Raw genomic sequence first — 57,671 nt, 5'->3', positions numbered from 1 at the left:
TAATATAGTAGATATACTCTACATTTTTTAGTTCTTACTTTCTACCGCAAACTGAGACTGAAAACCGCCACTGTTTTTACTGCGACCGCCACTAAATACTAATCCAATACATCAGTAAGTTTCTTGAAAACAGTTTTAGCATCTTTACCTTCATATAAAATAGCATAAACGGCATCGATAATTGGTGTTTTTGCACCATAACCTTGGTTTAGTTTATAAGCACTTTTGGTAGCATAATACCCTTCGGCAATCATGCTCATTTCCATCATCGCGCTTTTTACAGTGTATCCTTTTCCAATCATGTTTCCGAACATTCTGTTTCTAGAAAAAACAGAATATCCTGTCACTAATAAATCGCCTAGATAAGCAGAGTCATTAATGTTACGTTTCATTTTATGCACTTTCTTAATGAATTTCTTCATTTCACGAATAGCATTACTCATTATAACCGATTGAAAATTATCGCCATAACCTAAACCATGGGCAATTCCTGCAGCAATTGCATAAATATTTTTAAGCATTGCAGCATATTCGGTACCTATAATATCATCAGATATCTTGGCTTTTATATAATTTCCAGATAAGTTCTTGGCAACAACACTAGCTTTAGTAGAATCTCCGCATGCAATTGTTAAATAAGATAGTCTCTCAAGAGCAACTTCTTCGGCATGACAAGGTCCTGTAATAACACCAATGTTGTAATACGGAATGTCATATTTTATATGAAAATGTTCTCCAACAATTAAACTTGTTTCAGGAACAATTCCTTTAATAGCCGAGAAAATAACTTTATTTTCTAGTGAAACTGTTAATTTTTCTAATTCGGCATTTAGGAAAGCCGATGGAATAGCAAAAATAATATAATCAGCATATTCTACGGCTTCATTTATATTATTAGTAAGCTTTAATTTAGTAGTATCAAACTCTACCGAACTTAAGTAATTCGGATTGTGTTTGTATTTGTTAATGTGTTCGATAGCAGCGTCATTACGCATGTACCACGAAATTTCGGAAAGATTTACACATAACATTTTTGCAATGGCGGTTGCCCAGCTTCCACCACCAATTACTGCAAATTTTAAATTTTCGCTCATTATAATTATTAATTTTTATCAAAAGTACTAATATTATACGAATAGTACGAAAAATTCATGCTAACAAACGCTTTTGGTATGAAAAATACATATCAAAATATACAGAAACTATCTCGTTTTTTATTAGTTTAAAATCTAATAAGAAAAAAATAATTATTTTTTGCAAAATATACAATAAGTAGCTGATTCTTACGTTGTAGTAGTTTATGAATTAGAATTTTAGTTAAATGAATTTACAAAGAATTGAGTTAGTTAGTTTTGTTTTAGTATTGTAAAAAGGCGTCCTTAATAAGTTTTAAGAACGCCTTTTTTTAGTTTTCAGTTTTTAACTGCGACTAGTAGCTCATTTCTACAATCGATTTTACTTTATCTAAAGTAACCAATTGGTTTTCTCCTAAACCTTTCCAACCTCTTTCTTCAAAACGATTTACTATGAAATCGGCTGTTTTATCATAGTCGTTTGTATATTGAGATAGTTTAGTATCCATTCCCATAGTATGGAAAAAAGCAACTGTTTGGTTAATTGCTTCTTTTGCTACTTCATCATCAGAACCCGTTAGGTTAAAAATACGTTTTCCGTATTGTGCTAGTTTTCCTTTTTTAGTTTCAAACATTACACGATATAAGCTAGGTCCAACAATTGCCAATGTTCTTGCGTGGTCGATACCATATAAAGCAGTTAATTCATGACCAATCATGTGAGTTGCCCAATCGCTAGGTACACCTTTTTGTATTAATCCGTTAAGCGCCATTGTACAGCTCCACATAAAGTTTGAAGCCAGTGCATAATCAGTAGGGTTTTCAACTACTTTTGGACCAATTTCTATTAAAGTTTGTAAAATACCTTCGGCAATTCGATCTTGTAAATATCCTTCATGAGGATAAGTTAAGTATTGCTCCATTACGTGTGTATAAGCATCTACAACACCGTTTTGTAATTGTCTTTTTGGTAAAGAAGCAATAACAGTTGGGTCACAAATAGAGAATTTAGGAAACAAAGCACTACCACCAAAAGCCAATTTTTCCTGAGTAGATTCGATGGTTACTACAGCACCAGAATTCATTTCGCTTCCCGTTGCAGGCAATGTTAAAACTGTCCCGAATGGCACAGCATTTTCTTTAATCAATAAACGTTTTTGAAGGATATCAATCGGGTTTCCGTCAAAATTTACAGCTGCCGAAATAAATTTAACTCCATCAATTACTGATCCACCACCAACAGCTAGAATAAAGTCTATTTTCTCAGCTTTAATAACTGCAACAGCTTTCATCAAAGTTTCAAAATGCGGATTTGGTTCAATTCCACCAAATTCTACAATATCAAATCCTTTTAGGTTATTGATTACTTGCTCGTGAATTCCGTTTTTAAAGATGCTTCCACCTCCGTAAGCTAATAATATTTTTGCTCCTTGAGGAACAAGGTCTTTTAGTTTTTCAATTTGTCCTTTTCCGAAAACTAGATTTGTCGGATTGTATAATTCAAAGTTTAACATAGTTTGTTTTTTAAGTTTCTGAGATGCTAAGAATCTGAGGTTCTAAGTTAAAAAAAAAAGACTTTTAAGTCTTAACAACTTAGTCCCGAAGCCTCGGGATAGTGCCTTAGAATCTTATTTAGTTAATTTTTGTAATAATTTTTCAGCTACCAATTTTGATGATGCTGGATTTTGTCCTGTAATTAATAATCCATCTTCAACTGCGTATGGTTCCCAGTTTGGTCCTTTAGAATAAATTGCACCATCTTTTTGTAATGCATCTTCAAGCAAGAACGGAACTATTTTGGTTAATCCTACTGCTTCTTCTTCGGCATTAGAAAATCCAGTTACTTTCTTTCCTTTTACTAAAAATTCCCCATTTACCTTAACATCCTTAAGAACACCAGGAGCATGGCAAACAAAACTTACAGGTTTGTTTTGCGTGTAAAATGCCGTGATTAAAGCTGCAGAGTTTTTGTCTTCGGCCAAATCCCACAAAGGACCGTGACCACCAGGATAAAATACAGCGTCATAATCAGCAGGATTTACATCTGATAATTTAATGGTGTGTTTTAATTTTTCTAATAAAACTTTATCAGCATCAAATCGTTTAGTGTCTTCAGTTGCCGATGCTGGATCTGCACTTTTAGGATCTATAGGTGGTTGCCCTCCAAGTGGTGTTGCTATTGTTATCTCAACTCCTTTATCTGCAAGAGCATAATAAGGCGCTGCAAGTTCTTCTGTCCAAAATCCGGTTTTTTCGCCTGTGTTACCCAGCTTATCATGACTAGTAACAACAAATAATACTTTTTTCATATTTTTTTTATTTACTTTTTGCGCAGTAGTTTTAGCACAATTTATAGTTAATGCGATAATAACAAATAGAGCGATTTTCTTCATAATGTATTTTATTTGATACAAAATTAGAGCAATTAAGGTATTAGTAAAAATAAAATAAATTATGTTTGTGATAAATATATTTATATCATGGTTAATCTAGAATGGTACAGAACGTTTAAATCGGTATATAAAAACGGCAATTTTTCTTTGGCTGCCAAAGAGCTTTTTATTAGTCAACCCGCAGTTAGCCAGCAGATATCAATGTTAGAAGCACACGTTGGTTATAAGCTCTTTAACAGAAAGTCAAAAGGAGTCGAACCAACGGATTACGCTAAGTTACTTAATAATTTGATTATAGATGCGCTTGACCGTCTCGAAAACGTAGAGAATGGGTTTCGAGCCAAAGCATCCGATGCAAATCGATTAATTTCTGTTGGTATTTCTAAAAATTTGTTTGCTAGCTTAGGTAGTGTCTTAATATCTAAATTTGATTTTATCGATTTTAGTTTTAATGATAATGATACTCTTTTTGAATTAGTAGATGCCAAAAAACTTGATTTTGCAATTATTACCAAGCAATTTGATACGTTTGATACTATTCAGGAAGTTGTTGGAAAAATTAAATTAGTTATGGTTTCGTCCCCACAACTTGAGGTAAATGAGTTTAAGCAGAAGTTAAAAACTAAAGAATCCTCTGAAATAGAACAATGGCTTAATGAGCAAAAATGGTATAGTCATGATGCACGAATTCCTCATGTTAAATTATTCTGGCTGCATGTTTTTAATAAAAAAAGACCTTCGATGGTTCCTAATTATATTATTCCTAATGAAAGTGAAATGCTTAGAGTACTCTCTAAAAATAGCGGAATTGGGATAACCTGGAATTGCAATGCAAAAGAATTGATTGAGGAAGGTAAACTACAGTTATTATGGGATAGTAAGGAAATGCCAAGTATTGATGTTTTCTTGTTATCAGGAAAAAACAGTAACCTGAGTCCGATTTTTGAAATTATTGCTACAGAATTAAAGTTGTTTTTTAGTAAGATATTTTAGCCGTAATCCTTTATTTTTTATTTTTAAAAGAATAATTTTGATGGCTAAACAACTTAATTTTTGAAAAATGAATAATTTAAAAATAATTTTAATAATGATTGCTGTAGTCTTTATGAGTAATTCATGCAGTAAGAGCGAAGATGAGGCAATAGTAGATTGCTTAGGAGATTCAATTTTAATGAAATTAAAACATTCCGAAGATGAAACTGATTCAAAGAAAATTAATTATTCTATAGAATATTATGGAAGTAAAACGATAAGTTCTGTAAAATGGACTTTTGGAGATGGATCTCCTTCTGAAGTTATAAGCACTACTACGGGATCAGTAGCACATACTTACAGTGCTGCCGGAACATTTGAAGTTACAGCGGAGTAACTATTTCCAAAGACGGAGGCAGTTGTACTACAAGCCCAAAGAAAAGTATAACGGTAAATTAAAAAAGTAGGAAGAAAACATATTTAGGAGAGTCAATTTTATAATTTATGCTATTACAATAAATTATAAAATTGACTCTCCTTTGTTATATTTGTGTAAATATTACGCATTAGAGTTATGATAGAAAATCAAAATATTAGAGTTGCTGTCGATGCGATTGTTTTTGGATACCAGAACAATCAATTATATGTGCTTTTAATTCAGCAAAAATTTGGAACTAAAGAATCGTATTGGGCTTTACCTGGTGGTTTAGTAAAAAATGATGAATCACTAGAACAAGCTGTAAAGCGTGAGTTAAAAGAGGAAACTAATATTACGGTAAATCACTTTGAACAATTATTTACTTTCGGTGATGATGTTTTCAGGGATCCGAGAAACAGGGTAATTTCTGTTGCTTATTTTGCATTGGTAGATCCTTCGAAGTTAAAAGTTAAAGCCGATTCTGATGCAGATAATGCACAATGGTTTCAAGTGGATGCTATTCCTGCTTTGGCATTCGACCATAATTTAATTCTAAAAAAAGCGATTGAGCGTTTAAAAGCAAAACTTACTTACGAACCAATCGGATTTGATTTGTTGCCAAAAGAATTTCTATTTTCAGAACTGGAGAATTTGTATTGTACAATCCTGGAGAAAGAAATAGACCGAAGAAATTTCAGAAAAAAGATTTTAAGCTACGGGATTATTCAGGAAACAGATAATTTTTCGCCTAATAAAACAGGAAGACCTGCAAAATTATTTAAGTTCAATCAGCAGAAATACAATGCTTTATTGAAAGAAGGATTTCACTTTGAAATTAAGTTTGCGTAAATTTTACACAAAATAATTGTTCGTATAAATATTAAATGTATATTTGCGTATAATTAACGCAAAATAAAAAAACTATGATACTTAATTTAGACCCAAATTTTACCCCTTTTACAGGACAAAAAGAAATAGATTTTAAAAGTTTTACTTTTTCTGGAGGAGAACCACATATCAAAATTAATCCTGATTTTGATGTCAATCAAAAAATTACAATCACACATAGATTAAATTCATTCAACGATTTAGGATTGTTATGCCTAACAGTTGATGCTTTAAGAAGAATGGACGTAAAAGTTATTGATTTGTTTATTCCTTATTTTCCAGCAGCAAGACAAGATCGTGTAATGATAAAAGGAGAACCATTATCTGTAAAAGTATATGCTGATATTATTAACGCAATGCAATTAAACAAAGTATTTGTTTTTGATGCACACTCAGAAGTTACACCAGCTTTGGTAAACAATTGCGAAGTAATTCCGAATCATACTTTTATAGAAACTGTTATTAAAACAATAGGAAACGATGTAAAATTGATTTCTCCTGATGGAGGAGCTTTGAAAAAAATCTACAAAGTTTCAGAATTTTTAGGAGGAGTAGATGTTGTTGAATGTAGCAAAAGTCGTGATGTAAAAACAGGAAGATTATCTGGTTTCAAAGTTTATGAAGAAGACTTAAAAGGAATGGATTGTCTTATTGTAGATGATATTTGCGATGGAGGGGGAACCTTTGTAGGATTAGCAGAAGAATTAAAAAAGAAAAACGCAGGGAAATTATATCTAGCTGTAAGCCATGGAATTTTCAACAAAGGCTTTGAAGTTTTAGATTGTTTCGATAAAATATTCACAACAAACTCTTTCAAAGATTTTGAAGATGAAAAGGTGGAGGTTGTAAAATTGAAATTATGAATAAAAATTATAGAGTAGAAATAGCAAATAAAACATTAGAAATCGTCAAGAATGGTTTTTACGAGTATAATGGTAAAAAGATTGTTATAGAAAAAGAACTTAAAGAATCGATAGAAAATACGTTTACAATTGAGCCAAACGATTGGGATGCAATCTTGAAAACTCCAATTGAAAATAAGTTTGAAACAGAGATTATAACGAAAAATTGTTCTACAATTGAAGCAATAGTCCAAGAGAAAAATGGCAAAATTTGCGTCTTGAATTTTGCTTCTGCAAAAAATCCAGGCGGTGGATTTTTAGGAGGTGCTTCTGCTCAGGAAGAAAGTTTAGCTAGATCTTCAAACCTTTATGAAACACAAATCAAAGACAAAGTGATGTATGATTTTAATAGAAATCAGTCTTCATTTCTATATTCAGATTACATGATTTATAGTCCGAATGTCTTGTTTTGGAATGATGATAGCGGAAATTATTTTGAAAAACCATTAGTTGCAGACATTATCACATCTCCAGCGCCAAACAAAGGCGCGATGCTGCAACATAATAGGAAAGAAGAAATTGCTGCAACAGAAGAGGTTTTTAAAAACAGAATGGATAAAGTCTTGGCAATTGCTTTAAAGCAAAAAAGTGATACAATAATTTTGGGAGCTTGGGGTTGTGGCGTTTTTAGAAATGAAACCAAAGATGTAGCACATTTGTTCAAGGAAATTATTACTGAAAAATACGCAGGTGCTTTTAAAAAAATAGTCTTTGCAATATTTAGTAATTCCGAAAAAAAATCAAGTTTTAAGTGTTTTGAGGATACTTTTAAAAAATAAATCATGAAATACATTATAGAAAACCTAACATCAGAAAGTAAGTTTTTATTTTTCTGGGGACATCAGCCCAATAAAGACGGAAGTATCTCTAAAACTTGTTTCAGTCAGTGGTGGTTAAGTTCTTTTGAAGTTGATAAAGTAGTTTATAAAACGGCAGAACATTGGATGATGGCTAAAAAAGCCGAATTGTTTAAAGACAATGAAGTTTTACCAAAAATTATTAAAGCAAATTCTCCAGCGGAAGCTAAAAAGTTGGGAAGAGAAGTAAAGAATTATAATGAAACTCTTTGGTTAGCAGCTAGATTTGAAATTGTAAAAGAAGGTAATTATCATAAATTCAGTCAAAATGAGGAATTAAAGACTTTTCTGTTAAATACAAAAGAGAGGGTTCTAGTAGAAGCAAGTCCTGTCGATGCAATTTGGGGAATCGGGATGGCGAGCGATCATAAAGATGTTATGAATCCTGGAAAATGGAAAGGGTTGAATCTTTTGGGTTTTGCCTTGATGGAAGTTAGAGATGAATTGAAATAGAAGACCATGAAAGATATTCAATATATAAAAGGCGATGCAACATCTCCACAATCTGAACATAATAAGATAATTGTTCACATATGTAATGATATAGGTGGATGGGGAAAAGGGTTTGTAATGGCTATTTCAAAACGATGGAAAAAACCAGAAAATCAATATAGAGAATGGTTTAAATCGAAAGTTGATTTTGAATTGGGTAAAGTTCAATTTGTCCAAGTTGAAGAGGATCTTTGGGTTGCTAATTTAATTGGTCAGCACAAAATTAATAAGGACGAGAATGGAAATGCTCCAATAAGATACGATGCTATCGAACAAGGCTTAAAAGAAGTTGCTCTTTTTGCAAACAAGAATAAAGCTAGTATTCATATGCCAAGAATTGGCTGTGGTTTAGCAGGAGGAAAGTGGGAGATGATAGAACCTATTATCTTGGAAACACTTTCTGATAATAACATAGAAACAACAGTATATGATTTTTAGATAAAATTAAAAATCAATCTGTTTTAATTAAAACAGCACAATGAACATATTGTGTGCAAAATAAAATGAAAATAGAATTAAAAAAATATGATGAGCAAATTACAGAATGGCCAAAATCAGGTTATCACATTATGGCTCAATATGACGAGGAGGAAATAATAGTTTATCAATCATACCGAAAAGAAATAGGGGATTTTGCAGTTGAAAATCAATTTTTTGGTGGAGAGTTTAGTCTTGCTAGAATGACTTGGATTAAGCCTAATTTTCTGTGGATGATGTACAGAAACGGATGGGGAACAAAAGAAGGACAAGAAGTGGTGTTGGCAATTCATCTTAAAATTTCAGCATTCAATAGGTATTTACAAAATGCAGTTTACTCGTCTTATGATTCATCACTTGGAATAAGTCGTGAAGAATGGCAAACGCAGGTAAAAACATCATCAATAAGATTACAATGGGATCCAGATCATGATCCTTACGGAAATAAGTTAGAGAGAAGAGCCATTCAGATTGGTTTAAGAGATGACTTTATAAAATCTTTTGCAAAAGAGGATATAGTACTAATCGAGGATGTTTCAGGTTTTGTAAAAGAACAATATGAATTTGTTCAGAATAAACAATTAGAATATTTGATGGTTCCCGCTGAGAGACCTTTCCTTTTCAAGGATGAAGAACTGAATAAGAAATTAAAAATCTCATAGAAATCATGAATGAAAAAATAGCAAAAAGCATTAGCAAATTCCTGAGTTTAGTACTCAGACATTCGCCAGAAACCATAAATTTAAAACTAGATGAAAATGGTTGGGCAGATGTAGAAGAATTGATTGCAAAATGTTCGAAAAACGGAAATACATTAGATTCAGAACTTCTGGATTATGTGGTGGAAAATAACGATAAGAAAAGATTTGCTTTTAATGACGATAAAACTAAAATAAGAGCAAGTCAGGGGCATTCAATTTCGGTTGAGTTAAACCTGAATGAAGCTGAGCCTTCGGAGTTCTTGTATCACGGAACTGTTGGGAAGTTTATGGATAGTATCAAAAAAGAAGGACTTCAGAAAATGAGCCGTCAACATGTACATCTTAGCCAGGATAGAGAAACAGCTATTAAAGTGGGTGGAAGAAGAGGAGCTCCACAGATTTTATCTGTTAGAAGTGGTGCCATGCACAGAGACGGATTTAAATTTTATTTGTCTGAAAATAATGTTTGGTTAACAGATGCTGTTCCTGCAAAATACATTGAATTTTAATCTTAAACTGAATTAAAGCAACTCAAATTAATAAGTAAAAATAGCAGTTATGATATTAGAAGCAGCAATAGGCGACGCATATGGTGCAGGTTTTGAATTTCGAGATTTAGATTTTATTACTCAAAACAACAATTTGACGGAGTATCATAAACACGGACTTTATACTGAAATTTATAAAAGATATACAGACGATACTCAAATGGCAATTGCAATTTCGGAATTGTTATTAGAAGAGGAAAACTGGAATGAGATTAAAGTTGCAGATAAGTTTGTAGAAGTATTTCACAGAGATAAAAGAAGAGGATATTCAGACAGAGTTTATAATGCTTTAGACGCTAGTAAAAATGGATCTGATTTTATTAAAATAATCAATAACGGAAGTAATGGAAATGGTTCTGCAATGCGAGCGTATTCTATTGGATATTTAAGAGATATTAATCAATTAATGGAGTTTTGCGAAATTCAGGCAAAAACTTCTCATCATACGATTGAAGGTATCAGTTGTGCGAAACGTATTGCTTTGGCTGTTCATTATTTTAAATATAATTTAGGCGATGGGTCGACTTTGATATCGTTTTTAAATGAAACGCTGAAAGAAAATGAAACCTACAAGATTACTTCGCCAATCGATATGCATGGATATCCGACAACACAATCTGTTATTAAAATTGTTTCAGAAGCCACTTCTATGAGTGATTGTTTAAAAACAAGTATAGGTTATGGCGGAGATACAGATACTGTTGCTGCTTTATGTATGGCAATTTTAAGTCATAAAGAAAATTGTGATAAAGTGTTGCCAGGATTTTTGTATGAAGGTTTGGAGAATGATAAATTCGGGAAAGATTTTCTAATCAAATTGGATTTAGAGTTAAATAATAAATTTAAATAATAATTAATAGATTACGATTTAGTTGAGAAACTTATCTTAAAAGATATTTTAATTATGAAAAGGACTTTGGTAATTGGTGATATTCATGGCGGATTAAGAGCTTTAATTCAACTTTTGGAGCGAACCAATATCCATGCAAATGATAGGTTGATTTTTTTGGGAGATTATGTTGATGGCTGGAGCGAATCTGCAGCAGTAATTGATTTTCTTATCGAATTGAATAAAACACATAGTTGTGTATTTATTAAAGGAAATCATGATATTTGGTGTCAAGAATGGTTACAATCAGGAAAGCCAAATAGTATTTGGTTGCAACACGGAGGAACGGCGACTATAAAAAGCTATGAAAATTATGCTACTGAGAAAATAATGGAGCATTTGTCCTTTTTCGAAAGTATGAAAGACTATCATGTCGATGAGCAAAATCGCTTATTTATTCACTCAGGATTTTCATCTATGCACGGCCCAGAGAAAGAACATTATTCGAGTAATTATTCTTGGGACAGAACATTATGGGAAATGGCCTTGATAATGGATAAACGAATAAAAAAAGATTCGCTTTTATACCCCAAAAGATTATTACTTTACGAAGAAATATACATAGGTCATACACCAACATTAAATTACAATATTCAAGTTCCTATGCAAGGTTGTAATGTTTGGAATATTGATACAGGAGCTGCTTTTTACGGGAAATTATCCTGTATGGATATTGAGACAAAAGCAGTTTGGCAAAGTGATATAGTTCAGGAATTATATCCGAACGAAAAAGGAAGAAATAAATAATAATAACAATAAAACCATGAACCCACTATTATTAACAGATGGTTACAAAGTTGACCACAGAAGACAATATCCAACAGGAACATCATTAGTATATTCTAACTGGACACCAAGAAAATCTAGAATTGAAGGAGTTGATGAAGTTGTATTTTTTGGATTACAATATTTTATCAAAAAATATATTATTCAGGATTTCGATTTATACTTTTTTAAACAACCAAAAGAGGAAGTTATAAAAAAATACTCTCGTAGAATCAATAATTATTTAGGCGAAAACCAAGTTGGAACCAAACATATTGAGGATTTACATGATTTAGGATATATACCGATGGTTTTTAAAGCATTGCCAGAAGGAGCAAGCGTTCCGATTCGTGTGCCTATGTTTACGATGTATAATACAATCCCAGAGTTTTTTTGGTTAACAAATTATTTCGAGACATTACTTTCAGCAGTAGTTTGGTTGCCTTGTAACTCTGCAACAATTGCTAAGCAGTATAGAATTGTACTTGATAAATACGCACAAGAAACTTCATCTGTTCCAGAGTTTGTAGATTGGCAAGGACACGATTTTTCTATGAGAGGAATGGGAGGGATAGAAGCTGCGGTAACTTCATCTGCGGGACATTTATTAAGCTTTACAGGTTCTGACACAATTCCTGCAATTGATTTTCTAGAGGAATATTATAACGCTAATTCCGATGTTGAACTAGTTGCTGGATCTGTAGCTGCAACAGAACATTCTGTAATGTGTATGGGAACTACTGAGGGAGAATGCGAAACTTTTAAAAGATTAATTTGCGAAGTGTATCCTAAAGGAATTGTTTCTATCGTTTCTGACACTTGGGATTTATGGAAAGTGTTAACTGATTATTTGCCTCGATTAAAAGAAGAGATTCTTTCTAGAGAAGGTAAAGTAGTAATTAGACCTGATAGTGGAGATCCTGTTGACATTATTTGTGGTAACCCAAACGGTAAGACAGAACAAGAAAAGAAAGGTGTTATTGAGTTAATCTGGGATGTTTTTGGAGGAACTACAAATAGCAAAGGATATAAAGAATTAGTACCACAAATTGGGGCAATATATGGTGATAGTATTACTGTAGCGAGAGCCACTCAAATTTGCGAAAGATTAAAAGCCAAAGGTTTTGCTTCTACAAATGTGGTTTTAGGAATTGGTTCATTTACGTACCAATACAATACCAGAGATACTTTTGGTTTTGCGATGAAAGCGACTTATGGTGAAGTAAACGGAGAAGGAAGAGCAATCTTTAAAGATCCAATTACAGATGATGGAACTAAAAAATCTGCAAAAGGATTAATGAAAATTGACCTAGTAGATGGTGTATATCAATTAACTGATGATGTTTCTTGGGAAGAAGAGGGTAAAGGAGAGTTAAAAGAAGTCTTTAGAGATGGAAAATTATTAATCGACCACTCATTAACAGAGATTAGAGCGAGAGTTAAAACTCAATTAAGTGTAATGGTGTAATGTTTTCAACGGATTAATTCCGAAGCTTCGGGATTAATCCGTTATTAGCAATGTTTGTTTTGCCGTTGTATTTGTCTTTTCGACGAAGGAGAAATCTCCACTAGAAACTCGACAAGGACTCACAACATTAGGAAGGAGCTACTTGTGTAGATTTCTCCTTCGTCGAAAAGACAAGATTGTGTGTTAAGAATCTTTAAAATGATAAAAAAAGCTGTCTGAAAAATATTTTTCAGACAGCTTTTTTACTTCTTATAAAAATTATTGTGGTCAATATATTCCCAGACTTTCTCGGGTAATAGTGGCTGAATATTTTTTCCTTCTTTAATATTATTACGAATAAAAGTAGAAGATATTTCTACAATTGGCGCATCTATTAAATGAATTTTAGGATGATTTTTTAGTTCTAAATTTTCTACTTCAGATGAAATTCTTGGATAAACATAAATGTCATAATCTTGTAGAATCACTTCGTAGTTTTTCCATTTATGAAGTGTTTTCAAGTTGTCTTCGCCCATAATCAATGAAAATTCATGATTAGGATATCTTTCTTGTAAATGAACTAATGTATTTACAGTATAATTAGGCTGAGAGAGTTTAAACTCAATATCCGAAGGTTTTAATTTATCAAAACTATCTGTAGCCAAATGAACCATTTGTAAACGATGGTAATCGTCTAGCAAAGTATCTTTCTTTTTAAGAGGGTTATGAGGTGTAACTACCATCCAAACCTGGTCTAAATCGGCATGTTCTGCCATGTGATTGGCAATGATAAGATGCCCAACATGTATGGGATTGAAAGTTCCGAAATAAAGACCAATTTTCATAAAAAAGGTAATTTTTGTTTGATAGATTAAATAGCTTTAACTACATCAGTATTTTAACTGGATGAGGTTTTGTCTTTTTTACTTTCAAATTGTTCTAAAATAATAGCTGTTAAGCTTAAAAACGACTCTTTTTACTAATGAAATTGTCTATCGAGAATTTACCACTTCCTGTTACAAAAAGAAGTAAATAAAATAATAGATATAAAATCGCCATTTCTTTAACATCGATTGGGTCAGCTCCGTGAACAACAAATACAGCAACTAACATTGTTATTATTAAAGGAATCGAAGCTAATCTTGTTGCTAAACCTATTGCAATAAGAAATGAACAAACAACTTCGGCAAAAACAGCAAGACCTAAAGAAAACGTACTTCCTACTCCCAGAGGATCCGGAAATTGAATTTCACCTCCGGCTAAAAGTGTATTTAACTTTGGTAAACCATGAAAAATCATCAATGTTGCAATTGATAATCGGATTATAAGAATAATAAAATCGACTTTGTTTTCGCTTCTTTTTACCTGAAATAATCTGTTCATAATAGTACTGTTTTTTATTTTTAAAATAATTGGCGTTTATATTGCTTTTTAGAGCGTGATCTTATTTATTAATAAACTCTTTTACCAGTTGGTAAGCTTCTTCTTTGGCAGTATCCAAATCGTAGTTCTTGATGATTTTATCAAATTGCGGAGCAGTTGCCAGTTCTACAGATGCTTTTGCAATACGCATATTGATTTTGTCTTCACTTTCGGTCGAGCGTTTTTTCAAACGAATTTTCAGCTCATCGATACTTGGTGGTTTTACAAAAACGGCAAGAGTTTCTTCAGGAAATTTATGTTTAATACGTAATCCTCCAGAAACATCAATGTCAAAAATCACATTTTTTCCTAAAGCCCAAATGCGTTCGATTTCGCTTTTTAAAGTCCCGTAAAAGTTATCACGATACACTTCTTCCCACTCCAGGAAATCTTCGGCTTTAATATGCTTTTTAAATTCTTCTAATGAAATAAAGTAATAATCAGTTCCATGAACTTCCTCTCCGCGAGGTTCACGTGAGGCTGCTGAAATAGAAAATTCTAAGTTTAAATCTTCTTTACTTAATAAATGTCTAACGATGGTTGTTTTTCCTGAACCGGAAGGTGCTGAGAATACGATTAATTTCCCTTTTTTCATTACTTATGCTTTTGGCCTTAAGCATTATGCTTTAAGCTTTTATTTAGTATATCTTTTTTGGTTTCTAGTTTTTACAAAACATTCAAAACCTGCTCTTTAATTTTCTCAAGTTCATCTTTCATCATCACGACCAATTTTTGCATTTGAGCATGATTAGACTTAGAACCCATAGTATTGATTTCACGTCCCATTTCTTGAGTTATAAAACCTAATTTTCTACCATTGGCTTCAGTACCATCGATAGTTTGAAGGAAATAATCAAGATGATTGGTCAAGCGTACTTTTTCTTCAGTTATATCTAGTTTTTCTAGATAGTAGATAAGTTCTTGCTCAAAACGATTTTCATCAACATTTACTTTAAGTTCAGAAATTGCAGTTTGCAAACGGTCTTTAATAGCCTGAACACGTTCTGGGTCTAATGCTAAAGCATCTGTCATGTACTGACGGATATTACCTATTCGTAATTGAAATTCTTTTTCAAGAGATTCACCTTCATCTTTTCTAAAATTCAAGATGTTTTGTAAAGCTTCTTCGATTACAGTTTGAATCTGCTCCCAATCATTTTCATCAATTTCTTCACGTTCCGTTTTTAATGTGTCTGGCATACGAATAGCCATTTTCATTAATTCAGTTTCATCTGCTTCAGGATAAACTTCCTTCAGTTGGTTGATGTAAATTCTCACGATAGGAACATTTACTTTCGTAGATGTTTGTTCGGAAGTACTTTCGATAAAAATAGAAAAATCGACTTTACCTCTTTCTAGTTTCAGTGCAATCTGATTGCGTAAACCCAACTCCATTTCTCTGTAAAGTGAAGGCATTCTCACATTAAGGTCTAAACCTTTACTGTTTAACGATTTTACTTCTACAGTAATTTTTTTTGTTGGTAATTGCAAAGAAGCTTTGCCGAACCCTGTCATGGATTGTATCATATAAATTGGATATAGAGGGGCAAAGATAATGAAATATTTGGTGTATTGTTGATGATGGTTATTTGGTTAAAACCTTCATTACCTGTAAGATATTTTGTTGCGAGTTGCCAATGTATATTTTTTCGTCAATAATAAAGACAGGTCGGCTCAAGAAAGTATAATGTTCTAATATGTATTTCTTAAAATCGGCTTCGGTCAGGGATTTGTTTTTTAAATCCATAGATTTATATAATTGAGCCTTTTTGCTAAATAGAGCCTCATAACTACCAGATAGTTGGTGCATTTCCTCAAGCTCAGTTTCAGTAATTGGATTTTGCTTGATGTCATGAAAAACCAAGTCATTATCTTTAGGTAATCCTTTTATAATTTTACGACAAGTATCGCAAGAAGCGAGGTAGTATATTTTGTTCATAGTATCAAAGTTTTGAGTGCAAAGAAAATTCATTTAATATTTAAATTGTTTATTTTTATAAAAAAAAACATAATCATGAATCAAGCATTTGAAGCAACTAGAGTAAGCAGAAATTTAATTTTACAATTTTTAGATAATTATTCATTAGAGCAATTAAACAAAGTTCCTCAGGGATTTAATAATAATATAATTTGGAATGTTGCACATATTGTTGTTACACAGCAGCTTCTGGTTTATAAGCTATCAGGACTGCCAATGATGGTTTCGGACGAGTTGGTTGCAAAATATAGAAAAGACACCAAGCCTGAAGGTGATGTATCACAAGCAGAACTTCAAGAAATTAAATCTTTGCTTTTTGAAACTATAAAGAAAACAGAAGCAGATTATAATGCTAATGCGTTTAAAACATATAATGAGTTAACAACAAGTCTTGGTTTTATCTTTAAAAATATTGAAGATGCATTGTCTTTTAACAACTACCATGAAGCACTCCATGTTGGAATCATGATGAGTATCCGAAAATTTATTTAATTTTTTCTATTGTTTCGATAGTTACAGTCATTGCTCCGGCACCTTTGTGTTTAGTGATGTCCATAAAAGCACGTTTTGATAAGTCTATTTCACGTGTTCTTACAAATGGGCCTCTATCTGTGATTTCTACAATTACAAATTTTCCATTGGCTTCGTTTGTAACTTTTACTTTAGTACCAAACGGAAGTTTTTTGTGGGCAGCAGTATATTTATTGTTGTTGAAACGGCTTCCGTTTGCAGTTTTTCGACCATTAAAACGATCTGAATAATAGGAAGCGTGAGCAGATTTTTTGTAAATTTTTAATTTGGAATTTTTATCTATAGTTATAGAGTCTTTTTCTGTATTAGTAGGGGAGGCAACAGTTTTATTTTTTTGGTTTTTTAAAGTATCCTGTATTACTTTAGGATCTACTGGTTTGGTTTGACTGTTTAGATATGAAAAACCACAGCTTAAAAAAGTAATGATTAGGATAGATAGTATGATGGTTGTTTTATTACTCATAAATTTTATTTTTAAGATGGATATACTTACACAAATAATATGCCGAAATTAAAAAAAGCCCTGTAATTAGGGCTTTATTTGTGTTTTTAGAACCATAACTTCCATGGTAATCTACTTAGAATCAGTACTAATCCTAATCCGTAAAAAATTGCAAATGTTTTGAATTTTGACTCGCTTGTAGTCAGGTTTTTATGTTTTGACCATCCGATAGTTATCAAAATGATAGCTATAATATTGATTAATGGGTGTTCTAATGATGTAAGTCTAAGGTCCGCGTTTGACATTTGTCCGAAAGCAGCTTTTCCAAGAGGAGAAACGAAATAAAGGATTAATCCGATTAGTAATTGCGTATGAGTAGCGATTAATGTAAAAAGACCAATTTTACGATCTGTTGGTGTAAAATCTTTTTTTGAGGTAAAACCAATAATTGCATTTATAACTGCAACTAATAGAAGGATTAAGACAATATAAGCCCATCCTGAGTGAAATTTTTGTATGAATTCGTACATAGAACTAAAGTTTTTTAAACAAATATAAGCAAAAATATGGCATAAAAAAACGGCATTAAGCTAAAAAGCCAATGCCGTTTTTGTGAATTTTATGTTGTGATTTTTTTAGAAATCGTAACGTAAAGTAAAGTTCCAAGTTCTTCCGAAACCAAAGTATACTTGGTTTCCTGTAGCTATACCATCATATGTTTTTCCAGCTGAAGCATAAGTAGGTCCATTTTTTCCATTAACAAAATCGTCAGCAAAAAAATTGGTTCTAGACTCTGCAATATAAATTTTGTCTAAAACGTTGTTTACGTTTAATCTAAAATTCATTGATTTATCTTTGTCTTTACCTACAAGCATTTTGTATGAGAAACCTGCATCCATTATTCCGTAATTAGGTAACTCTAATGCACCTTTATTATCTGGAGATGCAAAGTTAATAGGGCTTAATCCTGCATATAAATTATCATTATAATTGTAATTAGCATCAACAGTTACTCTTGGTAAAACTTCATAAGAAGCTCCTAAAGAAGCTGTCATTTGTGCAGCATCACCTACTTTTACTTTGTCCATGTAAACTGGAACTCCTGTGAATCCTGGAACTGGAGTGTTGTCTGCTTGGAAATATGCATTAACAGTTGCGTTACCTTTGTATTCCCAAATTCCGTAAGAGAACATTGCGTTTACTTTTAATTTATCTGTAATGTTAGAATTTGCTTCAAACTCAATTCCAGAGTGAACTTCGTTTAGTCCTAAATATTCTGTGTAAGTTGTGTTACCAACAACTCCAGGAGAATCTGGAAGTGCGTTACCTTTTAAGTATCTGTCATTCCAAGTTGTGTTGTAAACGTTTACAGTAGCATTGAAGAAACGAGAACGGAATCCGTATCCAGCTTCAAAACCAGTAATTTTTTCGTTAGTAACGTTAGGGTTTACTGTAGATTTGTTATTAGGGTAAACTGAATTAAAGAATGGTTGTTTTGAGTAGTAACCTGCATTTACATACACATTATTTTTCTCGTTAATATTGTAGTTTGCACCACCTTTTACGTTACCACCTAAGATGTTTTTATAATCTGTAGAAGATAATGGATCAGAGGTTTTGTATAAGAAATCATCTTCTCTTTGGTATCCTTGTTGAGAGATTGCTCCTTGAACAAATGCAGTTAAGTTGTCTTTAGAATACTCAAGTTGAGTAAAAGCACCATACCATCTTACATTTCCAGTACTGTTGAAAGCAATTTTCTCATAATCCTTATTTTCGAAAGGATTCCATTGAACTCTTGAGTCATAAGTTGTAGTAAGGTGTCTTCCGTCTGGTTTTAAATCGGCAACACTGTTGTCGAAGAATTCTCCACCACCTAATAAGTCATTAACTACAGTAAAGTGGTATCCTTTGTAAGTTCTAGCATCAACTCCAAAATCTAAAGTTAATGTATTGCTTAATTTTTTATTCAAGTTGATTACTGCACCATACCAGTCATGAGAGTTGATAGATGAAGTTTGAGAAATTCCAGATGTTGTGTTGTAAGTATAATTAGGTGCACTTCCTGATCTACCCGTAGCTGAGCTGTTTTGGAAAACACCACCAACTTGTGTTCTTGTTTGGTCAGCTCCGTTAAAATTAACTTTACCTTGACCAGAGTTCCAAGCTTGGATTCTGTTATAATCTACCATACCATTTGGTAGTAAAAAAGCTTGGTTGTTGTAACTTAAACCTCCAATTCCACCTGTAGCACTTGCTCCAGCTCCACGTCCCCATGAAGCATAAAGTACACTTGATAATTTAGTAGTTTCGTTTATTTTGTAATCCCAGTTAATAGATGCAACTGGCTTGTGGTAGTAGTTTTTTCTGATGTTATATTTCTCACCATTCAAGTATCCTGCATCAGCATTGTATCTTGTATTTGGGTTGTCAATAGAACCGTATTTTTGATAAGTTTCGATTGTAGAAACTGTACTTCTTTGGTTGTGCCATTGTGGTGCACCAGTTACAGTAAATTGAAAATCGTGTTTGTTATCTTTTGTAGCATATCCTAAAGCTACGAAGTAGTTAGTTCCTTCAAATTCAGTTCCGTTAATATATCCGTCTCCCATTGTTTGAGATAATAATACAGAAGCAGAAAGTCCGTTATCTAATTTTCCAGTATTGTAAGATCCTTGTAATTTTAAATAATTTGCATTACCAAATCCAGAAGAAAATGAACCTCCTTGTTTGATGTCAGAAGATTTAGTTACAATGTTTATTGTTCCCCCTACAGATGAAACAGCAAGTTTAGAAGAACCTAAACCTCTTTGTACCTGCATTGCAGAAGTTACATCAGAAAGTCCAGCCCAGTTACTCCAGTAAACAGTTCCACCTTCCATGTCATTAATTGGCATACCATTAACCATTACGGCAATGTTTTTTTGGTCAAATCCACGAATGTTGATTCTTGAGTCTCCGTATCCACCACCACCTTTTGTAGCGTAAACTGAAGGAGTATTTCTTAAAACCTCAGGAAATTCTTGAGTTCCTAATTTTGCTTGGATTTCTGAAGCTTTAATAGTAGAAACAGCAACAGGAGTTTTTCTGTCCTTAGCGATATCAACTACAGTACTTTTTACAACAATCTCGTCTAGTTGGTTAGAGTTTGATGTTAAAACGATAGCTCCTAAATTAACAGTTCCTCCATTAGAAACAGAAAATTTAATTGTTTTAGAGTCGTAACCTAAGTAAGAAACAACTACTTCTCCAGAGGCTACTGAAGTTGTAATAGAAAATTTACCATCAAAATCGCTTGAGCCAGCGTCTGATGACCCTTTAACTACAGCATTAGCTCCAGGTAAAGAATTAGAACCATCGGTAATTGTACCTGTGATTTTTCCTTGCGAAAATACGGTTGAAACCATCATGAACAATAGTCCCGTGAGTAACCAATTTTTCATTGTCTTCATTTGTTATTTAGTTAATTGTTTTTGGCAAAATTATAACATTTTAATCGGATAATGTTATCAAAACGTTAAGAAAATATCGTTTTGCGTAATCTCTTGAGTATTAAAGTGATTTTGTTGATTTATACTAAGGAAAATGGCATTTTTTTAAATTTTATGGATGGTTTTTTGTTAAAATATCAAAAAATAAAATCAATAAAAAGCGAGCGTATGTTAATTTTAGATAAAGCGAATAACTTGAGGATTAGTATTATAAGAAAAAGCTTATTGATTGCCAGAATCAATAAGCTTTTTGTGGATTATGTACTATAAGTTTCTAGTTCTTACTTATTCTTCAAAAAATGATTTAACAAGAAAGAGGTTGAACTATCGTGATTTTTTACTGTTTTTGTATTGATCTCATCTAATATAGAATTTGCCAATTGTTTACCTAATTCTACTCCCCATTGGTCATAGCTAAATATATTCCAGATAAGTCCCTGAACAAATATTTTGTGCTCATATAAGGCAATTAATGAACCCAGAGATTTTGGAGTTAGTTTTTGTATTAAAATAGTATTTGTTGGTTTGTTACCAGTAAATACTTTAAAAGGCAATAAGAATGCGGCTTTGTCTGCAGCAAGTCCTTGTTTGTTAAATTCAGCCTGAACTTGTGCTGCCGTTTTTCCGTGTAATAAAGCTTCGGTTTGTGCAAAGAAGTTTGACATCAATTTATTATGATGATCTTCGTTACCATATAAAGGTTCTACATATCCAATAAAATCTGTTGGGATTAATTTTGTCCCTTGGTGTATTAATTGGAAGAATGCGTGTTGCGAGTTTGTTCCAGGTTCTCCCCAAATAATAGTTCCTGTTTGGTAGTTAACAGGTTTTCCGTCACGACCTACACTTTTTCCATTGCTTTCCATTGTTGCTTGTTGCAAGTATGGAGCAAGTTTTTGTAAATATTGAGTGTAAGGAATTAGTGCTTCACTTTCGGCACCGAAAAAATTATTATACCAAACACTTAATAAAGCTAGAATTACAGGTAAGTTTTGGTCAAATTCAGCTGATTTAAAATGCTCGTCAGTTTCATTAGCGCCTTCTAATAATTGGTTGTAATTATCAAAACCAACTGCTAAGCTAATGCTTAGACCAACTGCACTCCATAAGGAGAAGCGTCCACCAACCCAATCCCACATCGGGAAAACGTTGTCTGGATTAATTCCGAATTCAGTTACTTTTTGGATGTTAGTCGACACAGCAACAAAATGTTTTGCAATATCTTCTTGTGAAGCCGATTTTAAAAACCATTCTTTAATAGTTTCAGAATTGGTTAATGTTTCCTGAGTAGTAAAAGTTTTTGAAACAATTACAAATAATGTAGTTTCAGGGTTTAGTTTCTTGATAACTTCATTTACGTGATCACCATCTACATTAGAAACGAAATGCGTAGTTAAATGATTTTTGTAAAACTGTAATGCTTCAACTGCCATAACTGGACCAAGGTCAGAACCTCCGATACCAATATTAACAATATCAGTAAATGCTTTTCCTGTAAAACCTTTTCTTTCTCCAGAAATTACTTCATGGCTAAATTTTTTGATTTTGTTTTTTACTTCGTAAACTTCTGGAATTACATTTTCTCCGTCTACTTTTATTACAGCAGATTCTGGCGCACGTAAAGCAGTGTGTAAAACAGCTCTGTTTTCAGTTTGGTTAATTATTTCACCACCAAAATATTGAGAGATCGCGTCTTTTAATCCAATAGAATTTGCCAGCTCTAATAAAAGAGAGATAGTTTCCTGATTAATATTGTTTTTAGAATAATCTAGTAGAAAGTCATTCCATTGTAAATTGAATTTTTCAACACGAGTTGCATCTTGTTGAAATAATTCTTGTATCGTAGTTTCGTGAATTGCGTTATAGTGGTTTTGTAGATTTTTCCACGCTTCAGTCCCAGTTGGGTTTGTTGTGTTTAAAGCCATTTTTTTGTCTTAATTGAAAATTTGGTTATTAAAACACAAAAATACTGAAATTAGTTTTTAATAGTGTAACGCTTCACGATTATATAACAAATAGTTACGAAAACGTTTTATGTGGCTAAATACTATTATAATGATTATTGGATTTTAATTTTCTCCCATGATGCAACTAGTTTGCCTTCTATGTTGACATCTTTAATTTCATAATATTCAAGATTATTTTTAGATGTTTTTCTGAATAGCTTTTTAAAATCTTTGTCAATGAAATATTCATCGTTTAGAACGAAAGAGAATGATTTAATTTCTTTCCACTCAGAATCTTTTAAACTATATATCGTAATTGCTTTGTATCTACTTGCGCATGATGAATAATATTCGGCTATTTCGCTTTTACCATCTTCATCAATGTCTCCAATGTTTATAATACTTGAAGGATGGCAACAATTAGAGTCGGTTAAAATTCGGGGAATGCTATTATCTGTAAAGTAATAAGAATCTCCTTCTTCGCAATAATTCAATGCATGTAAAACAAAAACATAATCTTCTTTTTTGTCACCATTTAAATCTCCTAGATTATTAAACCCTTCATTATAATATTCATCAAACATTTTCTTTTTAAGTCTAAAAGGCAAGCATTCTTTTATTTTGCTTTCAGCTTCATATTTAGAAATGTCTAATTTGAATTTTCCTTTTAAAATAGAATCGTTGATAAATTGAATGTCATTTGATAAAACAGAATCTTTTGATGTGCCATTCTTAGCTGCGAATAATTGCCAATCATAAGAAATCTGATTGGGCTCTAGGAATACTTTTTTTGTTCCAGTTTTTTCAACGCCATTTTTACAAGATGTGATACTTAAAATAATAATTATAAGGAGTAGTTTTTTCATCACCAAATCTTCCACCAAGGTTTTTTGTTTACTTCAATTGTTTTCTTGGCAGTATTGATTTCTATTCTTTTTGGAGATTCCGTTTTAATTTTTGAATCATCAAAGAACATTTCGCCATTGTCGTTCATTCCAATTGGAGTTTTGGTTCTTTCTTTCCAATCGTTGGTTTGTAGTTCAGGAATTAGCGGCGAGTTTCTTTTGGTAATAAATTTCTCTCTTGCTTTTTCTGTAATTTCTTCTTCCAGGTTTGAAGATGAATTTTTAAATAGTGTTAATGAATTGTCTGGAATGTTTAAAAGAAAAACTTGTGTTTTGTCTTCAGTTTTCTGAATATCTAATACTTTAAAATAAGCAATAGTATCTAATAGATAGTGACCAATCTTTGCTGAATCGGGATTGAATATTGACAAATCTTTTGCGTTAGCGCTTGCAATTAAATATCTGAAATTTCCCGAAAGCCCACCGCCAAGGGTACTCATGTCAGTAAATCCTTTTTCTTGAATTATCTGTCCGACTTTATAATTTGAGATTAAATTTTCGGGCAAATTTGTATCTCTGTAAAATAGTTTTAAACCCGAAAAAGTTTCATTATAAATTGCTTTAAGACGAGTGTTTTTCATTGTTCCTGTTTTTAGAGAATGTGTTTCAGTAAAAATTATATATTCCCAATACTATCCAATTCTCTCTTTAAAGGCTCTATTTGTTTCATGAAACGGGTTTTCTCATTTCCTGTTAGAGATTCTCCAGTAGGTAAATTAAGTCGAAGAGCATCTACCTGAACGCCGTTTTTCCAGAAACGATAACATACGTGAGGTCCAGTTGCAAGTCCGGTGCTTCCTACTAATCCGATAGTTTGTCCTTGAGTTACACGTTGCCCGCGTTTTACTAATATTCGGGACATATGTAAGTATTGAGTAGAATAAGTACCGTTGTGTTTTACTTTTACAAAATTTCCGTTTCCTGCTGTATATCCAGTAGCTTCTACAACTCCAGAAGCTGTGGTTGAAATAGGAGTTCCTGTTGGAGCTGCATAATCAGTTCCTTTGTGTGCTTTCCAAGTATGTTGTACCGGGTGAAACCTGTTGGCGGTAAATCTAGATGTGATTCGGCTAAATTTGATTGGCGTTTTTAAGAAGAAGTTTTTCAGTGTTTTTCCTTCGTCATCATAATATTCAACTTTTCCTGAAGTTGTGTCTCTTTCAAATGGAAAGGCATATATAATTTTGCCTTTATATTCAAAAAATGCAGCTTCAAGTTCTTCAACACCATCATAAGTTTTGCCGTTTATAAAACGTTCTGTGAAAATTAATCCGTAGCGATCTCCTTTTTTAAGTTTGAAGAAATCGATAGACCATGAGAAAACTTTGGTAATTCGGCTTGCAAGCGCAGTTTCTACACTTTCATTTCCTAAAGTTTCTGATAAGGAGCTTTTTAAAACTCCTCCTATTATTTTTCGTTTAAGGGTGACGGGTTTTACTTTTTTGTAAGCTTTTGCAATACTATCGCGTAAGTCGACTACGTAGTAGCTTAATGCGTCGGGTTGGTATATGAAAACTTGTAAATCGTTTGTTTTGTTTTTTGATCTAAGAAGGGTGTATGGTTTATGGTATCTAATGGTTCTTACATTAAATGAATCTTTAATTTGTTCTACAATATTATAGACTTGTTTGCTTCCAATGTTTTGTCCTTGGATAATAGTCCCAAAAGTTTCACCTTTTTCTATAGTGTCATTAACCACATTGTAGTCAGCATAATTAAACCCAAAATCAACTTTTTGTGGTTTTGGTTTGGTAATTTTAGTTTCAATTTTATCCGTTGTTTTATTACATGATATTATTAAAAATAACATTATTATAATTGCTGATACTTGTTTCAAACTCTTCTTTTTTTATTAATTATATTTCTTTTTCATTTCCCCAGTCGGCCAATTCTTCTGCACTCCATAATTCTGGAAAAAATATCCTGCGTTGGTATTTAGGATGCATGTATTTTTGCCAATCACTTCCGCCTGTTGCTTCTCCATTTCCTTTTCCGCTTTCAAGAATGTATTTTCTGGCAGTATTTAAATGTTGCATTACCCAAGTAATATTTACGGTGTGGTCATAATGGCGCATTGCTTGAACTAATGCTGGGTTTTTTTGATCTTCTTCGGGAAGTTGTTTGAATTTTTGCCAAATATTTTTGGTCTTGTATTCTTTCATTTGTGTTAGAAATTGAGATTTGTATTTTTTCTCAAATTCTTGAAGTAAATATGATTTTTGACCTGTTTGATAATCTTTTCCAGCTGCTTGCCAGTATAAATGTTCAAAGCTAGTTTCTAGGTCGGTATTTGCGTCAAAGCGGTCTTTGTATCTGCGATCTGTTAAATTAATTACATCGGTTGAAGAGAATTCGACTAATCGATATTGTGCGCTCTGAAAACCACTTGCAGGAGTTAATGTATTTCTAAATTTCATATACTGCTCGGCTTCCATGCCGTTTTCCATAATGCTAAATGAATTGGTTAGCATATCAAAATAACGTGTGATTCTAGAAAGGCGCTCACTAAAAAAATCAGTTTGAATATTTTCTACTTCTGAAACTTGCTCAATCTCCCAAAGAATCATTTTGAAGATTAATTCGTTTACCTGATGGTACATAATAAATACCATTTCGTCAGGAAGAGTCGTTCTTTGTATTTGAAGATTTAAAAGTGCATCAGTTTGGATGTAATCCCAATACGTAATAGGTTTTGACCAAAGCAGACCTTCTAATTGTACGTCTGTTTTTTGGTTAATAGCATGGTATTTTTTATCAATTTCTTTTAAAATTGATTCTGAATTATCAGTGATATTCATTATTTTTTTACTTTAAATGGATTTTTTAATCCTTTGAATGCGTCCAAATCGGCTTTTATAGAACCAACGGCAAGATCTGCTTTTATTCGGACAGGTAATTTATTGTCGTCATCTGTTATCCAGAGTGTTACGCTTTCTTTTTCTTTAAAAACTCGTCCTGATTGTACCAATGGTTTAAAAATCATTGTCGGAATGGTTCCAAATTTAGTTGTAATATCCTCACGACCTACGAATTTTAACTTAAATTTTGTTGTTTCGTCGTCAAAAAACATGTCAATTGTTATCGATTCTCCTGATTTTAGTTTGTCTATATTAGGATGGTTCCTTAAATAGTAAAAGGAGGACATAATATCTTGTACGTTTTTACCAATAACAATTGTTTTCTCTGTCTTGTGTTTGTAATCTTTTACAAGAACACGTCCATCTTGGTTAAAAAAACCTTCTTGATTCTTGGTATAGCCGCCTTCGTCTATTTTTCGTACAAACTGATATGGGTTTCCAGTTTCTTTGTCAAAATAGCTTTCATATAAATCATCTACTTTAAAGAAAAAACGAGACATTCCGGTTGTGTAACCTTTACCCACGGCATGAAACACTTTTTTGTTGTTTACAGTAGCATCTTTTATTTCGAGTGTTGCATATCCAGCATTTATGATACCATAATGAATTCTGAATTTGAACCATTCACCTACATCAAATGAGTCTTCTTTTTGAGTATCGAAGCTAAGTGTAAGGATTACGAATATGGAGAGGATTAGTTTTTTCATAAGATTCTTTGACAATTTATAAAATAAATGCAAATTCTATTCCAAATGTATTAAAACAAAAAAACTCAGTCAAGGAATGACTGAGTTTTTATGCTATTAACTAACCAAAAAACTATAAATTATGAAATTTATATCAATTTAGGAAGGAAACCACCCCCTCCTGTTTTGCGAGTGCAAAGATAGATATAAAGACATTAAAAATAATAGTAAAAAAGTGAGTTTAACATATCATTTGCAAAAAAAGCATCGGTTTAAAGAGGATTTTTTCACATAATGCATAAAAAATGCGTTTTTACAGCGTTCCTCGCAATTCTTGTTCTCTCTCAATCGACTCAAAAAGTGCTTTAAAGTTACCAGCACCAAATCCTTTAGCTCCCATTCTTTGAATTATTTCGAAAAATAGGGTAGGACGGTCTTGAACTGGCTTCGTGAAAATCTGTAATAGATACCCATCTTCGTCAGCGTCGACCATAATTGCTAATTTTTCAATTTCGTTGATATCTTCTTTCATCATATCCATATGAACACCTAATCTTTCAGGAATTGCCTGGTAATAAGTGTGCGGAGGAGCAGATAAAAACTCAACTCCACGCGCTTTTAATTGCGATACTGTTTTTATGATATCATCGGTTGCGATGGCAATATGCTGAATTCCTGGTCCGCCATAGAAATCTAAATATTCTTCTATTTGAGATTTTTTCTTTCCTTCGGCTGGTTCATTGATTGGGAATTTAATTCTTCCGTTTCCGTTAGACATTACTTTACTCATCAAGGCCGAATATTCTGTTGTGATTTGTTTGTCATCAAACGATAAGAAATTCACGAATCCCATAACGTCTTCGTAGAATTTAACCCATGTGTTCATTTCATTCCATCCCACATTTCCAACCATATGGTCGATATATTTTAATCCTGTTGGTTCTGGATTATAGTCTGATTTCCATTCTTTATAACCTGGTAAGAAAACACCATTATAGTTTTTTCTTTCTACAAAAATATGAACTGTTTCTCCGTAAGTGTAAATTCCAGAACGTACTACTTCTCCAAATTCATCTTTTTCGACAGTTGGTTCCATAAATGAACGTGCACCACGTTTCATAGTTTCTTCGTAAGCGCTTCTTGCATCTTCAACCCAAAGAGCGGCAACTTTTACACCATCACCATGTTTTTTAAGGTGTTCGTGTATTGGTGAATCTTGTGTTAAAGGGGTTGTTAAAACAAGTCTTATTTTGTCTTGTTTTAAAACGTAAGATGCTTTATCTCTTACTCCTGTTTCTAATCCTGCATAAGCTAATGATTGGTAACCAAAAGCTGTTTTGTAATAATGTGCTGATTGTTTTGCATTTCCTACGTAGAATTCTACATAGTCTGTTCCTAATAACGGAAGGAAATCTTGTGCTCCTTCAAAGATTTTTTCTAATCCGTATTCTACTGATTTTACCTGTTTCATAATTTGATAATTTGATAATTTGATAATGAGAAAATTAGATAATTTTTGATGTGCTAATTAAATTAATTTTCTAATTGACACATTTCTTTAATTATCTCATTTTTTCATCTTAGATGTTGATATTATTTTGTTTAAAATTTTTAAAATTTCGGATAATTCATTTAATAATCCTTTACAGTCTGGATAGCCTCTATGAGCATCACATAAGAACAACCAATATTCTGCTTCGTCTGCTTCCTTAATGGCTATTTTTAATTTATGTATAAAATCGGCTTTACTTTCTGCGTTTTGAGATTCTTTTGAATTGGCTCCAATTGATGTTCCGCTTTTTAATAACTGATTTGCAATTACGAATTTCTTTTGTTCTTGAAGTTCAGTCGTGTAATCAATTATGTTTAATGCGAAATTGAATGTTTTAATTAAAAGAGCGTTGTCTTTATATTTTTCGTTGAAAGTCATTTGTTTTAATTTGATAATTAGAAAATTCGCTAATGAGATAATTAATTTGTAGGTTTAAAGTTACAAATTAATTAATTGAATTTTCTAATTATCAAATTGGCACATTGACTAACTATTCCGTCCAGGATTTGTAATACTGTCCATCATCAAGACCCATTGCTTCTTCCGTGACCATAAGTGGGCGGAAAGTATCAACCATTACGGCTAATTCATGAGTTTCTTTGTGACCAATACTACGCTCCATTGCGCCTGGCGCTGGACCATGCGGAATTCCTTTTGGGTGTAAAGTGATATGACCTTGCTCAATATTATTACGACTCATAAAATCACCATCAACATAATATAGTACTTCATCAGAATCTATATTGCTGTGATTGTATGGTGCCGGAATTGCTTTCGGGTGATAATCGTAAAGTCTTGGGCAGAATGAGCAAACGACAAAAGTTGCCGTTTCAAAAGTTTGATGTACTGGTGGCGGTTGGTGTACACGACCAGTTATAGGCTCGAAATTATGAATCGAGAATCCGTATGGGAAATTATATCCATCCCAACCCACAACATCAAAAGGATGAGTGGCATAAACTACTTCGTGAATCATGCCTTCTTTTTTGATTTTAATTAAAAAATCACCTTTTTCGTCATGTGTTTCCAATTCGTTTGGCAAAATAAAATCACGCTCACAAAATGGAGAATGCTCTAAATGCTGACCTGATTGGTTTTTATAACGTTTTGGGGTATAAAAAGGAGCGAAGGATTCGACATAAAAAAGGCGGTTTTCTTCGGTCTCAAATTCTATTTGATAAATAATACCTCTCGGAATGATTAAATAATCGCCATACTCAAAAGGGATATTCCCAAGCATGGTTCTTAGTTTTCCTTTTCCTTTATGGATGAAGAGCATTTCATCGGCATCGGCATTCTTGTAGTAATATTTTCTAAGGGATTCTTTTGGAGCTGCTAAACCTATAATACAGTCTTTATTGACTAACATGGCTTTGCGGCTGTCAAGAAAATCATTTTCAGGTTTAAGTTCAAAACCTTTAAAAAGTAATGATTTTATGTTTTTTCCGATTGCAATTTTTGGTTCAACCGAATAAGAATTTAAAATTTCTTTTACTTGTGTTGGTCTGTGAACATGATAAGACAATGACGAATGTCCGTGAAAACCTTCGGTTCCAAACAATTGTTCGTAGTATAACCCTCCGTTAGGTTTTTCGAATTGGGTGTGTCTTTTTTGAGGAAAATCTCCAAGTTTATGATATAATGGCATGGCTTTTCTATTAGATAATTTTAAATTAGATAATTCGAAAAATTTGAATTGTGTGAACAGATAATTAGCTCAATATTGTGTAATTGACTAATTATCTCAATTCGGTAGTTTTATTCAGGATTTCTCTTGATAAGGAATTGAAGATACTCTAATAAACCTGTCCATTTTGTTTTCATTATAACAAATGTCGTAATTTTTATGAATCAAAATTACATATTATATTATTTATAACATAAATTTTTTCTAAAAAACTAAATTAAAACACAAAACCTATTTTGAACCATGTATAGCCTTTGGTGTTTTCAGGCGACCAGGAGTATTTTATTTCTATAGGACCTATTATTGTCTCTAAGCCATAACCTACGGCATAACCTGTGTATTTTGGTACTGAAACCCACTCGACTCCTTCAAAAATATTGTTTCCAAGGTTTGCAAAGTTGGCTGTGAAATTAATATGATTTTTTTTGAATATTTCGTAATCAAAGGTTGCTTCGGCTTTTATAAGACTGTTTCCGGCAAGACTTAAAAAGTCATATCCGTAGAAATAATTAAAATTATCTAATTTATAATAACCATATCCTCCTAAAACATAATTGAAAAATGGTACACTTGTTTGACCAAAAGTAAGTCCTGCATTAGCTTTAAAAACTACAGTTGCCTTATTGAATATGGTTTTTGCTACACCAATTTCTGCTTTTGCAGTAGAGAAAGGTTCAAAGACATTTGTGTAATTTGAAGAAAATAGATAAGATTGAATATTACCTGAAAAACCCCATCCTCTTTTAGGAAAATCTTTATTATCGAAGGTGTCATAATTCATATATCCAAATAAACTAAAGTAACTGCTTTTGTCTATGTTTGGGTCTATAGCGGCTAAGGTCTTTGAGTGTATTTTTAAATATTTATATTCGACTCCTCCACCTATCAGGAATTTTTGGACAAAAAGTGTTTGAAAATAGGCTTGATTAGTTATGTCGAGAAAATCAACATTAACTAAATTAGGATCTGTACTTTTAAGAAGTGGACTACTTAGTTCTTGAGTTATATTTCGATTAAATTGTGTTAGTCTTGATTTGAACCCAAAGCTTATATTAAATCCGTTCTCGATATAATAGTCAAGATTGTATCTAAAATTATCTCCTAAAATGATATCCAATGAAGTAATGTCGTTTTTAAAGAGCGTTTTTCTGTGGGTAAGATTTACTAAAATTGCACTTTTGTAAAGTCCGTCATAATGCAAACCAAATTTTAGATAGGTTTGAGTTGGATTTTCTTTTAAAGTTAAATTTAAGTCATCACGAGTTCCATTTGGATCTAATGAATAGGAAATTGCACTAAAGTTTTGGGTGGCATTAATATTATTGACACCTTTTAAAAGGTCACTATAAGTTATTTTTGATCCTGCTTTAAAGCGTAATTTACTTGTAATATATTCGTGAGTAAAATTTTCCAGGTGATTGCAATTTATATCTTCGATTTGCAATGTGTCTGAAGCTACTTTTAACTCAGGTTTTTTGTAATAACCTTGTTTTTCGACCAATGCTTTAATTTTTTCGTAAGTCGCAAAGGTTGCATCTTCTCCTCTTCGGATAATTTGTTCTCCTTTATCAAAAGAGATTACACCATATTCTTTAATATCTGGTTTGATATATATATCGGTGTTTTTTATTTTTCTCTTCATCTTATCGATAGATTGAAGATTGGTTATTTGTACTAATATACGAGTAGCATCTTTCAGTTTTGTTCGATCTAATAAATCATCCTGAACATCTACACCTATGATAATATCTGCGCCTAGATTACGAACTTCTTTTATAGGATAATTATTTACAACTCCACCATCTACGAGTAGTTTTCCGTCTATTTCTACAGGTGAGAATAGGGAAGGGAATGCTGCGCTGGCAATCATGGCTTGCGCCAAATTTCCTTTGTTAAGCAATACTTCTTCGCCAGTTTCGATATTGGTAGCAATGCATAAAAATGGTGTTGGTAGCTGATTAAAATCGCGGATGTGTCTTACGTTTCGAGTAAGGCTGCTTAATAAATTATAGTTGTACATCCCTTTAGAAAGTGCTTCGGGAATTCCAATTTTAAAATTGCTAAAGGGTAAAATTATAGCGTATAATTCGTCGTTTCTTTTTTCGTAAAAATTTTTGGATGATCTTGGAATGTAGTCATTTATTAAATCATCAAAATTAGTTCTCTTAAAAATTGAATCAATTTGAGATGCATTATAACCAGATGCATAAAGTCCGCCAATGATGGATCCCATACTGGTACCTCCTATATAATCGATTTTGATTCCTGCTTCTTCCAGAACTTTTAATACCCCAATATGAGCAAATCCTTTGGCTCCACCACCACTTAATACCAAACCAATTTTTGGACGATAAGAGGGATCATTTTTATCTTTTTTTATAGTATCCTGAGCAAATGTGTTTTGAGTGAAACCTAATGTTATTAAAACAACTAATGTTTTTATGCCCCAGATGGGAATGGAAAACTGTGAGTGAAGAAAAGCTATTTTTTCTTGTAGAAAAAGAGCGACCCAAGAAGCTCCTTTTTTTGCAATAGAAAAAAAGTTTTTTAATCGAGTATTTGTAATGGACAGCTGGATGAGGCTCATAGAAATAGCTGGTTTGTTCTGTAAAAGTCGGAAATATTATCGAGCTTTATATGTCATTTTTGTTTTAATAACATTATTTCTTCAATAATATAAGGTTTTTGTTTTTGTCGAATTTCCAAACGTCAGTATGCCATCGTGCACCACCTCGACAACTTGATTGAATTGTTTTTTTCTTTTTGTTTATTTGGATGTCGCAAAACTCATCGCATTCTGGTCCGAAGTTTCGAGGCATTTTTAATTGTTTAAACTGACTGCTTATTGGGTCGTAAATAAAAAGTTGAAATATGGTGTAAACTCCCATTCCATCGTCTAGATGATAGGTAGAAAAGTCTTGATAGCCATCAAAATTATAATCTTCAATTGCAAAATGCATTTCTCTGTCTGAAATTGAAGTTTCTATGCTATCTATAATTTGTGTTTTATTATTTTTAGAAGTGGTGATTTCTAATTTTTCGAAATCATTAATCGCTTTTATTTTTATTTGAGTGTTATCTTTTTGATTAATTTCAATATTCTTTTGACTATAACTATGGTATGAAAATAATAGAATGATGTTTAAAAGGATTATTTTCATGAGGTTATTCTTGATTGCTGTTACTGTAAAATGTTGTTATTTTTTTTGCTTTGGATGGACCTACAACATCTGCTATTTCTTTTTCGGTTGCCAGTTTTAATCGTTTTACACTTTTAAAATGTTGTATTAATGTAAGCATGGTTTTTTCGCCTATTCCGGGAATACTTTCTATAGAGGAATTTAATGCGGCTTTACTACGTTTGTCCCGATGGAATGTGATTCCGAATCGGTGTGCTTCGTTTCGTAATTGCTGAATTACTTTTAGAGTTTCGGATCTTTTATCTAGATATAATGGGACTGAATCTCCAGGATAAAAGAGTTCTTCGAGACGTTTGGCGATACCTATTATTGTGATTTTACCACGTAATCCGAGTTCGTCGATACTTTTTAAAGCCGATGATAATTGTCCTTTTCCTCCATCGATAATTATAAGTTGTGGCAGAGGTTCATTTTCATCTAATAATCTTTTGTAACGGCGATATACTATCTCGGTCATAGAGGCAAAATCATCTGGACCTTCGACGGTTTTTACATTAAAATGACGATAGTCTTTTTTGCTTGGTTTTCCATCTTTAAAAACTACGCAGGCTGCAACGGGATTTGTTCCTTGTATGTTGGAGTTATCAAAACATTCTATATGACGTGGCTCAACTGGAAGGCGTAAATCTTTTTGCATTTGTGCCATAATACGCTTGGTATGACGGTCGGGATCTACGATTTGTAATTGCTTGAGTTGTTCGATTCGGTAAAACTTAGCGTTTCTAATCGATAAATCCAGAATCTGTTTTTTATCGCCTAGTTGTGGAACGGTAACTTTAATGTTTTCTCCCAAATCGACTTCAAAAGGAACAATGATTTCTTTGGATAATAATTGGAAACGCTCACGCAGCTCAATTATAGCAAGTTCTAGTAATTCGGCATCGGTTTCGTCTAGTTTTTTCTTGATTTCTAAAGTATGAGAACGAATAATCGAGCCATGCGAAATTTGAAGAAAATTGACATACGCCGCGCTTTCATCTGAAACTATCGAGAACACATCGATGTTGGTAATCTTAGGATTTATAATAGTCGATCTGGATTGGTAATTTTCCAGAATTTCTATTTTTTCTTTTATTTTTTGTGCTTCTTCAAATCGTAAATCTTGCGCCAATTGGGTCATATGGCGCTTAAAATCTTTCATGCTTTCTTTAAAATTTCCTTTTAGGATTTCGCGAATAGCATCGATTTGTTTTTGATAATCTTCTAGTGTTTGTAGTCCTTCGCATGGTCCTTTGCAATTACCAATATGATACTCTAAACATACTTTAAACTTACCACTATCAATGTTTGATTTGCTTAAATCGAAATTACAGGTTCTAAGCGGATATAGCTCTTTTATAAGATCGAGGATTGTATGTACGGTTTTAAAACTGGTATATGGACCAAAATATTCTGAACCATCTTTGACCATTCTGCGTGTAGAAAAAATACGCGAAAAAGGTTCTCTTTTTATGCAAATCCAAGGATAACTTTTATCATCACGCAACAATACATTGTAGCGCGGTTGTAGGGTTTTTATAAGGTTGTTTTCTAACAAAAGCGCATCGGTTTCGGTAGGAACAACAATGTGTTTTATAGTTACAATTTTCTTTACCAAAACATTGGTTTTGGCAGTATCATGAATTTTATTGAAATAAGAAGAAACTCTTTTCTTTAAATTTTTGGCTTTGCCTACATATAATATTTTTCCATCTTTATCATAATATTGATATACGCCAGGATTATCTGGTAAAGTTTGGATTTGAAGTTCGAGAGGAGTCTGCATACAACAAATTTAAACTTTTGAGTTTGAATTTTATAATTCTTTTGAGTTTCTTCCAAAAAAAGAGCCCGTTTTTTTATAGAAAACGGGCTCTTTTTTTATTTGGAATTTTTATTTAATTGTAAAGTATTCGGTTTGTAGTAAATGCGTTCTTTCATCAAATGAGAAGTCTACATATTTTGCATCGTCTTTTTTAATAGAAACCTCTAAACTGCTTCTTCCAATTTCTTTTTTATCGGCATCAAAAGCTTTTAAAACAAGATTTCCTTTAAAATCTTTTTTAGCAATTAAGTAAATTGTTACTTTCTTTTGTTTATCAGTATCTGCTCCGTATATTTTTTCGGCTTTGCATTCCTCAAAGTTTGCTTTAAAAGTGGGTTCAGAAGTCACTTTGGAGGTATTGATGCTTTCGCTCATTCCTGAGTTTATTCCTTTTATAACATCTCCAATTCCTTTAGATGCGCTTTTGGCGGCGTCTTTTCCTTGTTCTTGGAGTGCTTTTCCTGCACCTTCTATTAATTTAGATTTTACAGCAACTGCTTCGTTTCCGTCAGCTTCTGCTTCTTTCATTTTCTCTTCTTTACTCATGCAGGAAACCAGAAGGGTTAATGCGCCAAATAAAACTGCTATTTTTTTCATTTTAAATTTTGATGTGGTTAGTTGGTTAAGATTATAAGTGTTAAAGTCAAAGATATAAATTTAAAATATAATTTCTATATTTAGCTTTTATTATTGAATATGAGAAATAGTAAACCATTGGTGATTTTTGGGGAATCCATTTTACCAGGTGAAAGCAAAACCGTTAACGTCGAAATTGCTCGACTGCACACTACAACCAAATTAAACATTCCTGTTATTGTAAGACGTTCGAAGATTGAAGGGCCTGTTGTGCTTTTTTCGGCAGGGATTCATGGTGACGAAATTAATGGTGTCGAAATCGTACGTCAGATAATAAGCAAGAGAATTAATCGTCCGCAAAAAGGAACTATCATTTGTATTCCGGTTATAAATATGTACGGTTTTGTAAATAAAGCGCGTGAGTTTCCTGATGGGCGTGATTTAAACCGAGTTTTTCCTGGAAGTAAAAAAGGCTCTTTGGCAAGCCGTTTTGCTTATCATATTGTTACCGATGTTTTGCCAATTGTAGATTATGCTGTCGATTTTCATGCTGGTGGAGCAAGCCGTTTTAATGCACCGCAGATTAGGCTCTCTGAGAATAATCATGACTTAAAGGTTTTGGCGGATGTATTTAGCGCACCATTTACTTTGTATTCTAAAAACATTTCGGGTTCGTTTAGGAGTATCAGCGAAAAATTAAAAGTAAAAATGTTGCTTTTTGAAGGCGGAAAGTCATTAGATATTAATCATGAAATTGCTAATATTGGTATTGATGGAGTAAAGCGTTTGCTAGCTTATTTAGGAATGTTAGATTCTAATCATATTGTTGCAACGCCTGAAGAACCGTCTATTTATATCGAAAAATCGGTATGGCTTCGAGCTAAATGCTCAGGGTTACTACATGACTACAATACAATTGGAAAGTTTGTTAAGAAAGGAACTATTCTGGCAATTATTACCGATCCTTTTGGTAAGTTTGAAAGAAAAGTAAAAGCACCGCATGATGGGTATATTATTAATGCAAACCATTCGCCAATTGTGTACGAAGGGGATGCTATTTATCATATGTCCAAAAACAATCTAGAAGAAGATGACAACTAAAAAAGAATTGCGCTTACAAAAAAAAGGGTTGAGGAAACAACTTACTGAAACTGATATTGACGAATTGAGTTTGGTTATTGCCAATAAAGTACTTTCACTACCAATTTGGGAGAAAACTTATTTTCATGTTTTTTTACCAATAGTAGAACATAAAGAAGTAAATACGGAGTTTATTTTGCATTTACTTGCCGGAAAAGACAAAGAAATTGTAATTTCTAAAAGTGATTTTGAGACCCGAGAAATGACTCATTTCTTGCTTACTGATAATACTAAAATAAAGAAGAACGAATATAATATTCCTGAACCTGTTGATGGTCTGGAAGTTCCGTCGAGTAAAATTGATGTTGTTTTTGTTCCTCTTTTAGCGTTTGATACTTCTGGAAATAGAGTAGGATATGGAAAAGGATTCTACGATAAGTTTTTATCTGAATGTAAACCAGAAACGATTAAAGTAGGTTTGTCTTTCTTTGAGGCTGAAACCGAAATTACAGATGTTTTTGAAGGGGATATAAAACTTGATTATTGTGTTACGCCTGAGAAGGTATATAAGTTCTAGGTTTTGGGTCTTTTTACCGCAAAGTTCGCTAAGAAATTAGATTTAGTTTGTGTTGAATTAAGGTTCGCAAAGTTTCTCCGTTTGGTTTTTTACCGCAAAGCTTCGCAAAGAGATTATATTTAGTTTGTGCTGAATTAAGGCTCGCAAAGTTTAAGAAAACAACATTCAATTTTAAATCGTTTATTTTCATTTGTAGAAAAAATTAAAAAAATTTTGGCATTGAATTTGAATTGGCTCAAATCGCAGATAATTTTAACTAGTACATCCGGAATGCTAGCCATTATTTGAAAGAAAAACCAATTTACTAATTCTTAAAATTTATTTAAATGAAAAATAAACATTTTTATTTGATGGCATTCCTTGTTCTTGTTTTATTTAGTTGCTGTAAAAAACGTGAGTATAGCGATGAGGCGGCGGCGGCTGATGATGTAGTAGTTTATGATACGGAAATTCCCGAAAACATACTTCCAGATTCTAATACCGAAAGTTATGTTGGCCTTGAAGAAAATCCTTTTGAATCTCCTATAAAATCACCACTTTCTACTTTTTCTATTGATGTTGATAACGCATCTTATACCAATATCAGGCGTTTTATTAACAACGGACAAAAGGTTCCTCAAGATGCCGTTCGTGTTGAAGAAATGATGAATTTCTTTAAGTATAAATATCCACAACCAGAAGGACAAAATCCATTTTCGATTAATACAGAATTAAGCGATAGTCCTTGGAATAAAAACAGTCAATTACTAAAAATTGGTTTGCAAGGAAAAGATATTCCAATGACGAATTTACCAGCATCAAATCTTGTTTTTTTAATAGATGTTTCTGGATCGATGAGTGATGATAATAAGCTTCCGTTATTAAAAGAATCTATGAAGATTTTAGTAAAAGAACTCCGTAGTGAAGACAAAGTTTCGATTGTAGTTTATGCTGGTTCTGCGGGAGTGGTATTAACGCCAACTTCGGGAGATAATAAAGAAGAGATTTTAGATGCTTTTGATAATTTAAGTGCAGGCGGAAGTACAGCTGGTGGAGAAGGAATTGAATTGGCTTATAAGTTGGCACAGCAAAACTTTATTAAGGAAGGAAATAACAGGGTTATTATTGCTACTGATGGAGACTTTAATGTGGGCGCTTCTTCAGACATGGAGATGGAAAAACTAATTGAAGATAAAAGAAAATCGGGTGTTTTTTTAACTGTTCTTGGATTTGGAATGGGGAATTATAAAGACAGCAAAATGGAAGTTTTAGCCGATAAAGGGAATGGAAATTACGCTTATATTGATAACATTCAGGAAGCTAATCGATTTTTAGGTAAAGAATTTAAAGGTTCAATGTTTGCCATTGCAAAAGATGTAAAAATTCAGATAGAATTTAATCCTAAGCATGTTCAGGCTTATCGATTAATCGGGTATGAGAACCGTAAATTAAAGCCTGAAGATTTTAAAAATGATGCAATTGATGCTGGAGAATTAGGAAGTGGCCACACGGTTACGGCATTATATGAAATTATTCCGACAGGTGTTGAAAGTGATTATATTCCTTCTGATTTAAAATATACAAAAGTAAAATCGGACAATTCGAATTATAATGATGAGCTTGCAACCATTAAATTTAGATACAAAAAACCAGATGGTGATAAAAGTATAGAAATGGTAAGTACTATTGATAATAAGAAAGTCTCTTTGGATAGTAGTTCTTCGGATTTTAAATTTACAACAGCTGTTGCCTGGTTTGGATTAAAATTAAGAGATTCCAAACTTATTGCGAATAGTTCTAGTGCGGATATAAAAAAGTTAGCAAAATCAGGATTAGCAAATGATGATGAAGGTTATAAAGCCGAATTTATACGATTGGTAGATGCTGTAAATTAGATAGATGTAGCAAACAAAAGAAAATCCCTAATTCAATATTATATAAAATTGAATTAGGGATTTTTATTTTTTAAAACAAATGAATTATTTCACCTCTTTAACAGCCGAGGATTCTATCCAACCTTCGGTTCCATCGGTTAATTCTATTTTTTTCCAGTTTTGTAATGACTGTTTTACGTATACTTTTGCTCCTTCGTGAAGGGTGAAAATTGGTGAACCAGCTTTTTGAGGTTCGCTACGTACTTCGGCAATTTCTGCAAATACTATGGCAGGTCTTTCGTTATCAAAATGACTTTTTTCTAAAAAACCTGCTGTTAAGCTTACCAGTAAAGCAAGTAATATCAAAAACATTCCGATAAAGTAAACTCTTTTAGAACGTGTAAGTTGCGAAAAATAGTACCCGATAAAGCAAAGCAAGAATGCCGATGCTATCCCTACAGAAATCCATGCCCAGGTATTGTAATGATATATTCCGGTAAAGTTTCGGATGAGTTTTGCAAAACCCACTTTAGGAACTTCTTTTATTTCGTCGATTGTTAGTTTTTTAGCAAATTTTAAATTGTTTAGAGCCTCTGGATGATTAGGGTTTAATACCAAAGCTTTTTCGTAATTGTATATTGCTGGAGCTACTTTATTTAGTTTGTAATAGCAATTACCTAAATTATAATATAATTCAGCCGATTGTTTTTTATCAACTTTTATAACGTTTTCATACTCTTGTACTGCTTGCTCGTATTTTGATTCTTGATATAAAGCATTCGCTTTATCAAAGTTATTTTGAGCAAAGAAAATTTGGGATAATAATAAGAATAGGTATAAAAGAATATTTTTCATTTTATTGATATGTAATAAGAGTTTCAACTTTGCGAACCTTAATTCAGCGTAAGCTAAATTTAATTTCTTAGCGAACTTGTATGGTTAGAAACTATATTAAACAATTTGTTTTTCTAATTCTGAAATTATCAATACAGCTTTATCAAAATCTTGCTGAATAGAAGCGCTAGATGCTGGTGCATATCGTGCAAACTCACAGTTTTCGGTTAGGCTAATGAAATTTTTAACCGATTCTGGATTTGCTTTTCGAGACAATAAAAGCTCTGTGATATTATCCTTGCTCATTTCTGAAGTTTCGATATGTAATTTGGCTTTCAGGAAATTATGCATTGCTTTTTCAAGCGCAATATAAAACGGCTCTTTGTTATTGATTTGTTTTTTAGCTTCAGATAAATATTTCTTAGCCAGTTTATTGTTCATTTTAATTCTGTTTCCAGTAATGTCACCATCAATAGCTTCTTTTTTCTTCTTAGCTAAAACTATAATTGGTACAATCAGGAATGGTAAAAGCAATAGGGCATAAAACAAGTTTGATCCATAAAAATCATCGTTTACGACAGAGGTAAAATTGCTTTTTAGCTTAATATACTTGAACTGTTCTGTAGCCGATATTTTGTTTTTTGCAGTTGGGCTAGAAGCCACATTTGCATCTGATGGCGTTGGACCATCAAGAACATTCACCATGATTTCTGGAGAAGTAACTGTTTTGTAACTTCCTGTATTTAAATCAAAATACGAGAACTGCATTGGTTTTATGGCATAATTTCCTTTGTATTGTGGTATAATGGTATAGGTGTCTGATATTTTTCCAGACATTCCGCTAAGTGTTGTGCTTACCTTCTCGTCATGTACAGGGTCGTACATTTCTAGCGCATTTGGTACAACTGGTTTAGGCAGGGTAAATAATTTCATATTTCCGCTACCAGCAGCACTAACAACTAACTCCAGGCTTTCTCCGTTTTTTAACGTAGTTTTAGATGGCGTTACTTTAAAGTCAAATCGACCTACAGCACCCGAAAATCCTTCTGGTTTGCTAGATTCAGGAAGTGCTTTTACATTGATAGTTTTAGCACCTGCCGATACACGTTTGTTGCCATCGGTAACTATAACCTGACCAAACATATTTCTTCGGTTAGTAGGTAATTGCACATCGATATCTAATGCTAAAGGTTCAATTACTAATTTACCTGATTTTTGTGGATATAATACCGTTTTTCTAAGTACTACGTAACGATATTTCTCGCCTTTAAACATACCTTCTTCAGCAACAAGTTGCTTAATATCGATATTCTGACTCCAGAAATCATTGTATTTTGGTTTGTCTAATTCTCTCCAATTTGTGATACCGATATTATAGCTGAAATACAATTTGTAAACAACAGTAATTGGTTCGTTTATATATGGGTTCGTCTTAGATATATCGGCAACTAGATATAAATTATCATCGGCAGATATTTGTTGTGGATCATTTGGATCTCTTTCTTGTGCTACTGCGGCAGTAACATTTATTTTTATAGGAGATGTTTTGTAAACCTGACCATTATATTCTATTGCAGCTTGTCTTATAACAAGGCTTCCTTTTTGGTTTGGTAATAAGAAATAGGAATACACTTTCTCGAATGAACTTCTTCCGTTTACCCATGACTGACTTACTTGCTGACTTGGTCCAGCAACAATTCTAAAACCTTCAAATGTGGGTTGAACAAAGTTATCGCCATCAACATTCATAATGAAGTCAATTCGAAGTCTTTCGTTTAAACCAAGCGTAGTTTTGCTTACTCTGGCCTCAAATTGAACTTGAGCCATAAGCCCTTGGAAACTTAATAGTAATAGAATTAAATATCTTTTCATTACCTGTTTAATCGTTTTTTTTAAATCGTTTAACTGTTTAATCGTTTAACCATTTATTGTTTGTCAAATAAACAAATAAACAGTTAAACGATTCAACTTTATTTTACCAGTCTTTTTCAGTTTTTCTAGGAGCGCCTTTTACTTTTTGACCGTTTACTTTATCCTGAATTTTCTTTTCTTCATTATTTACTGCATCAAGAAGATTTTGTAAACGTTCTTTAGAGATTCCGCCTGGTGTAGGTTTTGGTTCTCCTTTATTATCATCTTTCTTAGGGTCGCCTTTATCGTCTTTTCCATCTTTTTTATCTTTATCAGGATCTCCTTTATCATCTTTTTTATCCTTGTCCTTATTATCTCCTTTGTCGTCTTTCTTGTCTTTTTTATCGTCCTTCTTGTCGTCTTTTTTGTCCTTGTCCTTATCTTTATTCTTGTCTTTGTTTTTATCGTTTTTAGGAGGATTTTCTTTTAGCATTTTCTTAGCCAATGCAAAGTTGTAACGTGTTTCTTCATCTGTAGGGTTGTTACGTAATGCATTTTTATAAGCTTCAACAGCTTGCCCATAATCTTTCTCTTTCATAAAAACATTACCAAGGTTGTGGAGTGCTTTGTGTTTTTGAGATGGTGTTTTGGCATTCTTTAATGCTTTTGCGTAAGCAAATTTAGCTTCGCTAGCTTGGTTTTGCTTATAAATAGCATTTCCTAAGTTATAAGGTGCAACGCTACGATTTGGGAATTTAGATTGCGAGATTCTATAATCAGCTTCGGCATCTACAAATTTATTCTGTTTATATTCTTCATTAGCTTTAGGCAACGCTTTGTCCTTTTCTTGAGCCGAAACAGCTAAAGAAAGCGTTAATAAAATATATAGAAGTAAATTTCTCATTCTAATTTTTTTGTTTTTTTTGTTTCAAAAGATAACTGTGTTGAAACAATTATTTTGTTTCGTTAAATAAATTCAACTCTTTAACCCAATTTGTTTTTCTTTCTAATAAGAAAAGATCAATGAATAATAATGCAAATGCAATACCAATAAACCATTGGAATTGAGACTGAAAATCGGCCATTTGCGTAGCTTCAAATTCTGTTTTCTGAATATTATCTAAAGCATTTTTTACATAATCCAAAACTTCTTTGGTATTACTGCCATAAACATAACCACCTTTGGTCGCTTTTGCAATAGCTTTTAGCCCTTCTTGATTTAATTTTGTTATAACGACTTCATTGTTATTATCTCTTTGGAAACTCTCAACAACTCCATTTTTTTTCAATGGGATTGTAGCTCCTTTTTCAGTTCCGATACCAATAGTAATGATTTTCATTCCTAGTTTATTGGCTTCTTCGGCAGCAGCTTCGGCTCCTTCAGAGTGGTCTTCACCATCTGAGATTAAAATCAATAGCTTACTTGTTTTGCTTTTTTCGTCAAAATAAGTTGCAGATAATTTTATAGCTTCATCAAGTGAGGTTCCTTGCGATGAAACCATGTCTGGAGTCATGCTTTGCAAGAACATTTTAGCAACGCTATAATCGGTTGTAATTGGTAAAACTGGAAATGCACTACCTGCATAGGCTACGATTCCTATTCGGTCGTTTCCTAGCTGATTGATAATTTGCGATACTAATTGTTTACTTTTTTCTAAACGACTTGGAGCAACATCTTCGGCAAGCATACTTTTAGAAACGTCTACTGCAAATACAATATCAATTCCCTCACGTTTTACAGTTTCCATTTTTGTTCCAATTTTCGGATTAACCAATCCTAAAATTAATGCTGCTAAAGCTAAAAGGATAACTCCTAACTTTAAAAATGGTTTAAAAACAGAATGCTCCGGAGTTAGTTTTTTTACTAAATCCAAATCTCCAAATTCGCGTTGTTTTTTTCTTTTCCAATACATATTGATAAGAAAAATGCACACCAAAATTGGAAGCAATATAAGAAGGTATAAATATTTTTTTTCGTCTAATTCCATTTTTAAATTCTAGTTTTCAGTTTCTAGTTTCAGCTCTCAGTTATTTACTGTGACTGTAACTGAATACTGAAATATTAAATAAAGCTTCTGTAAACAGTATTTCGTAATCCAATTTCCAATAATAGCAATAAACCAGCTAATATCACAAAAGGTCTGTATTTTTCGTCATAATCATAGAATTTTAATTCTTCGATTTCGGTTGTTTCCAGTTTATTAATCTCGTTATAGATAGAAGCTAATTTTTCATTACTTGTAGCTCTAAAATATTTTCCGCCAGTTTTGTTTGCAATGGTTTTCATCATTTGCTCATCAATTTCTACTTTCATCATTCTAAACAAGAACTGACCATTTGGAGCAATTGCATAAGGAAACTCTGCCATTCCGTTAGTTCCAATACCAATTGTATATACTTTAATACCGTATTGTTTTGCAATATCTGCTGCTGTATCTGGCTCAATAAATCCAGCATTATTAACACCATCGGTCATTAATATAATAACTTTACTTTTGGCTTTACTGTCTTTAAGTCTGTTTACGGCTGTTGCCAATCCCATTCCTATTCCAGTTCCGTCAACAAGAACATTGTCATATTTTATACTTTTAATAGCCTCAAGAATAATTGCTTTATCACTTGTTACCGGAGTTTTTGTATAAGCTTCAGATGCGTATAAAACAAGTCCAATTCTGTCGTTTGGTCTTTCGCTAACAAAGTCGGCAGCCAATTTTTTAAGCGCTTGCATACGATCTGGTTTTAAATCTCGTGCAAGCATACTTCCAGAAACGTCTATTGCCATTACAATATCAATTCCTTTTGTTGTTTTTGTCTTATTACTTACATCTACCGTTCTAGGTCTTGCTAGTGCAATTATCAAAGAGCTTAAAGCTAAAATTCTAAATACACCCAAAAAAGGTTTTAGTTTTGCTAATAATGATTCTGAAGATTTAAAACCTTGCAGTGAACTCATTTTTAATGTTGCCGATTGCTGATTTCTTTTCCAAAATAACCAAGCAATTGCAATGGGAATCAAAAGAAACAACCAGAAAAACTCAGGGTTTAAAAAAGTTATTTTATCCATTAATTAGTTGCTTTTTTTAGTTCTACAGAGTTTAATATGCGGTCTGCAATATCATTGGCATAAGTATCTCCTTCTTCGTGAAAAATCATTATTTGTTGTAATCCGCCTTCTTGGCTAAATAAAAGGATTTCGTAATACATTTTGGTACTCGATTTAGTGCCTTCATCTATACTAGAGAAAGTACCGTAACCTTTAACTCCACGAATTCCTTCTTTGGTTTCGAAATCTTCTTGTTTTACAATCATATTTCGTGCTCCTTGTGCTTCGATAGTTTTTATGGTAACTTCTAGAGATTTTGATAAATCAATTTGAGTTTCTTCCTTATATTTTAAAGTAGAAATCATCAATGAGAAATTATCAACCAAGCTTCCGTATCCAAAGGATTGCATTTCTTTAATTAACGCTAAACCTTCTTTAGGGAACATTTTAGTCAAATCCATTCTTTTTAAAACTTTTGGAGTTTCAATTAAGATGCCAGGATTTCCGTATTCACTTTTTACCCATTCTCCTTCTAATAATTCTTTAGATGGATGTCCGATAATATTATCTTTTACATAAGTAAAGCCTTTGGTCGCAATAAAATAACTGGTAACAAGAACAATCAAAAACAATACAGTTGCTACTGATAAGGCAATACGTTTGTTGCGTTTTTTTAGTAACTGAAGTTTTATTTGTTTCTGTCTTTGCGCTTCGTTTAATAAAGTATCTTCCTCGACAACTACTTCTACAGGAATTGCGCTGTCTAGGGTAAGGATTGCTTTTTGAATTTTATTTCTGTCTTCGGTAATTTCAAAATCTAATGGTTTAGATTTTGCAAATTTCACTAAATCGGCTTGTTTTAATACACGCTCTAAGTTCTCGACAGTTTCTGGCGTTAATGCCATTTTTTTCTTTACAGATGCAGCTCTAATTCCTTGTATTAATTCAGATGTCGTGCTTTCCATTGCTGGAATTTCGATTGCTTCCTCGATATAATTTCTGGCAATATCAGTCAACTCGCTATAATAGGCTTTAACTTCACCTTTTTGCCAAAGTTCTTTTTTCTCTAATGTGTTAAGCAAACTTGTTGCTTTTTCGATAGGAGTTTTATAAACTTCTTCTTCAATTTTCTTTTGTTGTCTTTTTTTGATAAACCAATATACAAAAGCACCAATTCCTAAAATTAAGGCTAGAATCAAAAGGTATTTCCACCAATCTCCAATTCCATCTTCAACTTTAGTAATGTCTTTAATGTCATACATTTTTTGTTGCAATGTATCTACTTTTACATTTGCAACTTCTACTCGAATAGAATCAGATAGGTAAGGTTTTTTATCGATGAGGATTTGGATACTAGGAATAGTATATCTTCCAGAATCAAATTGAGTTAAACCATATTTTTTAATCAATTCATAACGGTCATCTTTTTTGACAGTATCAATTGGATATGATTTAATTACCTCAAGAGGACCAATGTTTTTAAGTTTAGGAAAAACAACTTTCGACTTAGAATCGACAGAAGTTTTAATTGTTAACTTAAACTCAGCTCCAATTTTATTTTTAGTAGTATCTATACTAGTCTCAATCTGTTTTTGTTGCCCAAAAACAGTTGCCGATAGCAAGAATAAAAATATGTAAAATTTTAATTTCATTTGATTTTAATTAAAGAATAATGATTTTTGATTGAAGATTAACGATTTTTGATTTCAGATTTTCTGTCTGGAAATAAATCAAATGTTTTTCTTCAAATTCTAATTTTTCATTCTTTTATATATTATTTTTTGATGTTTTTATGCTTGAAACAAAGATTGAAATTAATTCATTGACTTCTGTTTTTGCTTTTGATATATTTCCTAAATCTAATGACAAATTTGCTTTTTCTATTATTTTTAGACAAACGAAAGTTTCTCTTAGTTCTTTTAGGCAAACTCCCATTTTATGAATAAAATCTTTTTTACTCTCTGCGCTTTGAGCTTCTCCATAATTTAAAGCGGGAGAAGTCCCAGAACGAATTATTTGTCCTGATAGATGATTTCCAGCATAATTTTTTTCAAACTTACTCGCAACAATTATTATAGTTGCTGCAAAATCAATCAATCTATTTTCTAATTCTTGTTTATTCATCGCTTTAAACCCCTTCTTAAATCAAAAATCGTTAATCAAAAATCAAAAATCTCTATCTCGATTTAAAATAGCCTAATAATTTGGTTACATAACTTTCGTCTACGCGAGTATTTACAACACCTGCTCCCGATTTGCTAAAAGTCTCTTTAAAATAAGCTACTTTGCTATGGTAGTGTTTTTCGTAATTGGCACGTATTGTTTTGGAACCTGTATTGATTAATTGTGTTTTACCAGTTTCGGCATCAAGCATTGAAACCATTCCAATATTTGGTATTTTTTCTTCTCGAATATCATATACTCGAACACCTGTAATATCGTGTTTTTTTGATGCAATTTTCAAGGTATGCTCATAATCATCAGACATGAAATCGGAGATTACAAAAACGATGGCTTTCTTTTTTTGTGTACCTGATAAAAACTTTAATGCTTGTGCAATATCAGTTTTATGACTTTTAGGTTCAAATTCTATTAATTCGCGGATAATACGCAATACGTGAGATCTTCCTTTTTTAGGCGGAATATACAATTCGACTGTATCCGAGAATAAGATTAAACCTATTTTGTCATTATTTTGAGTTGCCGAAAAAGCCATTGTGGCTGCAATCTCGGTTACAATATCTTTTTTAAACTGATTTTTAGAACCAAAACTTTCAGAACCCGAAATATCCACCATAAGCATCATGGTAAGTTCGCGTTCTTCTTCAAAAACTTTTACGTGGGCTTCATTATAACGAGCGGTTACATTCCAATCGATAGCACGTATATCATCGCCATATTGGTACTGACGCACCTCGCTAAAAGTCATACCACGACCTTTAAATGAAGAGTGATATTCTCCCGAAAAGATATGATTACTCAATCTTTTGGTTTTGATTTCTATTTTACGTACTTTTTTTAATAGGTCTTTTGTATCCATTTTTAATTTGTTTAAAGTTTAAGAGTTTAAGGTTTCAAGTTCGATATGCGACAATTTGAAACTTTAAACATTAAACAAATTTTTAAGGTACTTCAATTTCGTTTACAATTTTATTGATGATGTCTACAGAAGTGATGTTTTCAGCCTCTGCTTCGTAAGTAATACCTACTCTGTGACGTAATACATCGTGAACAACTGCACGAACATCTTCTGGAATTACATATCCACGACGTTTAATAAAAGCATAACATTTTGCGGCATTGGCTAAGTTGATACTTCCACGAGGAGATGCTCCAAAACTGATAAGTGGTTTTAAATCAGCTAATTTGTATTTTTCTGGGTAACGCGTTGCGAAAACAATATCAAGAATATATTTTTCTATTTTCTCATCCATGTAAACTTCACGAACAGCTTCTTGTGCACGTAAAATTTGCTCAACAGAAACAACTGGATTTACTTTCTCATAACTTCCTTTTAAATTTTGGCGAATTACTAGACGCTCTTCATCCATTTTTGGATAGTCAATTACGGTTTTAAGCATAAAACGGTCAACTTGCGCTTCTGGTAGTTGGTATGTTCCTTCTTGCTCAACAGGGTTTTGAGTTGCAAGTACTAAAAACGGGCGATCTAGTTTAAAAGTAGTGTCCCCAATAGTAACTTGTTTTTCTTGCATCGCCTCCAAAAGTGCCGATTGTACTTTGGCAGGAGCACGGTTAATCTCATCGGCAAGGACGAAATTGGCAAAAATTGGTCCTTTTTTGATAGAAAATTCATTTGCCTTGATGTTGTATATCATCGTACCAACAACATCGGCAGGTAATAAATCGGGTGTAAATTGGATACGGCTAAACGAACCTTGCACTGCTTGGGAGAGTGTATTTATCGCTAATGTTTTGGCTAATCCAGGAACACCTTCTAATAAAATATGACCCTGACCTAGAAGTCCGATTAATAAACGTTCGACCATATGTTTCTGACCCACAATAACTTTGTTCATCTCCATTGTGAGAAGGTCTATAAAAGCACTTTCTCTTTCAATTTTTTCATTGATCGCTCTAATGTCTAAAGTCGTTGTATTTTCTTCCATATAAATATTTTTAAAACCTTGAATTTAATGCCTTACTTTTGAGAGTGCAAATTGAATATTTTTTGAGAAGTAAGATGTTAAAGAATGGTTAAAACTTCGACCAAAGCTCTAATTTTAAGGTTGAATTGTGATTCTATTTTTATATTTTTAAGAACTTTGATGATTATGTTTTAGAAAGCAAGATTTATTACTACAAATAATGTTATATTACCATGAGCAAAACGCTATTATCGCCTATAATTGTGGGCACTATGAATTGGGGAGTTTGGGATAAAAATCTAACTCCCAAAGAAATGGAAAACCTTATCCAAATATGTTTAGAGAATAAAATAACCACCTTTGATCACGCAGATATTTACGGTTCATATACTACCGAAGCTGATTTTGGAAAAGCATTCGCGGCAAGTAAAGTTTCAAGAGAGAAATTGCAACTGATTTCGAAGTGCGGAATCCAGATGATTGCCGAAAACAGAAACAATAAAATTAAGCATTACGACTATTCTAAAGAATATATTACTTGGTCTGTAGAAAACTCTTTGAAGAATCTTAAAACGGATTATTTAGATGTTTTTTTACTACACAGACCAAGCCCTTTAATGCAAGCCGATGAAATTGCTGAAGCTGTTGAGAAACTAAGAACTGAAGGTAAAATTGTAGATTTTGGATTGTCTAATTTTACAAGTGCACAAACGGAATTAATTCGCCAAAAAATCGATGTTAGTTTTAACCAAGTACAATTTTCGGCTACAAATTATGAGCCGATGGTTGATGGTAGCTTTGATTATATGCAAATGCACGGAATTCGTCCGATGTCATGGAATCCGCTAGGAACAGTTTTTAGAGAAGACAATAAACAAACGCGAAGATTAAAGAAATTATTAGCAACATTGGTTTCTAAATATAGCTTAGGGTCAGATACTATTTTGCTAAGTTGGATTTTAAGACATCCTGCAAAAGCTCTTCCGATAGCTGGAACAGTAAACGTAGCCAGAATTCAATCTTTAATGAAAGCGGTAGAATTAGAATTAGAAAAAGAAGATTGGTTTGCTATCTGGACAGAAAGTATGGGAGACGATGTGCCTTAATAATAGTTTTAAGTGTCAGTATTCAGTTTTCAGCAGCTATTAGTGTGAAAAATATTTGCCACAGATTAAAAGACTAAGATGATTTTTTTAATCTGTGGCTAAAAAATAAAAAACATAGAATGAAAAAAACAGTTCTAATTACTGGTGCAACAAGTGGTATAGGTAAAGCCACGGCACAATTAATGGCAAAAAATAATTATAAAGTTATTCTTTGTGGTAGAAGACAAGATCGATTATCAGAATTAGAGAAGGAACTTTCGGAATTTACGGAAGTGCATACTTTGGCATTTGATGTTAGAGATAAAGAAGCTGTTTTGGAGCGTATTAGTTCTTTGCCAGAATCATTTTCTGTGATAGATGTTCTTATTAATAATGCAGGAAATGCGCATGGATTGGATCCAATTCAAACAGGAGATTTAGACGATTGGGATGCAATGATTGATATTAATGTGAAAGGACTTTTGTATGTTTCTAAAGCGATTATTCCGCAAATGACAGAAAGAAAATCGGGACATATTATCAATATTGGTTCAACTGCAGCCAAAGAAGTTTATCCTAACGGAAATGTATATTGCGGTACAAAACACGCTGTTGATTCAATAAGTAAAGGAATGCGAATAGATCTGAATCCATACGGAATTAGAGTAGGAGCTATTCATCCTGGAATGGTTGAAACTGAGTTTAGCGAAGTACGTTTTAAAGGCGATGTAGAGAGAGCTTCAAATGTTTACAAAGGGTTTGCTCCATTGCAACCAGAAGATATTGCCGATATTATTCATTTTGTGGTTTCAAGACCTTATCATGTAAATATTGCCGATTTAGTAGTTACGTGCACAGCTCAAGCATCCTCGACTATTGTTAAAAGAAATTAATTAGATTATTAGACTAGCTTAGACTTCTTAGATTTTTAGACTAATAAAAATCGTTAAATGAGATAATTGAGGTTTTAATAATTGCACTAATATGAATAAGATGGTTTTATTTATGTTGTCTTACGATAAGACAATCGAACAATCCAGTAATCAAATAATCCAACAGTCTAAGAAGTCTAAGCTAGTCTAATAATCTAAGAAGTCTAAATAATGATTAATAAACGCCTTTTAATAAAAAACCTACTCGCTCATAATGATGAGAGTAGTTTTTATGATAAAAAAAGGCAATTGAACTTGCATTCTCGAGAAGGGAAAGCAAAGTTTTTAAAGCATATCTGTGCTTTGTCAAACTCAAACCCTACTAATAATTCTTATATAGTTGTAGGTGTTGAGGATCACGATAATGAGATTGTAGGGGATGATTTTTTTGACGATAGTCGGATTCAGAATTTGGTAAATGCTTTTCTTGAAAATCCTCCAAAAATTCAATACGAAAATGTACCTTTTCCTAATCTTCCAAAAGATAAAGTAATAGGATTGGTTACAATTAAGCCTAAAAGTAAGATCTCTTATTTTAAAAAAGGAATTCATACCATTGTTGCTAATAGTGTTTTTATTAGACGAGGAAGTAATTCGGTTCCTGTTGAAGAAAGGGAAGTGGAGAAAAATTATCAAAATACTGAAACCGTAATTGGGATAGAGAATAGTTCCCGTAATAGTATAGAGTATACGCTGGATGGTGTAATCGACTTTATGAATTTTCGACATAAAGATATGTCGCCTAAGTATAAGGTTTTTAAAGAATTATTTGTTATTTGTTGGGCTGGAGTTCCTAATAAATCTCGTGATAAAACGTTTTTGTCTCGTGTCGATATCGAGCTGATAAATGAGCAAATTAAGTTGTTTTATTCGGCACAAGATGTGGTCACAATTACTTTTGATGAAGATAGTTTTACTATTCTCGAATACGTTCCGTTGGGCTTAAATGATAAAACAAGTTATTATCCGCTGGAACAACAAACAATTCATTTTTTTGATAATGGCTACTATAAAATAGATAGAGAAATACTTTTTCAGCCACCGGAGTTTAATCGAAAAATGCTTTATCATATATACAACTCTAATATTGCATTGCTTGGCAAACTACAAAAAGGAGTTGCCTTGTCTAATCGTGAAATGATTGATTTGGAGAATTTGCCTTCGACTTTTATGATTTGTTATCTTAATGGTTTTGAAGATGCAAAACAAAAATTAATTGATGCGAAATTGCTTTTAAAGCCTTTTACTCAAGTGTATTTATCTTTTAAAGAAGCTTTACGAATCTTGAGAAAGATGAAATATGATGTTTAGTGAGGAAGGTGAATTAGGTGCTAAGGTTCTGAGAAGCAAAGGTTCAAAGGTTTTTTTAGACTGCATCTAATGAAAATTTTTCATGAATGTCAATAATGTGTCTCGCAAAGGTTTTTCGTAGAGACGCACCGCAGTGCGTCTAATTCTTTGTGATTGTTTTTTTTTGAATTGCCTCCAGTTTTAACTGGAGGAGAAATTAAGGTTTTGTGGTTGGCTTCAGCCAAATTGTTTTCGCTTCTGTATTCAAGAATTACTTAAAAATTAAGTAATCATTTACTTTATCGTAAGGCAATAATAATTCTTTTGGACCATCTGCATACGAAGCTGCTTCATACGAATTGTAATAAAGTAGCAATCCTTCTTTAGTATAAAAAATATTTAAAGGCAGGTTGAATTTTTCATTTTCAAACATTAATCCTGTTGCATTGATGCTTCCGCTGGCAGGAATTTTATATTTGTTTCTGAATTCTTTTTCGGCGAAAGCCTTAAAATCTTTTTCGCTTTTAAATAATTGATTGTTTGTAATTGTTTTTCCTGTTTTAGGATTAAATAATAAAGAACGATATCCTTGGTAACCATGTGCGCCACCTGTAAAGGTATAATGGTTGATTTTTATGTTTAGAATGCTATCAGATTGATATTCTACATTACCCTCAATTTTGGCTTCCCAGCCAAATTTATCTTCGGGGAATTTCTTCTGCATTTCTTCGTAAGAGCTAATAAAGGATGTAGTTAAGTCATTATAGTCGGTAGATTGGAATGGTTTGTCTCCAAAATAAACGATTTCTTTTAAAACAGAAAATACTTTCTTATTGATGCTATCTGCTACGATTGGAACATTTTGAGCAATCGGAACTTTTAAACTAATCTGAGGACAATTGGTTTTGCAAGGTAAAGCTGATTTCTTTTCGAATGTTTGTTCTTTAAAAGAAAGTTCTTTGGTGCAACTTGTTAAAAACAAAAGGCTTACGAATAAAAAGGTATATTGTCTCATCTTGAAAAATGTTAATTAAATACAAAGGTATTAACTTGTAACTTGATTAAAATAAATTAATGGGTAAATTTGTAGAGTATTTTTGGAGTCTCAAAAACATAAAGGTATGAAATTGATAAGATTTCAAGCATAAAATTATAATTAAGTAAAAACAGTGCCATATTGCACTAAAAAAATAAATATTATCTACATATGAAATTCAATACAAAAGTTATACATGGTGGTCAGCATCATGACCCAAGTACAGGAGCTGTAATGCCTCCAGTGTATCAAACATCAACATTTATCCAAACAAGCCCAGGGCAACCTCTTGGAGATTACGAATATAGTAGAGCATCAAACCCTACAAGAAGTGCTTTGGAAAATGCTTTGGCTAGTATTGAAAACGGAACACGTGGATTAGCTTTCTCATCTGGATTAGCTGCTACTGATTGTGTTTTGCGTTCATTTAAAGCTGGTGATGAAATCATTGCTATGGATGATTTATACGGAGGAACATACCGTATGTTTACACGTATTTATAAAGATTCAGGAATAAAATTTCATTTTGTAGATATGAATGATATCGCAAAATTTGAGTCTTTAATAAACGAAAATACAAAATTGGTTTGGGTAGAAACACCTACAAACCCGTTGATGAAATTGGCGGACATTCAGGAAATTGCCAAAATCACTAAAGAGAAGAAAATATTATTTGCAGTCGATAATACTTTTGCGACACCATATTTACAAAAGCCTCTTGATTTAGGAGCTGATATTGTAATGCATTCTGCTACTAAATATTTAGGTGGACACTCAGATGTTATTGCAGGAGCTTTAATTGTAAAAGATGAAGCTTTGGGTGAGCAATTACATTTTCAGCAATTTGCTACTGGAGGAACTTTAGGACCAATGGATAGTTTCTTGGTTTTAAGAGGGATTAAAACGCTTTCGCTAAGAGTACAAAGACATTGTGAGAATGGAGAAAAAGTGGTTGATTTTTTAAGTAATCATCCAAAGATAAAAACAGTTTATTATCCAGGTTTACCTAGTCATCCGTTTCATGAAATTGCTAAGAAACAAATGAAAGCTTTTGGAGGAATGGTTTCCTTTGCTTTTACTTCTGGTAAAAAAGAAGATTCGATTACTTTCTTAGAAAAATTGAAAGTGTTTACTTTGGCAGAATCTTTAGGTGGAGTAGAATCTTTGGCAAATCATCCTGCTTTAATGACTCATGCTTCTATTCCTGCGGATAAAAGAGCAGAAGTAGGAATTACAGATGATTTGGTTCGATTAAGCGTAGGTATTGAAGATGCAGAAGATTTAATTGCTGATTTGAAACAAGCTTTAGAATAATAGAAAAATAAGAGAAATAAAAAACCCCAACATTTATAAAATGTTGGGGTTTTGCTTTATGTAGAAGTTTCTAATAATCTAAGTAGTATACATAACCTAATGTAAACCAAACCTGAGAATCATTGGATTTATTTTCTGTGAATACTTTCGAATTTGGGTTCAATCCGTCAATCCAATCTGAGTTGTAAAATTGAGCTCTCATTTCAAATAATAAATCGTGCATAGGAGCTAATTTAAATCGTGTTCCGATACCAGCGGTTAATGATAATACAGTTCCGCTTTCGCTAGAAAACCCGTATGGGTGCCCGTCTGAAGGAACTAAGTATTTATAAAAAGTAGTTGCAGGATCTCCTAAAGGTCCAAGAGAAGAACTTACTTTGGTGTTGTAATAACTAAACTGAATTCCTCCACTTATATAGGGGCTAAAACTACCCATAGTATTTTCGTAATCATGCATTTTCATAAATGGCGAATACTCTAGTTGTGTACCAAGATTAACCAATGATGTTTTTCCGCTCATTGCTTTAAGTTGAATAACTCCTATTTTATTAGGATTGCCATTAACCGTTTCACCAAAGTGGTCTAAACTTGTTTGGTTGTATGAAATTTCAGTACGTACTTTAAAGTGTTCATTAAAATACGCTTCACGTCTTGAATTGTATGAAAAATTTAAAAAGTGTACTACACCAATACCAAAACCTGTGTTTTTGGTATTTGTAGAGTTATCATTTCTTTGGCCATAGTCTGACTTGAAAGCAGAGGGGCCAAAAATAACACCAACTTCATGAGCTAGCCTAGATTGTGCCTTGGAATTGTATGAAAAAATAAACGAAATTAATAGTGAGATTACTGTGTTTTTGAGCATTAGGTTTAAATTTCTTTTCGCGACAAAGATATAAATATCCATCACAAATCATAAAATTTTCAAAAAAAATAAAAATGCTAAGGAGTATGTTGTTTTGACATTAAAACTATAACGTTTTCGTGCAAGACATTGCGTTAAAAATATCTATTTTAAAAAATATGTATTAATAATACAATTCTACTCATAATTTATAAAATATCAAGCCCAATTTCTTTATTAGGCGTATATTTGTGGAAAATAACAAAAGGATACTTTTATGTGTGTTTTTTGTTGTTTGGTTGAGTAAATAATAAAATTAATTTATTTGATAATTTTTTTAGAAAATGAAACAAAAAATAAATGAATTTATGGCTCTTGTAGAGTCAAAAAATCCAAATGAGCCTGAATTTATTCAAGCAGTTAGAGAATTTGCTGAAACAGTAATTCCATTCATTGCTGAACAAAAAAAATATGACGGTAAGAACTTGCTTCTTAGAATCGCAGAACCGGAACGTTCTATAATTTTTAGAGTGCCGTGGGTTGACGATAAAGGAGAAATTATAGTAAATAGAGGTTTTAGAATTCAGATGAATTCGGCAATCGGACCATATAAAGGTGGAATTAGATTTCACCATACAGTAAATTTATCAGTTTTGAAATTTTTAGCTTTCGAGCAAGTTTTCAAAAATAGTTTAACTACACTTCCTATGGGAGGTGGAAAAGGAGGTTCTGATTTTGATCCTGAAGGAAAATCTGATGGTGAGATTATGCGTTTTTGTCAATCGTTTATGACCGAATTATGTCGTCATATCGGACCAGACTTAGATGTACCTGCCGGAGATATTGGTGTTGGAGCTAGAGAAATTGGATACTTATTTGGTCAATATAAAAGAATCAAAAATGAGTTTACAGGAGTTTTAACAGGTAAAGGAATCGCTTACGGTGGTTCATTAATCAGACCAGAAGCTACTGGATACGGTGTTGTATATTTTACAGACCAAATGTTACGTACTATCGGACATGAGATTAAAGGAAAAAGAGTTGCGATTTCTGGTTTCGGAAACGTTGCTTGGGGTGTAGCTTTAAAGATAAATGAATTAGGAGGGAAGTTGGTAACAATTTCTGGTCCTGATGGATATATTTATGATGAAGAAGGTATTTCTGGAGAGAAAATCGAGCATATGGTAGAAATGAGAGCAAGTGGAAATAACAGAGCAGAAATGTATGTTAAGAAATATCCAAATGCTCAATTCCATAAAGGGAAAAGCCCATGGGAAGTAAAAGTGGATATCGCTATTCCTTGTGCTACTCAAAATGAATTGAACGAAGAAGATGCTAAGAAATTAATCGCAAATGGTGTTTTATGTGTTACTGAGGCAGCAAATATGCCATGTACACTTGATGCAATAAAACAATTTGTAGGTAAGAAAGTTCTTTTTGCTCCAGGAAAGGCTGCAAATGCTGGTGGAGTTGCTGCATCTGGATTAGAGATGACGCAAAACTCAATTCGTTTGAACTGGACTAGTGAAGAAGTAGATCTTAGACTAAAAGACATAATGGTAGGAATCCATAACCAATGTAAGAAATACGGAGTTGGTGCAGATGGTTACGTAAATTATGTAAAAGGAGCTAATATTGCTGGATTTGTAAAAGTAGCAGATGCTATGCTTGCTCAAGGAGTAGTATAGTTTTTTAAATACAATTAAAATGCCTCCATTCGAATTTTCGAATCGGAGGCATTTTTTATTTATATCAGAACGAAATTCAAATACTTTCGTTTGTATTATATTTGTGGAACCAATTGTATAGGTATAGATAATGGAAAAAAAGTTTCTTTACGTTTTGTTCTTATTGCTCATGCAATTTGGTTTTGCGCAAAACAAATTATTATGGCAAGGTTATTTCTCTTATAACCAAATAAAAGAT

The 57,671-nt window shown here is 32.6% G+C and carries 57 protein-coding genes (1 of these 57 only partly in view); 22 read left to right on the top strand and 35 right to left on the bottom strand.

Features of this window, described 5'->3' with window-relative positions:
- Positions 1-98: 98 nt before the first annotated feature.
- The 3 genes from SHI72_RS19965 to SHI72_RS19955 all read right to left on the bottom strand — a co-directional run bounded on the left by SHI72_RS19965 (position 99) and on the right by SHI72_RS19955 (position 3,466).
- Positions 99-1,094, bottom strand: coding sequence for an NAD(P)H-dependent glycerol-3-phosphate dehydrogenase (locus tag SHI72_RS19965; protein ID WP_039117949.1), 996 nt, complete (start codon positions 1,092-1,094; stop codon positions 99-101).
- A gap of 335 nt (positions 1,095-1,429) precedes the next feature.
- Complete coding sequence (locus SHI72_RS19960) at positions 1,430-2,587, bottom strand: iron-containing alcohol dehydrogenase (RefSeq protein WP_323491165.1); 1,158 nt, start codon at positions 2,585-2,587, stop codon at positions 1,430-1,432.
- A gap of 114 nt (positions 2,588-2,701) precedes the next feature.
- Positions 2,702-3,466, bottom strand: a complete 765-nt coding sequence (locus SHI72_RS19955; protein ID WP_323491164.1) for a type 1 glutamine amidotransferase domain-containing protein — start codon at positions 3,464-3,466, stop codon at positions 2,702-2,704.
- A gap of 87 nt (positions 3,467-3,553) precedes the next feature.
- Here SHI72_RS19955 and SHI72_RS19950 point away from each other — a divergent pair, with 87 nt between their 5' ends.
- From SHI72_RS19950 to SHI72_RS19895, 12 genes are all read left to right on the top strand, one after another.
- Complete coding sequence (locus SHI72_RS19950) at positions 3,554-4,459, top strand: LysR family transcriptional regulator (protein WP_323491163.1); 906 nt, start codon at positions 3,554-3,556, stop codon at positions 4,457-4,459.
- A 94-nt stretch (positions 4,460-4,553) separates the two neighbouring features.
- Positions 4,554-4,835 (top strand): PKD domain-containing protein, encoded by a 282-nt coding sequence (locus tag SHI72_RS19945; RefSeq protein ID WP_323491162.1) that lies wholly within the window; start codon positions 4,554-4,556, stop codon positions 4,833-4,835.
- A 177-nt stretch (positions 4,836-5,012) separates the two neighbouring features.
- Positions 5,013-5,705: an NUDIX hydrolase gene (locus SHI72_RS19940; RefSeq protein WP_323491161.1), complete on the top strand. Its 693-nt coding sequence runs from the start codon at positions 5,013-5,015 to the stop codon at positions 5,703-5,705.
- A gap of 74 nt (positions 5,706-5,779) precedes the next feature.
- The gene (gene prs, locus SHI72_RS19935) at positions 5,780-6,607 is read left to right on the top strand and encodes a ribose-phosphate diphosphokinase (protein ID WP_323491160.1); all 828 of its coding nucleotides are present in this window, start codon (positions 5,780-5,782) and stop codon (positions 6,605-6,607) included.
- Positions 6,604-7,425 carry a TIGR02452 family protein gene (locus tag SHI72_RS19930; protein ID WP_323491159.1) on the top strand — a complete coding sequence of 274 codons (822 nt, stop codon included), beginning with the start codon at positions 6,604-6,606 and terminating at the stop codon, positions 7,423-7,425. Before prs ends, SHI72_RS19930 begins: the two co-directional genes overlap by 4 nt.
- Before the next feature lie 3 nt (positions 7,426-7,428).
- Positions 7,429-7,956 carry an NADAR family protein gene (locus SHI72_RS19925; RefSeq protein ID WP_039113195.1) on the top strand — a complete coding sequence of 176 codons (528 nt, stop codon included), beginning with the start codon at positions 7,429-7,431 and terminating at the stop codon, positions 7,954-7,956.
- A 6-nt stretch (positions 7,957-7,962) separates the two neighbouring features.
- Positions 7,963-8,433, top strand: coding sequence for a macro domain-containing protein (locus tag SHI72_RS19920; RefSeq protein ID WP_039117954.1), 471 nt, complete (start codon positions 7,963-7,965; stop codon positions 8,431-8,433).
- 65 nt (positions 8,434-8,498) lie between these two features.
- Entirely contained in the window at positions 8,499-9,134 is a 636-nt protein-coding gene (locus SHI72_RS19915; RefSeq protein WP_323491158.1) for a DUF4291 domain-containing protein, read from the top strand.
- Positions 9,135-9,139: 5 nt separating this feature from the next.
- A complete protein-coding gene (locus tag SHI72_RS19910) occupies positions 9,140-9,682 on the top strand; it encodes an RNA 2'-phosphotransferase (protein ID WP_323491157.1) in 543 nt (180 codons plus the stop codon).
- Between the two features lie 49 nt (positions 9,683-9,731).
- Complete coding sequence (locus tag SHI72_RS19905) at positions 9,732-10,571, top strand: ADP-ribosylglycohydrolase family protein (protein WP_323491156.1); 840 nt, start codon at positions 9,732-9,734, stop codon at positions 10,569-10,571.
- Between the two features lie 54 nt (positions 10,572-10,625).
- Entirely contained in the window at positions 10,626-11,357 is a 732-nt protein-coding gene (locus tag SHI72_RS19900) for a metallophosphoesterase family protein (RefSeq protein WP_323491155.1), read from the top strand.
- Between the two features lie 16 nt (positions 11,358-11,373).
- Complete coding sequence (locus SHI72_RS19895; protein WP_323491154.1) at positions 11,374-12,843, top strand: nicotinate phosphoribosyltransferase; 1,470 nt, start codon at positions 11,374-11,376, stop codon at positions 12,841-12,843.
- A gap of 242 nt (positions 12,844-13,085) precedes the next feature.
- Here SHI72_RS19895 and nadD read toward each other — a convergent pair whose 3' ends face one another.
- The 5 genes from nadD to SHI72_RS19870 all read right to left on the bottom strand — a co-directional run bounded on the left by nadD (position 13,086) and on the right by SHI72_RS19870 (position 16,183).
- On the bottom strand, positions 13,086-13,667 hold the full coding sequence (nadD, locus tag SHI72_RS19890) for a nicotinate (nicotinamide) nucleotide adenylyltransferase (RefSeq protein WP_039113189.1): 582 nt from the start codon (positions 13,665-13,667) through the stop codon (positions 13,086-13,088).
- A gap of 115 nt (positions 13,668-13,782) precedes the next feature.
- Positions 13,783-14,205 carry a DoxX family protein gene (locus SHI72_RS19885; protein ID WP_039113188.1) on the bottom strand — a complete coding sequence of 141 codons (423 nt, stop codon included), beginning with the start codon at positions 14,203-14,205 and terminating at the stop codon, positions 13,783-13,785.
- A 61-nt stretch (positions 14,206-14,266) separates the two neighbouring features.
- Positions 14,267-14,839, bottom strand: coding sequence for a guanylate kinase (gene gmk / locus SHI72_RS19880; RefSeq protein WP_035617693.1), 573 nt, complete (start codon positions 14,837-14,839; stop codon positions 14,267-14,269).
- 71 nt (positions 14,840-14,910) lie between these two features.
- The gene (locus SHI72_RS19875; protein ID WP_039113187.1) at positions 14,911-15,771 is read right to left on the bottom strand and encodes a YicC/YloC family endoribonuclease; all 861 of its coding nucleotides are present in this window, start codon (positions 15,769-15,771) and stop codon (positions 14,911-14,913) included.
- A gap of 58 nt (positions 15,772-15,829) precedes the next feature.
- Entirely contained in the window at positions 15,830-16,183 is a 354-nt protein-coding gene (locus SHI72_RS19870; protein WP_039113186.1) for an arsenate reductase family protein, read from the bottom strand.
- Between the two features lie 75 nt (positions 16,184-16,258).
- Here SHI72_RS19870 and SHI72_RS19865 point away from each other — a divergent pair, with 75 nt between their 5' ends.
- Complete coding sequence (locus SHI72_RS19865; protein WP_086894936.1) at positions 16,259-16,714, top strand: DinB family protein; 456 nt, start codon at positions 16,259-16,261, stop codon at positions 16,712-16,714.
- Here the strand turns inward: SHI72_RS19865 and SHI72_RS19860 are convergent.
- The 16 genes from SHI72_RS19860 to SHI72_RS19785 form a co-directional block, all read right to left on the bottom strand.
- Positions 16,707-17,216 (bottom strand): septal ring lytic transglycosylase RlpA family protein, encoded by a 510-nt coding sequence (locus SHI72_RS19860; protein ID WP_323491153.1) that lies wholly within the window; start codon positions 17,214-17,216, stop codon positions 16,707-16,709. The two genes, SHI72_RS19865 and SHI72_RS19860, sit on opposite strands and share 8 nt — an antisense overlap.
- Before the next feature lie 86 nt (positions 17,217-17,302).
- A complete protein-coding gene (locus tag SHI72_RS19855; RefSeq protein ID WP_039113183.1) occupies positions 17,303-17,725 on the bottom strand; it encodes a hypothetical protein in 423 nt (140 codons plus the stop codon).
- Positions 17,726-17,830: 105 nt separating this feature from the next.
- Complete coding sequence (locus SHI72_RS19850; RefSeq protein ID WP_323491152.1) at positions 17,831-20,647, bottom strand: TonB-dependent receptor; 2,817 nt, start codon at positions 20,645-20,647, stop codon at positions 17,831-17,833.
- A gap of 320 nt (positions 20,648-20,967) precedes the next feature.
- Positions 20,968-22,611 carry a glucose-6-phosphate isomerase gene (gene pgi / locus SHI72_RS19845; protein WP_323491151.1) on the bottom strand — a complete coding sequence of 548 codons (1,644 nt, stop codon included), beginning with the start codon at positions 22,609-22,611 and terminating at the stop codon, positions 20,968-20,970.
- A 134-nt stretch (positions 22,612-22,745) separates the two neighbouring features.
- Positions 22,746-23,498 carry a hypothetical protein gene (locus SHI72_RS19840; protein WP_323491150.1) on the bottom strand — a complete coding sequence of 251 codons (753 nt, stop codon included), beginning with the start codon at positions 23,496-23,498 and terminating at the stop codon, positions 22,746-22,748.
- Positions 23,498-24,118 carry a hypothetical protein gene (locus SHI72_RS19835; protein ID WP_086894932.1) on the bottom strand — a complete coding sequence of 207 codons (621 nt, stop codon included), beginning with the start codon at positions 24,116-24,118 and terminating at the stop codon, positions 23,498-23,500. Before SHI72_RS19835 ends, SHI72_RS19840 begins: the two co-directional genes overlap by 1 nt.
- Positions 24,119-24,153: 35 nt before the next feature.
- Positions 24,154-25,347, bottom strand: coding sequence for a M23 family metallopeptidase (locus SHI72_RS19830; protein WP_369827398.1), 1,194 nt, complete (start codon positions 25,345-25,347; stop codon positions 24,154-24,156).
- A gap of 46 nt (positions 25,348-25,393) precedes the next feature.
- Positions 25,394-26,335, bottom strand: a complete 942-nt coding sequence (locus SHI72_RS19825) for a tryptophan 2,3-dioxygenase family protein (RefSeq protein WP_323491149.1) — start codon at positions 26,333-26,335, stop codon at positions 25,394-25,396.
- Positions 26,335-27,102 (bottom strand): DUF3108 domain-containing protein, encoded by a 768-nt coding sequence (locus SHI72_RS19820; RefSeq protein ID WP_323491148.1) that lies wholly within the window; start codon positions 27,100-27,102, stop codon positions 26,335-26,337. The genes SHI72_RS19825 and SHI72_RS19820 overlap by 1 nt, the downstream gene beginning before the upstream one ends.
- Positions 27,103-27,394: 292 nt before the next feature.
- A complete protein-coding gene (gene hppD, locus SHI72_RS19815) occupies positions 27,395-28,555 on the bottom strand; it encodes a 4-hydroxyphenylpyruvate dioxygenase (protein ID WP_039113173.1) in 1,161 nt (386 codons plus the stop codon).
- 93 nt (positions 28,556-28,648) lie between these two features.
- A complete protein-coding gene (locus SHI72_RS19810; RefSeq protein ID WP_323491147.1) occupies positions 28,649-29,011 on the bottom strand; it encodes a four helix bundle protein in 363 nt (120 codons plus the stop codon).
- Between the two features lie 112 nt (positions 29,012-29,123).
- On the bottom strand, positions 29,124-30,281 hold the full coding sequence (locus SHI72_RS19805; RefSeq protein ID WP_039113171.1) for a homogentisate 1,2-dioxygenase: 1,158 nt from the start codon (positions 30,279-30,281) through the stop codon (positions 29,124-29,126).
- A 256-nt stretch (positions 30,282-30,537) separates the two neighbouring features.
- Positions 30,538-32,907 carry a patatin-like phospholipase family protein gene (locus tag SHI72_RS19800; RefSeq protein WP_323491146.1) on the bottom strand — a complete coding sequence of 790 codons (2,370 nt, stop codon included), beginning with the start codon at positions 32,905-32,907 and terminating at the stop codon, positions 30,538-30,540.
- A 73-nt stretch (positions 32,908-32,980) separates the two neighbouring features.
- Complete coding sequence (locus tag SHI72_RS19795) at positions 32,981-33,481, bottom strand: XAC2610-related protein (protein ID WP_323491145.1); 501 nt, start codon at positions 33,479-33,481, stop codon at positions 32,981-32,983.
- Between the two features lie 4 nt (positions 33,482-33,485).
- Positions 33,486-35,285 (bottom strand): excinuclease ABC subunit UvrC, encoded by a 1,800-nt coding sequence (gene uvrC / locus SHI72_RS19790; protein WP_323491144.1) that lies wholly within the window; start codon positions 35,283-35,285, stop codon positions 33,486-33,488.
- A gap of 108 nt (positions 35,286-35,393) precedes the next feature.
- Positions 35,394-35,921, bottom strand: coding sequence for a hypothetical protein (locus SHI72_RS19785; protein ID WP_131474475.1), 528 nt, complete (start codon positions 35,919-35,921; stop codon positions 35,394-35,396).
- Positions 35,922-36,020: 99 nt separating this feature from the next.
- Between SHI72_RS19785 and SHI72_RS19780 the strand changes: the two genes are divergently transcribed.
- The 3 genes from SHI72_RS19780 (at position 36,021) to SHI72_RS19770 (ending at position 39,431) form a co-directional block, all read left to right on the top strand.
- Positions 36,021-37,001 carry a succinylglutamate desuccinylase/aspartoacylase family protein gene (locus SHI72_RS19780; protein ID WP_323491143.1) on the top strand — a complete coding sequence of 327 codons (981 nt, stop codon included), beginning with the start codon at positions 36,021-36,023 and terminating at the stop codon, positions 36,999-37,001.
- Entirely contained in the window at positions 36,991-37,557 is a 567-nt protein-coding gene (locus SHI72_RS19775; RefSeq protein ID WP_323491142.1) for a 5-formyltetrahydrofolate cyclo-ligase, read from the top strand. The genes SHI72_RS19780 and SHI72_RS19775 overlap by 11 nt, the downstream gene beginning before the upstream one ends.
- 326 nt (positions 37,558-37,883) lie before the next feature.
- Positions 37,884-39,431 carry a VWA domain-containing protein gene (locus SHI72_RS19770; RefSeq protein WP_323491141.1) on the top strand — a complete coding sequence of 516 codons (1,548 nt, stop codon included), beginning with the start codon at positions 37,884-37,886 and terminating at the stop codon, positions 39,429-39,431.
- An 84-nt stretch (positions 39,432-39,515) separates the two neighbouring features.
- Here SHI72_RS19770 and SHI72_RS19765 read toward each other — a convergent pair whose 3' ends face one another.
- From SHI72_RS19765 to SHI72_RS19725, 9 genes are all read right to left on the bottom strand, one after another.
- On the bottom strand, positions 39,516-40,265 hold the full coding sequence (locus SHI72_RS19765) for a tetratricopeptide repeat protein (RefSeq protein WP_323491140.1): 750 nt from the start codon (positions 40,263-40,265) through the stop codon (positions 39,516-39,518).
- A gap of 96 nt (positions 40,266-40,361) precedes the next feature.
- Positions 40,362-42,116 carry a BatD family protein gene (locus tag SHI72_RS19760; RefSeq protein WP_323491139.1) on the bottom strand — a complete coding sequence of 585 codons (1,755 nt, stop codon included), beginning with the start codon at positions 42,114-42,116 and terminating at the stop codon, positions 40,362-40,364.
- A 103-nt stretch (positions 42,117-42,219) separates the two neighbouring features.
- Positions 42,220-42,999 (bottom strand): tetratricopeptide repeat protein, encoded by a 780-nt coding sequence (locus SHI72_RS19755; RefSeq protein WP_039113162.1) that lies wholly within the window; start codon positions 42,997-42,999, stop codon positions 42,220-42,222.
- Positions 43,000-43,048: 49 nt separating this feature from the next.
- A complete protein-coding gene (locus SHI72_RS19750; protein WP_323491138.1) occupies positions 43,049-44,083 on the bottom strand; it encodes a VWA domain-containing protein in 1,035 nt (344 codons plus the stop codon).
- A gap of 74 nt (positions 44,084-44,157) precedes the next feature.
- Entirely contained in the window at positions 44,158-45,159 is a 1,002-nt protein-coding gene (locus tag SHI72_RS19745; protein WP_039113160.1) for a vWA domain-containing protein, read from the bottom strand.
- On the bottom strand, positions 45,159-46,790 hold the full coding sequence (locus SHI72_RS19740; RefSeq protein WP_323491137.1) for a hypothetical protein: 1,632 nt from the start codon (positions 46,788-46,790) through the stop codon (positions 45,159-45,161). The genes SHI72_RS19745 and SHI72_RS19740 overlap by 1 nt, the downstream gene beginning before the upstream one ends.
- A 115-nt stretch (positions 46,791-46,905) precedes the next feature.
- Positions 46,906-47,262: a four helix bundle protein gene (locus SHI72_RS19735; RefSeq protein WP_323491136.1), complete on the bottom strand. Its 357-nt coding sequence runs from the start codon at positions 47,260-47,262 to the stop codon at positions 46,906-46,908.
- 52 nt (positions 47,263-47,314) lie between these two features.
- On the bottom strand, positions 47,315-48,178 hold the full coding sequence (locus tag SHI72_RS19730; protein WP_039113156.1) for a DUF58 domain-containing protein: 864 nt from the start codon (positions 48,176-48,178) through the stop codon (positions 47,315-47,317).
- An 82-nt stretch (positions 48,179-48,260) separates the two neighbouring features.
- The gene (locus tag SHI72_RS19725) at positions 48,261-49,265 is read right to left on the bottom strand and encodes an AAA family ATPase (RefSeq protein ID WP_039113153.1); all 1,005 of its coding nucleotides are present in this window, start codon (positions 49,263-49,265) and stop codon (positions 48,261-48,263) included.
- A 212-nt stretch (positions 49,266-49,477) separates the two neighbouring features.
- Between SHI72_RS19725 and SHI72_RS19720 the strand changes: the two genes are divergently transcribed.
- The 3 genes from SHI72_RS19720 to SHI72_RS19710 all read left to right on the top strand — a co-directional run bounded on the left by SHI72_RS19720 (position 49,478) and on the right by SHI72_RS19710 (position 52,572).
- Positions 49,478-50,350: an aldo/keto reductase gene (locus SHI72_RS19720; RefSeq protein WP_039117979.1), complete on the top strand. Its 873-nt coding sequence runs from the start codon at positions 49,478-49,480 to the stop codon at positions 50,348-50,350.
- Between the two features lie 119 nt (positions 50,351-50,469).
- Positions 50,470-51,222 carry an SDR family NAD(P)-dependent oxidoreductase gene (locus tag SHI72_RS19715; RefSeq protein ID WP_323491135.1) on the top strand — a complete coding sequence of 251 codons (753 nt, stop codon included), beginning with the start codon at positions 50,470-50,472 and terminating at the stop codon, positions 51,220-51,222.
- A gap of 210 nt (positions 51,223-51,432) precedes the next feature.
- Entirely contained in the window at positions 51,433-52,572 is a 1,140-nt protein-coding gene (locus SHI72_RS19710) for an ATP-binding protein (protein ID WP_323491134.1), read from the top strand.
- Positions 52,573-52,822: 250 nt separating this feature from the next.
- Here SHI72_RS19710 and SHI72_RS19705 read toward each other — a convergent pair whose 3' ends face one another.
- Positions 52,823-53,566, bottom strand: a complete 744-nt coding sequence (locus tag SHI72_RS19705; RefSeq protein WP_323491133.1) for a DUF3298 and DUF4163 domain-containing protein — start codon at positions 53,564-53,566, stop codon at positions 52,823-52,825.
- A 192-nt stretch (positions 53,567-53,758) separates the two neighbouring features.
- On the opposite strand from SHI72_RS19705, the gene SHI72_RS19700 reads away from it, so the two are divergent.
- The gene (locus SHI72_RS19700) at positions 53,759-54,901 is read left to right on the top strand and encodes a cystathionine gamma-synthase (protein WP_323491132.1); all 1,143 of its coding nucleotides are present in this window, start codon (positions 53,759-53,761) and stop codon (positions 54,899-54,901) included.
- 70 nt (positions 54,902-54,971) lie between these two features.
- Here the strand turns inward: SHI72_RS19700 and SHI72_RS19695 are convergent, their stop codons facing one another.
- Complete coding sequence (locus SHI72_RS19695; protein WP_039113258.1) at positions 54,972-55,766, bottom strand: THC0290_0291 family protein; 795 nt, start codon at positions 55,764-55,766, stop codon at positions 54,972-54,974.
- Between the two features lie 323 nt (positions 55,767-56,089).
- Between SHI72_RS19695 and gdhA the strand changes: the two genes are divergently transcribed.
- The gene (gene gdhA, locus SHI72_RS19690) at positions 56,090-57,433 is read left to right on the top strand and encodes an NADP-specific glutamate dehydrogenase (RefSeq protein ID WP_039113147.1); all 1,344 of its coding nucleotides are present in this window, start codon (positions 56,090-56,092) and stop codon (positions 57,431-57,433) included.
- A 130-nt stretch (positions 57,434-57,563) separates the two neighbouring features.
- On the top strand, positions 57,564-57,671 hold the start of the coding sequence (locus SHI72_RS19685; RefSeq protein WP_323491131.1) for a two-component regulator propeller domain-containing protein. Its footprint extends 2,181 nt past the window's final position; 108 of the gene's 2,289 nt are visible here — the first part of the coding sequence; it begins with the start codon at positions 57,564-57,566; its stop codon lies beyond the right edge, outside the window.

Source organism: Flavobacterium sp. PL02 (genome assembly GCF_035013205.1).
GTDB lineage: Bacteria > Bacteroidota > Bacteroidia > Flavobacteriales > Flavobacteriaceae > Flavobacterium.
The sequence above is the reverse complement of the archived record's forward strand: the minus strand, read 5'-3'. Positions and strand labels throughout refer to the sequence as shown.

What these genes read in the sequence shown, in the direction of transcription:
- SHI72_RS19755 (WP_039113162.1), bottom strand. Translation starts at nt 42,999, where the DNA reads ATGAGAAATTTACTTCTATATATTTTATTAACGCTTTCTTTAGCTGTT.
- SHI72_RS19695 (WP_039113258.1), bottom strand. Translation starts at nt 55,766, where the DNA reads ATGCTCAAAAACACAGTAATCTCACTATTAATTTCGTTTATTTTTTCA.
- SHI72_RS19965 (WP_039117949.1), bottom strand. Translation starts at nt 1,094, where the DNA reads ATGAGCGAAAATTTAAAATTTGCAGTAATTGGTGGTGGAAGCTGGGCA.
- pgi (WP_323491151.1), bottom strand. Translation starts at nt 22,611, where the DNA reads ATGGCTTTAAACACAACAAACCCAACTGGGACTGAAGCGTGGAAAAAT.
- SHI72_RS19750 (WP_323491138.1), bottom strand. Translation starts at nt 44,083, where the DNA reads ATGGAATTAGACGAAAAAAAATATTTATACCTTCTTATATTGCTTCCA.
- SHI72_RS19885 (WP_039113188.1), bottom strand. Translation starts at nt 14,205, where the DNA reads ATGAACAGATTATTTCAGGTAAAAAGAAGCGAAAACAAAGTCGATTTT.
- SHI72_RS19820 (WP_323491148.1), bottom strand. Translation starts at nt 27,102, where the DNA reads ATGAAAAAACTAATCCTCTCCATATTCGTAATCCTTACACTTAGCTTC.
- SHI72_RS19840 (WP_323491150.1), bottom strand. Translation starts at nt 23,498, where the DNA reads ATGAAAAAACTACTCCTTATAATTATTATTTTAAGTATCACATCTTGT.
- SHI72_RS19910 (WP_323491157.1), top strand. Translation starts at nt 9,140, where the DNA reads ATGAATGAAAAAATAGCAAAAAGCATTAGCAAATTCCTGAGTTTAGTA.
- SHI72_RS19960 (WP_323491165.1), bottom strand. Translation starts at nt 2,587, where the DNA reads ATGTTAAACTTTGAATTATACAATCCGACAAATCTAGTTTTCGGAAAA.
- SHI72_RS19795 (WP_323491145.1), bottom strand. Translation starts at nt 33,481, where the DNA reads ATGAAAATAATCCTTTTAAACATCATTCTATTATTTTCATACCATAGT.
- uvrC (WP_323491144.1), bottom strand. Translation starts at nt 35,285, where the DNA reads ATGCAGACTCCTCTCGAACTTCAAATCCAAACTTTACCAGATAATCCT.
- SHI72_RS19765 (WP_323491140.1), bottom strand. Translation starts at nt 40,265, where the DNA reads ATGAAAAATATTCTTTTATACCTATTCTTATTATTATCCCAAATTTTC.
- SHI72_RS19855 (WP_039113183.1), bottom strand. Translation starts at nt 17,725, where the DNA reads ATGTACGAATTCATACAAAAATTTCACTCAGGATGGGCTTATATTGTC.
- SHI72_RS19810 (WP_323491147.1), bottom strand. Translation starts at nt 29,011, where the DNA reads ATGACTTTCAACGAAAAATATAAAGACAACGCTCTTTTAATTAAAACA.
- SHI72_RS19945 (WP_323491162.1), top strand. Translation starts at nt 4,554, where the DNA reads ATGATTGCTGTAGTCTTTATGAGTAATTCATGCAGTAAGAGCGAAGAT.
- nadD (WP_039113189.1), bottom strand. Translation starts at nt 13,667, where the DNA reads ATGAAAATTGGTCTTTATTTCGGAACTTTCAATCCCATACATGTTGGG.
- SHI72_RS19930 (WP_323491159.1), top strand. Translation starts at nt 6,604, where the DNA reads ATGAATAAAAATTATAGAGTAGAAATAGCAAATAAAACATTAGAAATC.
- SHI72_RS19875 (WP_039113187.1), bottom strand. Translation starts at nt 15,771, where the DNA reads ATGATACAATCCATGACAGGGTTCGGCAAAGCTTCTTTGCAATTACCA.
- SHI72_RS19710 (WP_323491134.1), top strand. Translation starts at nt 51,433, where the DNA reads ATGATTAATAAACGCCTTTTAATAAAAAACCTACTCGCTCATAATGAT.
- SHI72_RS19870 (WP_039113186.1), bottom strand. Translation starts at nt 16,183, where the DNA reads ATGAACAAAATATACTACCTCGCTTCTTGCGATACTTGTCGTAAAATT.
- SHI72_RS19920 (WP_039117954.1), top strand. Translation starts at nt 7,963, where the DNA reads ATGAAAGATATTCAATATATAAAAGGCGATGCAACATCTCCACAATCT.
- SHI72_RS19740 (WP_323491137.1), bottom strand. Translation starts at nt 46,790, where the DNA reads ATGAAATTAAAATTTTACATATTTTTATTCTTGCTATCGGCAACTGTT.
- SHI72_RS19950 (WP_323491163.1), top strand. Translation starts at nt 3,554, where the DNA reads ATGGTTAATCTAGAATGGTACAGAACGTTTAAATCGGTATATAAAAAC.
- SHI72_RS19940 (WP_323491161.1), top strand. Translation starts at nt 5,013, where the DNA reads ATGATAGAAAATCAAAATATTAGAGTTGCTGTCGATGCGATTGTTTTT.
- SHI72_RS19700 (WP_323491132.1), top strand. Translation starts at nt 53,759, where the DNA reads ATGAAATTCAATACAAAAGTTATACATGGTGGTCAGCATCATGACCCA.
- SHI72_RS19760 (WP_323491139.1), bottom strand. Translation starts at nt 42,116, where the DNA reads ATGAAAAGATATTTAATTCTATTACTATTAAGTTTCCAAGGGCTTATG.
- SHI72_RS19720 (WP_039117979.1), top strand. Translation starts at nt 49,478, where the DNA reads ATGAGCAAAACGCTATTATCGCCTATAATTGTGGGCACTATGAATTGG.
- gmk (WP_035617693.1), bottom strand. Translation starts at nt 14,839, where the DNA reads ATGAAAAAAGGGAAATTAATCGTATTCTCAGCACCTTCCGGTTCAGGA.
- SHI72_RS19805 (WP_039113171.1), bottom strand. Translation starts at nt 30,281, where the DNA reads ATGCCATTATATCATAAACTTGGAGATTTTCCTCAAAAAAGACACACC.
- SHI72_RS19925 (WP_039113195.1), top strand. Translation starts at nt 7,429, where the DNA reads ATGAAATACATTATAGAAAACCTAACATCAGAAAGTAAGTTTTTATTT.
- SHI72_RS19850 (WP_323491152.1), bottom strand. Translation starts at nt 20,647, where the DNA reads ATGAAGACAATGAAAAATTGGTTACTCACGGGACTATTGTTCATGATG.
- SHI72_RS19705 (WP_323491133.1), bottom strand. Translation starts at nt 53,566, where the DNA reads ATGAGACAATATACCTTTTTATTCGTAAGCCTTTTGTTTTTAACAAGT.
- prs (WP_323491160.1), top strand. Translation starts at nt 5,780, where the DNA reads ATGATACTTAATTTAGACCCAAATTTTACCCCTTTTACAGGACAAAAA.
- SHI72_RS19830 (WP_369827398.1), bottom strand. Translation starts at nt 25,347, where the DNA reads ATGTTATTTTTAATAATATCATGTAATAAAACAACGGATAAAATTGAA.
- SHI72_RS19800 (WP_323491146.1), bottom strand. Translation starts at nt 32,907, where the DNA reads ATGAGCCTCATCCAGCTGTCCATTACAAATACTCGATTAAAAAACTTT.
- gdhA (WP_039113147.1), top strand. Translation starts at nt 56,090, where the DNA reads ATGAAACAAAAAATAAATGAATTTATGGCTCTTGTAGAGTCAAAAAAT.
- SHI72_RS19735 (WP_323491136.1), bottom strand. Translation starts at nt 47,262, where the DNA reads ATGAATAAACAAGAATTAGAAAATAGATTGATTGATTTTGCAGCAACT.
- SHI72_RS19730 (WP_039113156.1), bottom strand. Translation starts at nt 48,178, where the DNA reads ATGGATACAAAAGACCTATTAAAAAAAGTACGTAAAATAGAAATCAAA.
- SHI72_RS19780 (WP_323491143.1), top strand. Translation starts at nt 36,021, where the DNA reads ATGAGAAATAGTAAACCATTGGTGATTTTTGGGGAATCCATTTTACCA.
- SHI72_RS19895 (WP_323491154.1), top strand. Translation starts at nt 11,374, where the DNA reads ATGAACCCACTATTATTAACAGATGGTTACAAAGTTGACCACAGAAGA.
- SHI72_RS19825 (WP_323491149.1), bottom strand. Translation starts at nt 26,335, where the DNA reads ATGAATATCACTGATAATTCAGAATCAATTTTAAAAGAAATTGATAAA.
- SHI72_RS19865 (WP_086894936.1), top strand. Translation starts at nt 16,259, where the DNA reads ATGAATCAAGCATTTGAAGCAACTAGAGTAAGCAGAAATTTAATTTTA.
- SHI72_RS19715 (WP_323491135.1), top strand. Translation starts at nt 50,470, where the DNA reads ATGAAAAAAACAGTTCTAATTACTGGTGCAACAAGTGGTATAGGTAAA.
- SHI72_RS19775 (WP_323491142.1), top strand. Translation starts at nt 36,991, where the DNA reads ATGACAACTAAAAAAGAATTGCGCTTACAAAAAAAAGGGTTGAGGAAA.
- SHI72_RS19785 (WP_131474475.1), bottom strand. Translation starts at nt 35,921, where the DNA reads ATGAAAAAAATAGCAGTTTTATTTGGCGCATTAACCCTTCTGGTTTCC.
- SHI72_RS19725 (WP_039113153.1), bottom strand. Translation starts at nt 49,265, where the DNA reads ATGGAAGAAAATACAACGACTTTAGACATTAGAGCGATCAATGAAAAA.
- SHI72_RS19955 (WP_323491164.1), bottom strand. Translation starts at nt 3,466, where the DNA reads ATGAAGAAAATCGCTCTATTTGTTATTATCGCATTAACTATAAATTGT.
- SHI72_RS19860 (WP_323491153.1), bottom strand. Translation starts at nt 17,216, where the DNA reads ATGAGTAATAAAACAACCATCATACTATCTATCCTAATCATTACTTTT.
- SHI72_RS19905 (WP_323491156.1), top strand. Translation starts at nt 9,732, where the DNA reads ATGATATTAGAAGCAGCAATAGGCGACGCATATGGTGCAGGTTTTGAA.
- SHI72_RS19915 (WP_323491158.1), top strand. Translation starts at nt 8,499, where the DNA reads ATGAAAATAGAATTAAAAAAATATGATGAGCAAATTACAGAATGGCCA.
- SHI72_RS19745 (WP_039113160.1), bottom strand. Translation starts at nt 45,159, where the DNA reads ATGGATAAAATAACTTTTTTAAACCCTGAGTTTTTCTGGTTGTTTCTT.
- SHI72_RS19770 (WP_323491141.1), top strand. Translation starts at nt 37,884, where the DNA reads ATGAAAAATAAACATTTTTATTTGATGGCATTCCTTGTTCTTGTTTTA.
- SHI72_RS19900 (WP_323491155.1), top strand. Translation starts at nt 10,626, where the DNA reads ATGAAAAGGACTTTGGTAATTGGTGATATTCATGGCGGATTAAGAGCT.
- SHI72_RS19835 (WP_086894932.1), bottom strand. Translation starts at nt 24,118, where the DNA reads ATGAAAAACACTCGTCTTAAAGCAATTTATAATGAAACTTTTTCGGGT.